At 66.9% G+C, this 56,124-nt stretch carries 48 protein-coding genes and 2 tRNA genes; 26 read left to right on the forward strand and 24 right to left on the reverse strand.

The window, feature by feature from the left end:
* Positions 1 to 9: 9 nt before the first annotated feature.
* From ACODRX_RS20080 to ACODRX_RS20100, 5 genes are read left to right on the forward strand one after another with little or no spacing between them, the layout of a single operon-like run.
* Complete coding sequence (locus ACODRX_RS20080) at positions 10 to 756, forward strand: restriction endonuclease subunit S (protein ID WP_488873355.1); 747 nt, start codon at positions 10 to 12, stop codon at positions 754 to 756.
* Positions 753 to 1,538 carry a hypothetical protein gene (locus ACODRX_RS20085; protein WP_488873308.1) on the forward strand — a complete coding sequence of 262 codons (786 nt, stop codon included), beginning with the start codon at positions 753 to 755 and terminating at the stop codon, positions 1,536 to 1,538. Before ACODRX_RS20080 ends, ACODRX_RS20085 begins: the two co-directional genes overlap by 4 nt.
* On the forward strand, positions 1,535 to 4,696 hold the full coding sequence (locus ACODRX_RS20090) for a DEAD/DEAH box helicase (protein ID WP_488873309.1): 3,162 nt from the start codon (positions 1,535 to 1,537) through the stop codon (positions 4,694 to 4,696). Before ACODRX_RS20085 ends, ACODRX_RS20090 begins: the two co-directional genes overlap by 4 nt.
* Positions 4,696 to 5,832 carry an AAA family ATPase gene (locus ACODRX_RS20095; protein WP_488873310.1) on the forward strand — a complete coding sequence of 379 codons (1,137 nt, stop codon included), beginning with the start codon at positions 4,696 to 4,698 and terminating at the stop codon, positions 5,830 to 5,832. Before ACODRX_RS20090 ends, ACODRX_RS20095 begins: the two co-directional genes overlap by 1 nt.
* Positions 5,829 to 7,469: a type I restriction-modification system subunit M gene (locus ACODRX_RS20100; RefSeq protein ID WP_488873311.1), complete on the forward strand. Its 1,641-nt coding sequence runs from the start codon at positions 5,829 to 5,831 to the stop codon at positions 7,467 to 7,469. Before ACODRX_RS20095 ends, ACODRX_RS20100 begins: the two co-directional genes overlap by 4 nt.
* 189 nt (positions 7,470 to 7,658) lie before the next feature.
* Here the strand turns inward: ACODRX_RS20100 and ACODRX_RS20105 are convergent, their stop codons facing one another.
* Together ACODRX_RS20105 and ychF are read right to left on the reverse strand one after the other, a co-directional pair.
* Entirely contained in the window at positions 7,659 to 8,870 is a 1,212-nt protein-coding gene (locus ACODRX_RS20105; RefSeq protein ID WP_488873312.1) for a tyrosine-type recombinase/integrase, read from the reverse strand.
* A gap of 196 nt (positions 8,871 to 9,066) precedes the next feature.
* Positions 9,067 to 10,161, reverse strand: coding sequence for a redox-regulated ATPase YchF (ychF, locus tag ACODRX_RS20110; protein ID WP_488873313.1), 1,095 nt, complete (start codon positions 10,159 to 10,161; stop codon positions 9,067 to 9,069).
* 263 nt (positions 10,162 to 10,424) lie between these two features.
* Between ychF and ACODRX_RS20115 the strand changes: the two genes are divergently transcribed.
* On the forward strand, positions 10,425 to 10,739 hold the full coding sequence (locus tag ACODRX_RS20115; protein WP_488873314.1) for a DUF4148 domain-containing protein: 315 nt from the start codon (positions 10,425 to 10,427) through the stop codon (positions 10,737 to 10,739).
* Between the two features lie 96 nt (positions 10,740 to 10,835).
* Here ACODRX_RS20115 and ACODRX_RS20120 read toward each other — a convergent pair whose 3' ends face one another.
* The gene (locus ACODRX_RS20120; protein WP_488873315.1) at positions 10,836 to 11,708 is read right to left on the reverse strand and encodes an MOSC domain-containing protein; all 873 of its coding nucleotides are present in this window, start codon (positions 11,706 to 11,708) and stop codon (positions 10,836 to 10,838) included.
* A gap of 46 nt (positions 11,709 to 11,754) precedes the next feature.
* Between ACODRX_RS20120 and ACODRX_RS20125 the strand changes: the two genes are divergently transcribed.
* The 6 genes from ACODRX_RS20125 (at position 11,755) to ACODRX_RS20150 (ending at position 17,208) form a co-directional block, all read left to right on the forward strand.
* Entirely contained in the window at positions 11,755 to 12,906 is a 1,152-nt protein-coding gene (locus tag ACODRX_RS20125) for an FAD-dependent monooxygenase (RefSeq protein ID WP_488873316.1), read from the forward strand.
* Positions 12,907 to 12,977: 71 nt separating this feature from the next.
* The gene (locus ACODRX_RS20130; RefSeq protein WP_488873317.1) at positions 12,978 to 13,700 is read left to right on the forward strand and encodes a DsbC family protein; all 723 of its coding nucleotides are present in this window, start codon (positions 12,978 to 12,980) and stop codon (positions 13,698 to 13,700) included.
* A gap of 142 nt (positions 13,701 to 13,842) precedes the next feature.
* Entirely contained in the window at positions 13,843 to 15,669 is a 1,827-nt protein-coding gene (locus ACODRX_RS20135; protein WP_488873318.1) for a M61 family metallopeptidase, read from the forward strand.
* 35 nt (positions 15,670 to 15,704) lie between these two features.
* Positions 15,705 to 16,484 carry an enoyl-CoA hydratase gene (locus ACODRX_RS20140; protein WP_488873319.1) on the forward strand — a complete coding sequence of 260 codons (780 nt, stop codon included), beginning with the start codon at positions 15,705 to 15,707 and terminating at the stop codon, positions 16,482 to 16,484.
* A gap of 26 nt (positions 16,485 to 16,510) precedes the next feature.
* Positions 16,511 to 16,587 (forward strand) — tRNA-Met (locus ACODRX_RS20145).
* 57 nt (positions 16,588 to 16,644) lie between these two features.
* Positions 16,645 to 17,208 (forward strand): TetR/AcrR family transcriptional regulator, encoded by a 564-nt coding sequence (locus tag ACODRX_RS20150; protein ID WP_488873320.1) that lies wholly within the window; start codon positions 16,645 to 16,647, stop codon positions 17,206 to 17,208.
* Here the strand turns inward: ACODRX_RS20150 and ACODRX_RS20155 are convergent.
* Positions 17,192 to 18,391, reverse strand: a complete 1,200-nt coding sequence (locus ACODRX_RS20155; protein ID WP_488873321.1) for a M24 family metallopeptidase — start codon at positions 18,389 to 18,391, stop codon at positions 17,192 to 17,194. The genes ACODRX_RS20150 and ACODRX_RS20155 overlap by 17 nt on opposite strands.
* Positions 18,391 to 19,359 (reverse strand): Bug family tripartite tricarboxylate transporter substrate binding protein, encoded by a 969-nt coding sequence (locus tag ACODRX_RS20160; RefSeq protein ID WP_488873322.1) that lies wholly within the window; start codon positions 19,357 to 19,359, stop codon positions 18,391 to 18,393. The genes ACODRX_RS20155 and ACODRX_RS20160 overlap by 1 nt, the downstream gene beginning before the upstream one ends.
* 212 nt (positions 19,360 to 19,571) lie before the next feature.
* Between ACODRX_RS20160 and ACODRX_RS20165 the strand changes: the two genes are divergently transcribed.
* Both ACODRX_RS20165 and miaB read left to right on the forward strand, forming a co-directional pair.
* Positions 19,572 to 20,366: a DODA-type extradiol aromatic ring-opening family dioxygenase gene (locus ACODRX_RS20165; RefSeq protein ID WP_488873323.1), complete on the forward strand. Its 795-nt coding sequence runs from the start codon at positions 19,572 to 19,574 to the stop codon at positions 20,364 to 20,366.
* A gap of 195 nt (positions 20,367 to 20,561) precedes the next feature.
* Entirely contained in the window at positions 20,562 to 21,890 is a 1,329-nt protein-coding gene (gene miaB, locus ACODRX_RS20170; protein WP_488873324.1) for a tRNA (N6-isopentenyl adenosine(37)-C2)-methylthiotransferase MiaB, read from the forward strand.
* An 18-nt stretch (positions 21,891 to 21,908) separates the two neighbouring features.
* Here the strand turns inward: miaB and ACODRX_RS20175 are convergent, their stop codons facing one another.
* The 6 genes from ACODRX_RS20175 to cydD all read right to left on the reverse strand — a co-directional run bounded on the left by ACODRX_RS20175 (position 21,909) and on the right by cydD (position 29,276).
* Positions 21,909 to 22,820: a DUF3014 domain-containing protein gene (locus ACODRX_RS20175; RefSeq protein ID WP_488873325.1), complete on the reverse strand. Its 912-nt coding sequence runs from the start codon at positions 22,818 to 22,820 to the stop codon at positions 21,909 to 21,911.
* A 105-nt stretch (positions 22,821 to 22,925) separates the two neighbouring features.
* Positions 22,926 to 23,066: a cytochrome bd-I oxidase subunit CydX gene (gene cydX / locus ACODRX_RS20180; protein WP_488873326.1), complete on the reverse strand. Its 141-nt coding sequence runs from the start codon at positions 23,064 to 23,066 to the stop codon at positions 22,926 to 22,928.
* A gap of 20 nt (positions 23,067 to 23,086) precedes the next feature.
* Positions 23,087 to 24,241, reverse strand: coding sequence for a cytochrome d ubiquinol oxidase subunit II (cydB, locus tag ACODRX_RS20185; protein ID WP_488873327.1), 1,155 nt, complete (start codon positions 24,239 to 24,241; stop codon positions 23,087 to 23,089).
* 18 nt (positions 24,242 to 24,259) lie between these two features.
* The gene (locus tag ACODRX_RS20190; RefSeq protein ID WP_488873328.1) at positions 24,260 to 25,846 is read right to left on the reverse strand and encodes a cytochrome ubiquinol oxidase subunit I; all 1,587 of its coding nucleotides are present in this window, start codon (positions 25,844 to 25,846) and stop codon (positions 24,260 to 24,262) included.
* Positions 25,847 to 25,884: 38 nt separating this feature from the next.
* A complete protein-coding gene (gene cydC, locus ACODRX_RS20195; protein WP_488873329.1) occupies positions 25,885 to 27,621 on the reverse strand; it encodes a thiol reductant ABC exporter subunit CydC in 1,737 nt (578 codons plus the stop codon).
* Complete coding sequence (gene cydD / locus ACODRX_RS20200) at positions 27,618 to 29,276, reverse strand: thiol reductant ABC exporter subunit CydD (protein ID WP_488873330.1); 1,659 nt, start codon at positions 29,274 to 29,276, stop codon at positions 27,618 to 27,620. Before cydD ends, cydC begins: the two co-directional genes overlap by 4 nt.
* A gap of 254 nt (positions 29,277 to 29,530) precedes the next feature.
* Between cydD and ACODRX_RS20205 the strand changes: the two genes are divergently transcribed.
* Genes ACODRX_RS20205 through ACODRX_RS20215 form a run of 3 tightly spaced genes read left to right on the forward strand, consistent with a single transcriptional unit; the run spans position 29,531 to position 30,578 of the window.
* Positions 29,531 to 29,812: an ArsR/SmtB family transcription factor gene (locus tag ACODRX_RS20205; protein ID WP_488873331.1), complete on the forward strand. Its 282-nt coding sequence runs from the start codon at positions 29,531 to 29,533 to the stop codon at positions 29,810 to 29,812.
* A gap of 16 nt (positions 29,813 to 29,828) precedes the next feature.
* Positions 29,829 to 30,362, forward strand: a complete 534-nt coding sequence (locus tag ACODRX_RS20210) for a rhodanese family protein (RefSeq protein WP_488873332.1) — start codon at positions 29,829 to 29,831, stop codon at positions 30,360 to 30,362.
* Between the two features lie 30 nt (positions 30,363 to 30,392).
* Positions 30,393 to 30,578 carry a YgaP family membrane protein gene (locus tag ACODRX_RS20215; protein WP_488873333.1) on the forward strand — a complete coding sequence of 62 codons (186 nt, stop codon included), beginning with the start codon at positions 30,393 to 30,395 and terminating at the stop codon, positions 30,576 to 30,578.
* Between the two features lie 23 nt (positions 30,579 to 30,601).
* Here ACODRX_RS20215 and ACODRX_RS20220 read toward each other — a convergent pair whose 3' ends face one another.
* Positions 30,602 to 31,186 (reverse strand): C40 family peptidase, encoded by a 585-nt coding sequence (locus ACODRX_RS20220; protein ID WP_488873334.1) that lies wholly within the window; start codon positions 31,184 to 31,186, stop codon positions 30,602 to 30,604.
* A 184-nt stretch (positions 31,187 to 31,370) separates the two neighbouring features.
* On the opposite strand from ACODRX_RS20220, the gene fdnG reads away from it, so the two are divergent.
* The 4 genes from fdnG (at position 31,371) to fdhE (ending at position 37,003) form a co-directional block, all read left to right on the forward strand.
* Positions 31,371 to 34,439 (forward strand): formate dehydrogenase-N subunit alpha, encoded by a 3,069-nt coding sequence (gene fdnG / locus ACODRX_RS20225; RefSeq protein WP_488873335.1) that lies wholly within the window; start codon positions 31,371 to 31,373, stop codon positions 34,437 to 34,439.
* 10 nt (positions 34,440 to 34,449) lie between these two features.
* A complete protein-coding gene (gene fdxH, locus ACODRX_RS20230) occupies positions 34,450 to 35,385 on the forward strand; it encodes a formate dehydrogenase subunit beta (protein WP_488873336.1) in 936 nt (311 codons plus the stop codon).
* On the forward strand, positions 35,382 to 36,008 hold the full coding sequence (locus tag ACODRX_RS20235) for a formate dehydrogenase subunit gamma (protein ID WP_488873337.1): 627 nt from the start codon (positions 35,382 to 35,384) through the stop codon (positions 36,006 to 36,008). The genes fdxH and ACODRX_RS20235 overlap by 4 nt, the downstream gene beginning before the upstream one ends.
* Before the next feature lie 68 nt (positions 36,009 to 36,076).
* On the forward strand, positions 36,077 to 37,003 hold the full coding sequence (gene fdhE, locus ACODRX_RS20240; RefSeq protein ID WP_488873338.1) for a formate dehydrogenase accessory protein FdhE: 927 nt from the start codon (positions 36,077 to 36,079) through the stop codon (positions 37,001 to 37,003).
* A 12-nt stretch (positions 37,004 to 37,015) separates the two neighbouring features.
* On the opposite strand, the gene ACODRX_RS20245 is transcribed toward fdhE, so the two are convergent.
* The 8 genes from ACODRX_RS20245 to ACODRX_RS20280 form a co-directional block, all read right to left on the reverse strand.
* Entirely contained in the window at positions 37,016 to 37,735 is a 720-nt protein-coding gene (locus tag ACODRX_RS20245; protein WP_488873339.1) for a TetR/AcrR family transcriptional regulator, read from the reverse strand.
* Between the two features lie 120 nt (positions 37,736 to 37,855).
* Positions 37,856 to 38,608 carry an SDR family NAD(P)-dependent oxidoreductase gene (locus ACODRX_RS20250; protein ID WP_488873340.1) on the reverse strand — a complete coding sequence of 251 codons (753 nt, stop codon included), beginning with the start codon at positions 38,606 to 38,608 and terminating at the stop codon, positions 37,856 to 37,858.
* Positions 38,609 to 38,642: 34 nt separating this feature from the next.
* Entirely contained in the window at positions 38,643 to 39,602 is a 960-nt protein-coding gene (locus ACODRX_RS20255) for an alpha/beta hydrolase (RefSeq protein ID WP_488873341.1), read from the reverse strand.
* Positions 39,599 to 41,140, reverse strand: a complete 1,542-nt coding sequence (locus ACODRX_RS20260) for a flavin-containing monooxygenase (RefSeq protein ID WP_488873342.1) — start codon at positions 41,138 to 41,140, stop codon at positions 39,599 to 39,601. Before ACODRX_RS20260 ends, ACODRX_RS20255 begins: the two co-directional genes overlap by 4 nt.
* A 35-nt stretch (positions 41,141 to 41,175) precedes the next feature.
* The gene (locus tag ACODRX_RS20265; RefSeq protein ID WP_488873343.1) at positions 41,176 to 42,264 is read right to left on the reverse strand and encodes a Zn-dependent alcohol dehydrogenase; all 1,089 of its coding nucleotides are present in this window, start codon (positions 42,262 to 42,264) and stop codon (positions 41,176 to 41,178) included.
* Between the two features lie 20 nt (positions 42,265 to 42,284).
* On the reverse strand, positions 42,285 to 43,259 hold the full coding sequence (locus ACODRX_RS20270) for a tripartite tricarboxylate transporter substrate binding protein (protein ID WP_488873344.1): 975 nt from the start codon (positions 43,257 to 43,259) through the stop codon (positions 42,285 to 42,287).
* Positions 43,260 to 43,541: 282 nt separating this feature from the next.
* Complete coding sequence (locus tag ACODRX_RS20275) at positions 43,542 to 44,513, reverse strand: tripartite tricarboxylate transporter substrate-binding protein (protein ID WP_488873345.1); 972 nt, start codon at positions 44,511 to 44,513, stop codon at positions 43,542 to 43,544.
* Positions 44,514 to 44,545: 32 nt separating this feature from the next.
* On the reverse strand, positions 44,546 to 46,471 hold the full coding sequence (locus ACODRX_RS20280; RefSeq protein ID WP_488873346.1) for an alkyl/aryl-sulfatase: 1,926 nt from the start codon (positions 46,469 to 46,471) through the stop codon (positions 44,546 to 44,548).
* 156 nt (positions 46,472 to 46,627) lie between these two features.
* Here ACODRX_RS20280 and ACODRX_RS20285 point away from each other — a divergent pair, with 156 nt between their 5' ends.
* The gene (locus tag ACODRX_RS20285) at positions 46,628 to 47,350 is read left to right on the forward strand and encodes a TetR/AcrR family transcriptional regulator (RefSeq protein ID WP_488873347.1); all 723 of its coding nucleotides are present in this window, start codon (positions 46,628 to 46,630) and stop codon (positions 47,348 to 47,350) included.
* Positions 47,351 to 47,360: 10 nt separating this feature from the next.
* On the opposite strand, the gene ACODRX_RS20290 is transcribed toward ACODRX_RS20285, so the two are convergent.
* Positions 47,361 to 48,692, reverse strand: a complete 1,332-nt coding sequence (locus ACODRX_RS20290; RefSeq protein WP_488873348.1) for a carbohydrate porin — start codon at positions 48,690 to 48,692, stop codon at positions 47,361 to 47,363.
* Between the two features lie 197 nt (positions 48,693 to 48,889).
* Between ACODRX_RS20290 and selA the strand changes: the two genes are divergently transcribed.
* The 3 genes from selA (at position 48,890) to ACODRX_RS20305 (ending at position 52,395) form a co-directional block, all read left to right on the forward strand.
* Entirely contained in the window at positions 48,890 to 50,299 is a 1,410-nt protein-coding gene (selA, locus tag ACODRX_RS20295) for an L-seryl-tRNA(Sec) selenium transferase (protein WP_488873349.1), read from the forward strand.
* A 39-nt stretch (positions 50,300 to 50,338) separates the two neighbouring features.
* Positions 50,339 to 52,267, forward strand: coding sequence for a selenocysteine-specific translation elongation factor (gene selB, locus ACODRX_RS20300; RefSeq protein ID WP_488873350.1), 1,929 nt, complete (start codon positions 50,339 to 50,341; stop codon positions 52,265 to 52,267).
* A 32-nt stretch (positions 52,268 to 52,299) separates the two neighbouring features.
* Positions 52,300 to 52,395 (forward strand) — tRNA-Sec (locus ACODRX_RS20305).
* Positions 52,396 to 52,402: 7 nt separating this feature from the next.
* Here ACODRX_RS20305 and yfiB read toward each other — a convergent pair.
* Genes yfiB through yfiR form a run of 3 tightly spaced genes read right to left on the reverse strand, consistent with a single transcriptional unit; the run spans position 52,403 to position 54,664 of the window.
* Entirely contained in the window at positions 52,403 to 52,951 is a 549-nt protein-coding gene (gene yfiB, locus ACODRX_RS20310) for an outer membrane lipoprotein YfiB (RefSeq protein ID WP_488873351.1), read from the reverse strand.
* Complete coding sequence (gene dgcN, locus ACODRX_RS20315; RefSeq protein ID WP_488873352.1) at positions 52,932 to 54,155, reverse strand: diguanylate cyclase DgcN/YfiN; 1,224 nt, start codon at positions 54,153 to 54,155, stop codon at positions 52,932 to 52,934. The genes yfiB and dgcN overlap by 20 nt, the downstream gene beginning before the upstream one ends.
* The gene (gene yfiR, locus ACODRX_RS20320) at positions 54,152 to 54,664 is read right to left on the reverse strand and encodes a regulatory sequestration protein YfiR (protein WP_488873353.1); all 513 of its coding nucleotides are present in this window, start codon (positions 54,662 to 54,664) and stop codon (positions 54,152 to 54,154) included. The genes dgcN and yfiR overlap by 4 nt, the downstream gene beginning before the upstream one ends.
* Positions 54,665 to 54,898: 234 nt before the next feature.
* Here yfiR and selD point away from each other — a divergent pair, with 234 nt between their 5' ends.
* On the forward strand, positions 54,899 to 55,963 hold the full coding sequence (gene selD / locus ACODRX_RS20325) for a selenide, water dikinase SelD (RefSeq protein WP_488873354.1): 1,065 nt from the start codon (positions 54,899 to 54,901) through the stop codon (positions 55,961 to 55,963).
* Positions 55,964 to 56,124 lie beyond the last annotated feature (161 nt).

The raw sequence follows: 56,124 nt of genomic DNA on the forward strand, positions 1-56,124 counted from the left end.
CTCCTCAGGTTGCACACCAGTCGGATTGACGAGAGGTTTTGCAGACCTTCCCTAGACACCCTCAAGACCCACAAAAAGGGCTTGATGCAGCAGCTTTTCCCCCGCGAAGGCGAAACCGTGCCACGACTGCGGTTTCCGGAGTTTCGGGAGGCGGGGGAGTGGTGCGAGAAACCGCTTTCCAAAGTGTGCAACGTGCTCCAGGGCTACGGATTTCCTGAAGTTCTACAGGGCAAGAGCGAAGGAAAATATCCATTTTGCAAGGTGAGCGATATTTCGAGAGCTGTTGCCGAAAAAGGTGGTGTTCTGGACGAAGCGACTAACTACGTTGGCGACGACGAGCTGTTGAAGCTGAAAGCAAAGCTAGTCCCGAAAGGTGCAACGGTGTTTGCCAAGATTGGCGAGGCGCTTAGGCTAAATCGGCGTGCCTACGTTCAGAAAGCGTGCTTGATAGACAACAACGCCACAGGATTGAAAGCAATCGATGGCATTGCAGATGATTATTTCGTCTATTTGTTAAGTCAGCTTATCGACCTCAACAGGCATTGTGGTGGAGCTGTGCCATCTGTGAACAAGACCACCCTAGAGGAAATCGAAGTTGTTGTCCCCGGTCTTGATGAGCAAAAGCGAATCGCAGAAAACCTGTCGTCTCTCGACGACCTTATCACCACCCAAAGCCAGAAAATCGACGCCCTCAAGATCCACAAGAAGGGCCTGATGCAGCAGTTGTTCCCGACGCTGGATGAGGTGAGTGCATGACCTGGCAGGCCGCCTACCAGTCCGGGCAGGACTGCGTTTCCTGGCAGGGACACTGCGCGCAAGAAGGCGATGCATTCGACGCGTTCTTGCAAGGGCCGGTGGCCGCGCGCCTGCACGACGCGGCAGGCCATGATGCCCTGACCGAGCATCTGCGTGGGCTGAGTCTGACCGGCATGGGGCAGGATGCACTGGAAGAAGTGCTAGCGGCTGAGGTGCCGGAAACCCGTGATTGGGCCGCCGGTGAGGCGCTGGCCGAAGCCGTGCTGGAAGCGCAGCACGATGTGGTGTTGCCGTGGAATACCGAGCGCGACAAACGCAATCCCTTTGCCTCCCTGCCCGGCGCGGATATCGTGGGCTTTCAGCGCGATGGAGAATCCCACCGGCTGGCACTGGGGGAAGTCAAATGCTCGTCCGAAGTCCAGTCGCCGCCGCAGGTCATGAGCGGGCGCAGTGGCATGACGCACCAACTGGATACTCTCGCCAGCAACCTTGCCACCCTCTGCCAGTTGCTCAAGTGGCTGCTACCCCGGATCAAAGGTACTGAGCATGAAACGGCCTTCAACAACGCTTGCACGCGCTATTTCAACAGCGGGAAGCGTGATCTGGTGTTGTTTGGTGTACTGATTCGTGACCAAACCGTACGTGAAACCGATTTGCAGGCGCGTGGCCGCACCCTTGCAGGTCGCTTGCAAGCCCCCAGTTGCTGCCACCTGCTGGCGCTGTATCTGCCTTGGTCGATTGCCCAACTGCCTGAGCGTGTCTGGCAGGGAGGTGGCGCATGAGCCACTGGCTGCTCGATGCCATCGCGGACAAGCGTAGCCTGGTGCTGCGCGAGGCTGACCAGATGCAGTTCTATCGTGAAATGTCGCCGGAAGCGCCAGTCTTCGACGCACAAGCCATGCAGGATGTGGCCACCGCGCTGGAACTAGCAGTGTTGGATATGGAGCTTGATCGCTTTGCCGATGATCCAGCCTCCCTACAAGTGATGCGTCATGCGGCTGAAGATGCTTTCCGTCTGCTGCGCGTCCTGCCTTTGCCTTGTGAGCCGATGGAAGCTGCCACACAGCTTTTGCGGGCTTCAGCCCTGGCTGTGATCGGTGATCGTGGCGCGGATGCCGCCCGCTGGCTGCGGGCGCTGGAGGGCGATCAAACCGCGCCAGCCTTGCCGCTGGATTCTGCGGATTGGGGCGAGCGTTGCCGGGCGGTGCTGACCGACATCTGGCTGCGTTTGGTGCGCAAGAAAGGCTGGTCTGACCGCGATGCCGTGCTGGAGCGGGTGGCGGCATTGCGTGATGCCCAGCAAACATTCGAGCGCGACTATTTGGGCACCTTCGAGCCACTTACCGCCAAGCGTTCGGCGCTGGAGCTGATTGCCATCTATCACCTGGCCAAGGCGGCCGATGTACTGGCTCACTACATCACCGATGGTGTGGTGGAAGACAGCTACCAGATACAGCCTTTGCTGGACTCGCATTTCGACCGCGCTCTGGCTGCTTGCAATACGGGCCAGTTGCTGGATCTGGGGCCGCTGACTCGCCTGCTGGCACGCGCTGCCGCGCAGATGGTGGAAAACTCGCTGTGGACGGTAACCCGTGCCGTGAACTCGCGGGTCACCCGATTCGTGCGCGAACTGGTAGGCCGAGGGCGCGGCGACTGTGCACTGTTTGACGTGTTGCCGCCCCAGCGGCGCACCTTGGCAGAACGTGGACTGTTGGGTTCCAGTCGTCGTGCGGTGGTGGTCAGCTTGCCGACATCCAGTGGCAAGACGCTGATCGCCCAGTTCCGCATGTTGCAGGCGCTGAACCAGTTTGACGACCAGAAAGGCTGGGTGGCCTATCTCGCGCCCAGCCGGGCACTGGTGAATCAGGTCACACGACAGTTGCGGCGTGACTTCCATCCCCTGGGGGTCATCGTTGAACGGGTCAGCCCTGCGATGGAAGTCAATGGCATCGAAGCCGGGCTGCTGGCGGACTTGCAGGACGACACCCAGTTCCGTGTTCTGGTGGCGACACCGGAAAAATTCGACCTGATGCTGCGCCAGGGCTGGGAGGAAAAAATCGGTCGCCCCCTGACGCTGGTGGTAGTGGATGAGGCCCATACGATTCAGGACAAGGAACGCGGGCTGCGGCTCGAGCTGCTGCTGGCCACCATCAACCGGGAGTGCCGCGAGGCGCAGTTTCTGTTGCTAACCCCCTTTATTGAAAACGCCCGAGAGGTTGCGCGCTGGTTAGGTGGTCAAAACTCGGACGACATCAGTCTGGGGGTGGATTGGCAGCCCAATGATAGAGCCATTGGCATTGTCAGTCCGCTGGATGCCGGAGCCTTAAATGGTCGAAGCCGGGATTACCGGCTGAGCTTCCAGACGGTACATACCTCGCGCCCAAGCATTTGTCTGGATGAGGACTTTTCTCTGGGTAAAGAAGAAGCGCTGGCTGCTTCTCTATCAAAAGCCAAGGATATTGGTACCTTGGCTGCGATGGTCGCACGCAAGCTGTCAGCGCGTGGCCCAGTGATTGCCATGCATAGCCGCCCGGATTATGTCTGGAAACTGGCTGAAAAGCTGAAAAGCAATCGCAGTGATGCATTGCCAGACGATGTGCGTTTTGTACAGGACTATGTGGCTGCCGAGCTGGGTGTAGCGTTTCCGCTGGTCAATCTGCTTGCTCATCGAGTCGGTGTACATCACGGCGGACTGCCTGAAGAGGTCCGCATGTTGATGGAATGGCTGTTCGAGCAAGGCCATCTGGATGCCTTGGCGGCCACCACCACGCTTGCGCAGGGGGTGAACTTTCCGGTCAGCGGTGTGGTGATGGCGGCAACCCAGTATCCCTTTGGTCAGGACATGCCACCTGAGGATTTCTGGAATATTGCCGGTCGTGCCGGGCGCGTTTCTCAAGGCCAACTCGGTGTGGTTGCTCTGGTCGCGAAGAATGAAAGTGAAGTAGCACAAAGGCGAGAATTTATTAATCGAAACACGGGCGACTTGAATTCTGCACTGATTCAGATTGCGCGTGCTGCGGCTGATGGGCTGGAAGACCTGGGGCTCATCGTTTACCACCATCCGGAATGGTCGAGCTTCTTGCAGTATCTGGCTCATACATATCGCCAGATGGGGCAGCCATCGAACTTTGCGGATCAGATCGAACAGGTACTGCGTGGCACCTTTGGTTTTGAGAAATTGCGCGTATCGGATAGCCAGATTGCCCGCCGCTTGCTGAATGGTATCCATCGCTATGTCGATTATCTCGCCAGCCCTTCCCAACCGCTAAAGCTGGTCGACAGTACCGGATTTTCACTGCAAAGCATCAGGACGGTGTTGACGCATAAAGGCGACCTGGGGCCGGATTCCTGGAATCGTGAGCGGCTGTTCCGTTCTGGTGACAACACCCTGCAGAACATGATGGGCGTGCTGCTGCGAGTACCCGAATTGCGCGACAACCTGAATTCGGTGCTGGGTGGCAGATCACCAGATGGTGACAAGCTGGCACGTATTCTGAAGGATTGGGTAAACGGGGCAGATATTGCCCATATCGCGGAGCAATATTTCAGCGAGGGTGGTGCAGATGCTGTCACTGCCTTGACCAAGTGCGGACAAAACCTGTTTGGCAAACTGACCCATACCACGTCCTGGGGCCTGAATGCCTTGCTGGCCATCACCACGGCAGAGCTGAATGATGAGGAGCGTAACCGGTTATCGAATCTGCCATCGCAGGTTTACTACGGTGTTGCCACGGATGAGGCGGTTTCTCTGCGTCTCTTGGGGGTTCCCCGTCGTGCTGCACCACGTTTGGCAGAAGCCTTGCGCTTAACCCGGGAGGACTCTCTGCCTGCCATTCGCCAGCGTCTGGAAAACTTGCCAGAGCAGATTTGGAGCGAGGCCTTGGGTCGTGAAGGCGCTATCTACCGCAAGGCTTGGATGATTCTGGATGGGGCTCAGTGATGAAACAGAATACGCCGCCATTTTTTCCTGATCTTCCCGCGCTGGCGGCTCATCTGCGCAGCGAACTGGAAAACAAAAAGGCCATCCTGCTCTATGCCTACAACGGCACGGGTAAAACGCGCCTGTCCATGGCCTTCAAGAACATCGGCAAGCAGGGCGAGGCCCGCGATACGCTGTATTTCAACGCTTTCACCGAAGATCTGTTCCATTGGAACAACGATCTGGAAGGTGATGAGGATAGGCGCTTGCTGCTCAATAAGGAGTCACGCTTTTTCCAGGGCCTATTCGAGCTGGAGATGGACAACCGTATCCGCCCGCTGCTGCGGCGTTACGCGGATTTCGATTTCCGCATCGACACTCAGGAGCCAGAGTGGGCCGTGCGCTTCTCGCGCTTGGTGGATGGACAGACCATTGACAATATCAAGGTATCGCGCGGTGAGGAAAATATCTTCATCTGGTGCTTCTTCCTCGCCGTAGTCGAATTGGCGATGGACCCGGAAATCGAGGCTTACCAGTGGGTGAAGTACCTTTATATCGACGATCCGATTTCGTCGCTGGACGAGCATAACGCCATCACCGTGGGCAACCACTTGGCACAAGTGTTGGGCAAGGCGGACAACCTATTAAAGGTAGTTATTTCGTCGCACCACCCGCTGTTCTTCAACGTGATGCACAACGAGCTGGATGCGCGCAAGTCAAAAAAAGTCTCTGCGCACTTTCTCTCGCGTTCCAAGGCAGATGGCTCGTACACCCTGGCCTACACCGGGGCGACGCCATTCTTCCACCATGTGGCTGTACTGACCGAGTTGTACAAGGCCGAGCAGTCAGGCGAGCTGTACACTTACCACTTCAACATGCTGCGCTCCGTGCTGGAGAAATCGGCGAGCTTTCATGGCTTCTCGAACTTCTCGGCCTGCATCCCGACCGACGATGCCGACGACCCTGAAGGCGTGCTGCATGCGCGACTCATCAACATCCTGAGCCACGGTAACTATTCCTTGTTTGAGCCCCAGCCGATGCTGGAAGAGAACAAGGCCTATTTCAAGACGATTTTGGATGGCTTCCTCAAGCGCTATCCCTTCAATCCCGATTTGTTCCCTCATGCTTCTGAGGCGGCAACAGCAGGTACACCATGACCGAATCCGAAAAGCAAAAACTGGGCAAGACCCTCTGGGCTATCGCCGATCAACTGCGTGGCGCGATGAATGCGGACGATTTCCGCGATTACATGCTGGCTTTTCTCTTCCTTCGCTATCTGTCGGATAACTATGAGGCGGCAGCTCAGAAGGAGCTCGGGCGGGACTACCCACAGCAGATTGATGGCCCGGTCTCTACCCCGTTGCAGCTCTGGTACGAATGCAACCTGGACGATGTGCCGGAATTCGAGAGGCAGATGCGCCGTAAGGTGCATTACGTGATTGAACCCCAGTATCTGTGGGGCAACATCGCCGAGATGGCCCGTACGCAGAACGCGGAGCTGCTCAGCACCTTGCAGGCCGGCTTCAAGTACATTGAGGAAGAATCTTTCGCCAGCACCTTCCGTGGCCTGTTCTCGGAGATCAATCTGGCTTCCGACAAACTGGGCAAAGCCTACCCCGAGCGCAATGCGCGCTTGTGCAAGATCATCGCCGAAATCGCCAAGGGACTAGGGCAGTTCTCCACCGACAGCGACACCCTGGGCGATGCCTATGAGTACCTGATCGGCCAGTTTGCGGCAGGCTCGGGCAAGAAAGCCGGCGAGTTCTACACGCCACAGCGTATTTCAGACATTCTTTCGGCCATCGTCACGCTGGATAGCCAGGAGCCCGCCACGGGCAAGCGCTCGCACCTGGATAGCGTGCTCGACTTTGCCTGTGGCTCAGGCTCCCTGCTGCTCAACGTGCGACACCGTATGGGGCCGCACGGTATCGGCAAGATTTACGGTCAAGAAAAGAACATCACCACTTACAACCTGGCGCGCATGAACATGCTGCTCCACGGGATGAAGGATTCGGAGTTCGACATCTTCCACGGCGACACCCTGCTCAACGAGTGGGACATGCTGCGCGAAACCAATCCGGGCAAAATGCCACGGTTCGACGCCGTTGTGGCCAACCCGCCGTTCAGCTACCGCTGGGAGCCTAGCGAGGCACTGGGCGAGGACACCCGCTTCAAGAACTATGGGCTGGCACCAAAGTCGGCAGCGGACTTCGCCTTCCTGTTGCACGGCTTCCACTTCCTGAAGCAAGACGGCGTGATGGCCATCATCCTGCCCCACGGTGTGCTGTTCCGTGGCGGAGCCGAAGCACGCATCCGCACCAAGCTGCTGAAGGACGGGCATATCGACACGGTGATTGGCCTGCCCGCTAACCTGTTCTTCTCCACAGGCATCCCTGTGTGCATCCTGGTACTGAAGAAGTGCAAAAAGCCGGACGACGTATTGTTCATCAACGCAAGCGGGCCGGAGCACTTCGAGAAGGGCAAGCGCCAAAACCAACTACTGAGAACAAACGAAATGCCTGATGGTGAAATCGGGCACATCGAAAAGATCATCAACACCTATCAGTTCCGTAAGGAAGAGCCGCGCTACTCGCGCCGGGTAAGCATGGAAGAAATCGAAAAGAACGATTTCAACCTCAACATCTCGCGCTACGTAAGCACAGCAGAAGCAGAGGAAGAAGTCGTCCTAGCGACCGTACACGCCAACCTTGTGTCTGCCGAGCAAAAGATCGCCGAAGCCAAGAAACATCACAACCAATATCTGGCTGAACTGGGATTGCCTTTGCTTCCCTGAGCTACCCAACAAATGGGGTAATCCAATAAAAATTACCCCATTTATTTCATTGCTTACCCCGTTCCCTGCGCCCAGCCTTCGGCAAAAGCAAATGGCAAGAGAATGGCACTCAAGGGGCAACGGCCCTATCCAGAAAAGGAAAAAGGCCGCCCCTGTCGATTCGCTCTGCAACACCCAGCCAAATCGCCCCTATGCCGTGACGCTGCCTTCCGCCGCACTCAGATAGTCCGCCCAGTCCTGCAACAGCGTCCTTCTCTGATCCAGCAGCAGCGCCTTGTTGTACGTCGCACGCACCTTGTTGCTTTCCACGTGGGCAAGCTGCCGCTCGATTGCATCAGGCCGGTATCCGTTCTCGTTGGCCCAGGTCGAAAAGGTCGTCCGCCAGCAATGCGGCGTTGTGCCCCTGCCCAGGTTCATGTCGCGCATGGCGTAGGTCAACCGGTTGGGCGTAGTAAAGCCCTTGCCGCTCCGGTGTGGGAACAGATAGCGGCCACCGCCCGTGATGCACTGCAAATCCTTCAGCACGACAATGGCCTGCACCGACAACGGACTGACATGATCGCGCCGCGCTTTCATCTTCGCCGCAGGCCGACGCCACAGTGCATCCTCAAAGTCGAACTCGTCCCACTCGGCATCCGCCGCTTCTCCTGGACGGCAGGCGGTCAGAGCAATCAACCGCAGGCACAGCGAAGTCTCCGGATAGCCCCGGTAGCCACGCAACTCCTGATAGAACTTCTGGATTTGCTCTCGCGTCATCGCCGCCTTGCTCTCGCTGAACGGCACGCGCAGCAGCCCGCGCAGACTGGGGATCGGATTGGCCTCGACCAAACCACGCACCACCGCGAACTCGAAGATGGCCGAAAGATCGCCTTTGACGTGGATGGCCGCCCACGCGCCGTGGGCCTTGCACTCCTCCAGCAGCGGTCGGATCTGCTTCACGCCGATGTCGCTCATCGGCAACCCATCGAACTTGGGTGACAGGTACTTCCTGATGCGTGACTCTTTCGTGCGGTAGGAACTGAGCGCAAAGACTGGCTTGATCTCGGCCAGGTACGCCTGCGCCACCTTGGCAAACGAGCTTTCACGAGCGCGCTTGCGCTCCTCCAGCGCTTCGAGGTTGCGCTGCTTGACCTGCTGCCGCTCATGGGCAGGATGAATGCCTTGCTTGACCAAGGCACGCGCTTTCTCGCGGGCGGCACGTGCCTCCGCAAGGCTTACTTGAGGAAAGCCGCCAATGGCAAAGAGGTTCTCCTTGCCTTGCAGGCGGTACTTCCACCGCCAGAGCTTGCCGCCGGTGGGCTTGACCAGCAGGAACAGGCCCCCGCCGTCTGAAAGTTTCCAATCTCGATCAGTCGATTTGGCCGACCTGACCTTGAGGTCGGTGAGTAGATTTTCGGGCATCGTTGGACTCCACTGCGGGGAGATGTACCCCCACGGTTGAACACGAGTACCCCCAACGCTACCCCCGAATTTTCTAGACCTCGATGAACAATAGGAACGCTCAATAGACCGTATTGTTTCTGCAACCCATTGATTTAAAACGGGTCAATCCGTCCACCAAGCGCTACTGAGCGCCACCGAGATCCAGCAAAAATCGTCAGACGTTAAACAAGAAATTCATCACATCCCCATCCTTGACGATGTATTCCTTGCCTTCGGCGCGCATCTTGCCTGCGTCCTTGGCGCCCTGCTCGCCCTTGTACTGGATGAAGTCGTCGAAGGCGATGGTCTGGGCGCGGATGAAGCCGCGCTCGAAGTCGCCGTGGATCACGCCGGCCGCCTGCGGCGCGGTGTCGCCCACGTGGATGGTCCAGGCGCGCACTTCCTTCACGCCGGCGGTGAAGTAGGTCTGCAGGCCCAGCAGCTTGAAGCCGGCGCGGATCAGGCGGTTCAGGCCCGGCTCCTCCAGGCCCATCTCATCCAGGAACATGTCGCGGTCCTCGTCGCTCATCTCGGCCATCTCGGCCTCGATCTTGGCGCAGATGGCCACCACGGGCGCGCCCTGGGCGGCCGCGTATTCCTTGAGCTTGTCGAGCAGCGGGTTGTTCTCGAAGCCGTCCTCGGCCACGTTGCCGACGAACATCGCCGGCTTGGCGGTGATCAGGCAGAACTGCTTGAGCAGCGGCGCGTCTTCCTTGCTGTGCGGTACGGTGCGCGCGGGCTTGCCCTGGTCGAGCGCGGCCTGGATGGGCGTGAGCAGCGCCACCAGCTTGGCCGCTTCCTTGTCGTTGCCCGACTTGGCGGCCTTGCTGTAGCGGTTCAGCGCCTTCTCCACCGTGGCCAGGTCGGCCAGGCACAGCTCGGTCTGGATGACCTCGATGTCGGCGATCGGGTCGACCCGGCCGGCGACGTGGATCACGTTCGGGTCTTCGAAGCAGCGCACCACGTTGACGATGGCGTCGGTCTCGCGGATGTGCGCCAGGAACTGGTTGCCCAGGCCTTCGCCCTTGGAGGCGCCGGCCACCAGGCCGGCAATGTCCACGAATTCGACAATGGCCGGCACAATGCGTTCGGGCGTGATGATGCCGGCCAGCTGGTCCAGGCGCGGATCGGGCACTTCCACCACGCCGGTGTTCGGCTCGATGGTGCAGAAGGGGTAGTTCTCGGCCGCAATGCCGGCCTTGGTCAGCGCGTTGAAGAGGGTGGACTTGCCCACGTTGGGCAAGCCGACGATGCCGCATTTCAGGCTCATGGCAGGGCTTTCTGTGTTTTCTCGGTCAAACCCGGCATTTTACCGCCCACGCGCATAGCACAGCGATGCCATGCCAATCCCCTTTCGCTAGCACTTATTGTTGTCAATTTCATGACAATGAGTTCCGCTGGCGACGGTTTATCTCAGAATTTTGTAGTTTTAAACTTCGTACATCGTTGAACAAAAGCACGGACATCGGCGCTATCGCTCAACGACGCGGCCCGTCAGATCGGCCCGCCGCCACTGTTGAAAGGAATTTGAAAATGTTGAACGCCCGTATTTTTGCTGTTGCCGCTTCCCTGGTTTTTGGCGCTGCCGCCGCCCAGGCTTCGTCGATCTTCGAAGGCGAGGCCTCGCAGGCTCCCGCCGTGGCCACCACCAGCACGCTCAGCCGCGCCGAAGTGCAGGCCCAGACCGTGCAGGCCATGCGCAACGGCACCATGGCCATGGTGGGTGACAGCGTGAATGCCCGTGAAGCCCAGGGCGCCTCGACGCTGAGCCGCGAAGCCGTGCGCCAGCAAGCCGCTCAGTTCGCGCAGTCGGGCCATAGCTTCGAAGGCGAAAGCTACGGCGAATAAGCGCCACGAAGGCCCCACGATGCAGGCCCGGTGCCTGCAAGCCGCAAAAAGCCGCTGAGCGATCAGCGGCTTTTTCTCTTTTTTGCGGGGCCGCCTTCAGTCGAACTGCAGCATGCCGCCGACCGCATTGCCCACGGCCAGCAGCGCCGCCTCGCCGGGCTGCAGCGCGATGGCGTTCATGCCGAAGGTGATGGCGCCGCCAAGCCGCGCGTCCTGGCGGTAGCCGCGCAGGGTGTCGCTGACGCCGGGGCGGCTTTGCGCCGTCTGCGGATCGATGTCGGGGATGGGGCAGCGCGCGCAGGGCTTGACCAGGGCGAGCCGCAACCAGGCGTCTTCGGCATCGAGGCGGATGGCGCATTCCTCCACCCGGTCTTCGTCGTGCGCCTGCCAGCCGCCGATCAACAGATTGGGGCGAAAGCGCTCCGGTCCCACGGGCGCGTGGCCGGCCTGCGCCAGCCGTTCGTTCAGCTCCTGCACCGCGGCCTCGCTGATGACCAGCAGCGGGTAGCCGTCGGCAAACTGCGTGGGCGCCTCCATGCCGCGCGTCCATTTCATGCTGGCCAGGCGGCGCTGTCCGGGGGCGAAGCGCACGAGGGTGCAGTCCCGGCCCAGGAAGTCGCTGAACCACTGGTTCACCTCCGCCGGCGCCGCGATGCCCTGCACGCGGTCGTCCCAGACCTGGACGGGGCGCTCGCCGCCTGCGAAGTCCATCTCCACGCCGAGCGGCGGCATGCCGGGGGCGGTGACCTCCATCGTGCCGTCGCCCGGCAGGCGCGGCTGGATCAGCGCCATGCGCGGCAGGCTGCGCTGGGTCAGGAATTCGCCCTGCCCGTCCACCAGCATGAAGCGGCGGTCGTGCTCCAGCCCGGTGGGCAGCAGCCGGGCCTCGGCCAGCGCGATGCCCGCGCAGGATTTGATGGGATAGGTCCACATGCGGGCGATATGCCCGGCTATATCAAATGCATCCATGTCAGTCTCGGTCCCGCGAATGGGGCGCCCCTACAATAGCCAGCCTATGGCTCCCCACTTTGACGTATGTATTCGCGGCGCAGGCATTGTAGGCCGCGCCCTGGCGCTGCTGCTGGCCCGGGAGCGGCTGCGCGTGGCCCTGGTCGACGCGCCCGCCGGCCCTGCCGCGCTCTGTGGCCACTCCGATGTGCGCGCCTACGCGCTCAACCAGGCCTCGCGCCAGCTGCTGCAGGCGGTGCGCAGCTGGCCCGAGCCGGACTGTGCCACGCCGGTGCTGCGCATGCAGGTGCAGGGCGACATGGGCGGCCAGGTGCATTTCGATGCCGCGCAGCAGGGCGTGGAGGCGCTGAACTGGATCGTCGACGTGCCCGCGCTCGAGGCGCAGCTGGCCGCCGCCGTGCGCTACCAGCCCATGGTCGAGGTGCTGGCCGAGCCCGTGGCCGCCGAGCTGACCGTGGTGTGCGAGGGCAAGCACAGCCGCACCCGCGAGGAGTTCGGCATCGATTTCTCGACCGCCCCCTACCACCAGACGGCGATCGCCACGCGCCTCGCCGCCGAGCTGCCGCATGGGCAGGTGGCGCGGCAATGGTTCTCCACCGCCGGCGACATCCTGGCCTTTTTGCCGCTGGACGGGCCCGCAGGCCATACGGTGGCGGTGGTCTGGTCGGTGCCCGCGGCGCAGGCCCCGGCCCTGCTGCAGATGGACGACGCCGCCTTTGCCCAGGCGCTGCAGTCGGCCAGCCACGGCAGCCTGGGCGCGCTGGCGAGCTGCGCGCCGCGCGCCAGCTGGCCGCTGCAGCAGGCGCTGGCCGCCCGCTGGTGCGGCAGCATGCCGCCGGGCGCGGGCCCGGCCACGGGCAGCTGGGTGCTGGCTGGCGATTCGGCCCATACGGTGCACCCGCTCGCGGGCCAGGGCCTGAACCTGGGCCTGGCCGACGTGGCCGCGCTGGCCCGGCTGCTGTGCGACAGCCAGGGCCGCTGGCGCCGGCTGGGCGATTTGCGGGTGCTGCGCCGCTACGAGCGCGAGCGCAAGGCCGGCCTGCTGCCGATGGGGCTGGTGATGGACGGGCTGCAGCAGCTGTTCGCGCGCCCCGAGCCGGCGCTGTCCAGCCTGCGCAACTGGGGCATGAACGGCTTCGAGCGCAGCGGCCTGCTCAAGGCCTGGGTTACCCGCCAGGCGATGGGAGTGAACTTTTGAGCGCCCCCCTGCACCAACCGCGCAGGCCTACTGTCTACACCACCCATACATCTATGCAAGCAAAGATCACCGTGCGACTTCTTCCCACCCTGCTGGGCGGCGCTGCGCTGCTGCTGGGCCTGCCGGCCCACGCCCAGGCGCAGGAGGCCGCGATCCGCAAGGCGCTGTCCGAGCGCATCCCCCAGCTGCAGAACATCGACGAGGTATCGGCCACCCCCATGGCGGGCCTGTACGAGGTGCGCGTGGGCACCGACGTGTTCTACAGCGACGCCAAGGGCAACTACCTGATCCAGGGCGAGCTGATCGACACCCAGGCGCACCGCAACCTGACCGAGGACCGGCTCAACAAGCTCACTGCGGTGGACTTCAACAGCCTGCCGCTCAAGGATGCGATCAAGGTGGTGCGCGGCGACGGCTCGCGCAAGATCGCGGTGTTCGAAGACCCCAACTGCGGCTACTGCAAGCGCTTCGAAAAAGAGCTGCAGGGCGTGAACAACGTCACCGTCTACACCTTCCTCTACCCCATCCTCAGCCCCGACTCGGTGGAGAAATCGCGCAACATCTGGTGCGCCAAGGACCCCGGCAAGGAATGGACCGAGCACATGACCAAGGGCAAGGACGCCCCCGCCGCCAGCGCCTCGTGCGACGTGTCCGCGGTGCAGCGCAACATGGAGTTCGGGCGCAAGTACAAGATCACCGGCACGCCCACGATCTTCTTTGCCAACGGCACCCGCGTGCCGGGCGCCATCACCGGGGTCGAGCTGGAAAAACGCATCAAGGCCGCAGGCAGCTGAGCCACAACGCCCCGACAATCCATAGACAACAAAAAACATAGCTGCTTGTGCAGGTATTCATTGAGTTTCAGATACAAAACCATCTGAAATCCACTGAATACCTGCGCTAGCAGCTATTCTTTTTACCAGAACGCATTCTTCCATGGCGATCCACGCAATCCAGTACACCATCACCCCCGCCGACCTGCACGCGCACCTGTACGAGGTCACGCTCAACGTGCTGCGGCCCCAGGCCGGCCAGCGCGTGTCGCTGCCGGTGTGGATACCCGGCAGCTACCTGGTGCGCGAATTCGCCAAGAACCTGCAGGGCCTGGCGGCCTACCAGGGCGGCCAGCAGATAGCCGCGCAGCAGCTGGGCAAGAACAGCTGGCAGCTGGCCTGCAGCGCGGACGGCATGCTCACGCTGCGCTACCAGGTCTGCGCCTACGACAGCTCGGTGCGCACCGCGTGGCTGGACAGCCAGCGGGGCTTCTTCAACGGCACCAGCGTGTTCCTGCGCGTGCACGGCCAGGAGCAGGAGCTGCACGCGGTCCACATCCGCCCGCCCGGCGGCCAGCCGCACACCCGCCATTGGCAGCTGGCCACCGGCCTCACGCCCGCCCGGGTCAACAAGCGCGGCTTTGGCCTGTACCACGCCGCCGGCTATGACGAGCTGGTGGACTGCCCGGTGGAGATGGGCGAGTTCTGGAGCGCCGAATTCACCGCCTGCGGCGTGCCGCACCGCTTCGTGGTCGCGGGCGCCGCGCCCAGCTTCGACGGCGAGCGCCTGATCGCCGACACCCGGAAAATCTGCGAGGCCGAGATCCGCCTGTGGCACCCCAAGGGCCGACCGCCCTTCTCGCGCTACGTCTTCATGCTCAATGTGCAGGACGACAGCTACGGCGGCCTGGAGCACCGCAACTCCACCGCCCTGGTCTGCAGCCGCCGCGACCTGCCGCGCAAGCCCGAGGGCCCTGGCGCAGCCAAGCCCGGCGCCGGCTACACCACGCTGCTCGGCCTCATCAGCCACGAGTACTTCCATACCTGGAACGTCAAGCGCCTGCGCCCGATCGAGCTGGCGCAGATCGACTACGAGCAGGAGAACTACACCGCGCTGCTGTGGTTCTTCGAGGGCTTCACCAGCTACTACGACGACCTGCTGCTGCGCCGCGCCGGCCTGATCGACAACGCCGAATACCTCAGGCTCATCAACAAGACCATCAACCAGGTGCAGCAGACCCCGGGCCGCCTGCTGCAAAGCGTGGCCCAGGCCAGCTTCGACGCCTGGGTCAAGTACTACCGCCAGGACGAGAACACGCCCAACGCCACCGTCAGCTACTACACCAAGGGCAGCCTGGTGGCCCTGTGCCTGGACCTGGCCCTGCGCAGGCAAGGCGCCGCCACGCTCGACCAGGTGATGCGCGCGCTCTACAAGCGCTGCAAGGGCGGCCCCATGCGCGAGGACGACCTGCTGCAGGTGCTGCACGAGCTCAGCGGCCGCAGCTGGGCCGGCGAGATCGCCGCCTGGGTGCACGGCACGGCCGAGCTGCCGCTGGCCGAGCTGCTCGCCGCGCACGGCGTGCACTGCCAGGACGACAAGCCCCAGCTCGCCCAGCAGCTGGGCCTGCGCGTGGCCGAGGCCGGCGGCGCGCTCACCGTCAAGACCATACTGCGCGGCGGCCCGGCCGAGGCCGCCGGCATGATGGCCGGCGACGAATGGCTGGGCATCGAGCACGTGCTGAACGGCCAGCTGCAGGCCTGGCGCCTGCGCCGGCTCGAAGACCTGCCGCTTTATGCCGGCGCCGCCGCCAGCGTGCAGGCGCTGGTGGCGCGCGACCAGCGCCTGCTGCGGCTGCCGCTCGCCCTTGCCGGCGCCGGTGCAAAAGCTGCCAAAAAACAGGCCGATGCGGCCAGCGGCGACGGCTCCACCGTCACCCTCGCGATCCGCGACGCCAGCCTGGTCGACCGCTGGCTCAATCCCTCGGTATAGTAGGCAGCGCCTCATCTGATCTACAGGAGACTCCCTTGGCATACGAAATGATCGAAGTCCGCACCGAGGCGGACAAAGTCGGCATCATCACGCTGAACCGCCCCAAGCAGCTCAACGCGCTGAACGACCAGCTCATGAATGAGCTGGGCGCGGCCCTGCAGGCCTTCGACGCCGACGAACGCATCGGCTGCATGATCATCACCGGCAGCGAAAAAGCCTTTGCCGCCGGCGCCGACATCGGCGCCATGGCCAAGTACAGCTTCGCCGACGCCTACAGGGGCGACTACATCACCCGCAACTGGGAAACCATCCGCAGCATCCGCAAGCCGGTGATCGCCGCCGTCAGCGGCTTCGCGCTGGGCGGCGGCTGCGAGCTGGCGATGATGTGCGACTTCATCATCGCCGCCGAGAACGCCAGGTTCGGCCAGCCCGAGATCAAGCTCGGCGTCATCCCCGGCGCCGGCGGCACGCAGCGCCTGCCCCGCGCGGTGGGCAAGGCCAAGGCCATGGACATGGCCCTCACCGCCCGCATGATGGACGCCACCGAGGCCGAGCGCGCCGGCCTGGTCAGCCGCGTGGTGCCCACCGACAAGCTCATGGAAGAAGCGCTGGGCGCCGCGCTCATCATCGCCGGCTTCTCGCAGATCGCGGTGATGGCGGTCAAGGAATCGGTCAACCGCGCCTTCGAGGGCGGCCTGTCCGACGGCGTGATGTTCGAGCGCCGCCTGTTCCATGCGCTGTTCGCCACCAACGACCAGAAGGAAGGCATGGACGCCTTCGTCAACAAGCGCGCGGCGAATTTCACGAACACCTGAAAATGTGTATATAATGCTGGTCTTCCGGTCGTATAGCTCAGTTGGTTAGAGCGCAGCATTCATAATGCTGATGTCGTAGGTTCAAGTCCCACTACGACCACCACATACAGCAGCAAGCCCTGTTCGCAAGACAGGGCTTTTTGCTTTGCGGAGCCTGGCCTTGAAGACAAGCATCATCCAGAACGCGGCGGCCTATGTGCTCGAACACGGCCTGGCCGACGAGTCCATCCGCACCATCGCGCAGGGCATAGGCACCAGCCACCGCATGATCAACTACCACTTCGGCGGCTCCGAGGGCTTCTGGGAGGCGCTGATCAACGAGATCCGCCGGATCGAGCTGGACAAGTCGCGCAAGTACTTCGCCAGCCAGCAGGCCGCACCCGACGCGGGCATCTCGCGGGCCTGGGCCTACTTCTCCACGCCAGAGTACCAGCGGATCTTTCGCATCATCTTCGAGATCTATGTGAAGGTCCTGCGCGCTCCGCAGGAGCACGAGGCCTTTGTGGGCTCATTCGTCAACGAATGGCTGGGCCTGCTGGCGGCGAGCTATGCGCAGCACTACCGGCTGGCCGCCGGCGAAGCCGCGCAGTACGCCCGCCTGCGCCTGGCCTGCATACGCGGGCTGATGCTGGACCTGCTGCTGACGCAGGAGGCCGAGAACATCGCCCAGGCCGCACAGCTGTTCGACCAGATGCTATTGGCGCAGCTCACACGTCGAGCGTAGCGAACTCCAGCGTGTTCGGCGTGGCCACCAGCACCTCGGGCGTGTCGCCCACCACCACCGTGTCGTCAATACGAAAGCCGCCCAGCCCGCGCACATACAGCCCGGGCTCCGACGAATAGACCTCGCCCGCCAGCAGCGCGCGGTAATTGAAGGCCATGTCCTCGGGGTACTCGTGCAGCATCAGGCCCACGGCATGTCCGGTACGATGCAGCACATGCTCCTCCAGCCCGGCCTTGTGGATCACCGCCAGCGCGGCCGCGTCGATGTCGCAGACCCGGTTGCCGGGCCGCGCGGCGGCCACCCCCGCCGCCGTGGCCTCGCGCGCGGTCTCGAAGCAACGCCGTTGCATGTCGCTGGGCTTGCCTGCAAACCAGGTGCGCTCGTTCTCGACGTAGTAGCCATTGAGCCGCGGCAGCACGAAGTTGACGATGGTGTCGCCCTTGCCGATGACCGCGCCGCAGTTGGCACCGTCGCCATGGGGCGAGGCCGATGCCGGGCCGCTCAGCGTCCAGCAGCGCAGCACCTCGAAGCTCTCGCCCGCAAAGCGCTTGGCGGCCTCCTCGGCCATCAGCGCCGCCACCTGGAAATCCAGCACCTGGGTCTGCAGGCCCGGGCGGTACAGCTCCTTGAAGCGCTGCTGCGTCCAGTCGGTCAACGCGGCCAATGCGCGCATGATGGCCAGCTCCTCGTCGTTCTTCACCCAGCGCAGCGAGCGCAAGGCCAGCGGCATGGCGCTCACGCGGGTCGAAGGCAGCAGGGCCACGGCCTGCTGCAGCACGCCGGTCACGCCATCGGCCATCAGCTGCTTGCCAGCCAGCCCCAGCGCGCGCAGAACCGATGCCAGCAGCGCCGGCAATTCGCTCACCAGCGCAATCCGGTTGGTGATGCGCGGGTGCTCGGCGTAGAAGCTGATCTGCTCCAGCCCCACCCACAAGTCGCCCTTCTCGATCGAGAAATGCGTGTGATTGGTCGACAGCTCGTTGAAGACCGCGTGCAACTGGCCGTCGGCGGTCACCACCGTGAAGATCGGGCGCTCCCAGGGCAGCACATCCACCGCGAAGTTGGTCGCATACTGGATGAAGTCGGCCGAGGTGAAGACAATGGCATCCGCGCCATGGCTGTGCATCAGCGCCTGCATGGCCTGCTTGCGCTGTTCAAAGGTTTTGGTAGTCAGCTTCGGCATTACTGCTTGATACCCAGTTCGTTGATCAACCCGCCCCAGCCCTTGGCGTCGCGCTCCATGTAGGCTTTCACATCCGGCGGCTGTGAAATCACGGCATCGAGCGACTGCGCCCGCATGCGCTCCTGCACGGCTGGGGTCTGCAGCGCCTGGTTGATGGCCTGGTTGAGCTTTTGCACGATCTGTGGGTCCGTGCCCTTCTTCATCACGATGGAATACCAGCCCGGCACCGCGATGTCATAGCCCAGCTCCTTGTAGGTCGGCACGTCGGGAAAGGCCTTCAGGCGCTTGTCGCCCGTGACGGCGATGGCCACCAGCTTGCCGGACTTGATCATTTCCGAGATCGCGCCGGGTGGCGTGGTCATGAAAGGCGTGTCTCCCGCAATCACGCTGGTCGTGGCGCCCGGGCCGTTGAACGGTGCATGCTCCATCTTCAGGCCGACCTGCTTCTTGATCAGTTCGGTGGCCAGGTGGGTGGAGTTGCCTATGCCGGCCGACGCATAGGTGTACTTGCCCGGGCTCTTCTGGACCAGCGCCTTGAACTGGGCGAAGCTCTTCACGCCCAGCTTGGGCGAGACGATGGACACGAAGGGCGTGTCGGCAAAAACCGCAACGCCTTCGAAATCGCGCGCCGGATCGTAGGGCAGGTTGCTGTACAGGTACGGATTCCACGCCAGGTTGGAGACCCCCGCCATGAACAAGGTGTAGCCATCGGCAGGCTGCGACAGCACAAAGCTGGCCGCCAGCGAGCCATTGGCGCCAGGCTTGTTTTCCACCACGACGGCTTGCTTGAGCTCACGGGCCAACTGGTCCGCCAGCGTGCGGGCCAGCACGTCGTTGCTCGTTCCCGCCGCCTGCGGAATCACAAACCGCAAAGGCTTGGCGGGCCAGGCGCCTTGCGCCCAAGCACCTGTGGCCAAGCTGCTCAACAGCAGCGTCGCCAGCGCATTTTTCAGATAGGTTCTACGCATTTCATTTCCATGTACCAAGTGGTACATGAATTATCAAGGAAAGCAGCGGCGGTTTGGCAAAGGGTAAACACCAGGGTCTGCCATCACCGGCCATGATCGGCCGTGCGCGACAGGCCTTGAAAGCCGGCATCCGCCCTCATCTATAACGGCAGTACATCCAACCCACATTCGCAGCCATGCCCCCCACCCCGCAAACCTCATTCGCCGCACGCATGCCCGTGTACTTCATCTCCCACGGCGGCGGCCCCTGGCCGTGGATGAAGGCGGAGATGGGCGACACCTACCGGCAGCTCGAGGCCGCGCTGGCCGACATGCCGCGCCAGCTGCCGCGCACGCCCGAGGCCATACTCATGGTGTCGGCCCACTGGGAGGCGCCGGCTTTCACCGTGCAGGCCACGCCGCAGCCGGGCATGATCTACGACTACGGCGGCTTTCCCGAGCACACCTACCACGTGCACTACCGCTCGCCCGGCTCGCCCGCGCTGGCGCAGCGCGTGGCGCAGCTGCTGCAGGCGGCCGGCCTGCCCCAGGCGCTGGACCACGAGCGCGGCTACGACCACGGCATGTTCTCGCCGATGCAGGCCATCTACCCCGAGGCCCAGGTGCCGGTGGTGCAGCTGTCGCTCAGGCGCGGGCTCGACCCGGCCGAGCACCTGGCGCTGGGCCGCGCGCTCGCGCCCTTGCGGGACGAAGGCGTGCTGATCATCGGCAGCGGCCTCTCCTACCACAACCTGCGTGCCTTCGGCCCGCAGGCGCGCCTGCCTTCCAAGGCCTTCGACGACTGGCTCCGGGACACCATGAACTCCGCTGCCGCCGAGCGCAGCCAGCGGCTGGCGGACTGGGAATCGGCACCGGCCGCGCGCCTGGCGCATCCGCGCGAAGAGCACCTGCTGCCGCTGATGGTGGCGGTGGGCGCCGCCGAGGGCGATGCCGCCACCCGCGTCTACCACGAAGAGGATTTCGTCGGCGGCCTCAGCGTCTCCAGCTACCGGCTGGATGCCGCCTGACGCAGTTTTGTAGAATACGCGGTTCAGCCCCTGGATATACACCATGAACCGCTGCCCCCCGATGACCGCTGCCGCGCGCCGCCGCGCGCTTTTCGCCGCACCGTTCCTGCTGGCCTGGCGCTGACCGCATTCCTGAATCAATAGCTTCCAACGCTTGCCTGCCAAGCGCTGGAAGCGTTTTCCATTGCAAGCACCATGCCCAAGAAAGTCTTCATCAAAACCTTCGGCTGCCAGATGAACGAGTACGACTCGGACAAGATGGCCGACGTGCTGGGCGCCGCCCAGGGCTATGAGCTCACCGACGATCCCGAGCAGGCCGACCTGATCCTGTTCAACACCTGCTCGGTGCGCGAGAAGGCGCAGGAAAAAGTGTTCTCCGACCTGGGCCGCGTCAAGCACCTCAAGGAGCGCGGCGTGCTCATCGGCGTGGGCGGCTGCGTGGCCAGCCAGGAGGGCGAGGAGATCATCAAGCGCGCGCCCTACGTGGACGTGGTCTTCGGCCCGCAGACGCTGCACCGCCTGCCCGAGCTGCTCAACGCGCGCGCGGCCAAGCACAAGCCCCAGGTCGACATCAGCTTTCCCGAGATCGAGAAGTTCGACCACCTGCCGCCCGCGCGCGTGGAAGGCGCATCGGCCTTCGTCTCGATCATGGAAGGCTGCTCCAAGTACTGCAGCTACTGCGTCGTGCCCTATACGCGCGGCGAAGAGGTGAGCCGCCCGTTCGAGGACGTGCTGGTCGAGGTCGCGGGCCTGGCCGACCAGGGCGTGAAGGAAGTCACGCTGCTGGGCCAGAACGTGAACGCGTACCTCGGCAAGATGGGCGACACGGACGAGATCGCCGACTTCGCGCTGCTGCTCGAATACGTGGCCGAGATCCCCGGCATCGAGCGCATCCGCTACACCACCAGCCACCCCAACGAGTTCACGCCGCGGCTGATCGAGGCCTACGCGAAGATACCCAAGCTGGTCAGCCACCTGCACCTGCCGGTGCAGCACGGCAGCGACAAGATCCTGATGGCGATGAAGCGCGGCTACACCGCCATGGAGTACAAGAGCACCATCCGCAAGCTGCGCGCCATCCGCCCCGACCTGGCGATGAGCAGCGACTTCATCGTGGGCTTTCCCGGCGAGACCGAGGATGACTTCCAGAAGATGATGAAGCTGATCCACGACGTGCGCTTCGACAACAGCTTCAGCTTCATCTTCAGCCCGCGCCCCGGCACGCCGGCGGCGAGCCTGCACGACGACACGCCGCACGAGCTCAAGCTGCGCCGCCTGCAGGAGCTGCAGGCGGTGATCAACCGCAACATCCACGAGATCAGCGAGGAGCGCGTGGGCACGGTGCAGCGCATCCTGGTCGAGGGCCTGTCCAAGCGCGACGGCAGCGAGCTCATGGGCCGCACCGAATGCAACCGGGTGGTCAATTTCCCCGGCCAGGAGCGCCTGATCGGCCAGCTGGTCGACGTGAAGATCACCGAGGCCAAGACCTATACGCTGCGCGGCGAGGTGCTGACCCGCGGCTGATTTTCGCCAGGCCCATGGCTAAGGCCTGGCGATCTGCGCGCGCCAGGCGCGCAGGCTGTCCTTGATGCGGCGCTCGTGCTCCGGGCCCATGCGCAGCAGGATCTTCTGCCCGGCGGACAGCGCCTCCAGCTGCGGATCGGCGAACTCGTAGCGCAGCCAGGGCTGCTGCGGCGCCACCTGGTTCTGCGCCTGGCCCTGCACCCGCACCAGCTTGAGGGCCAGCGGCTGCGTGGGCTCGGGGGTCTTGAGCAGGTGGTCGATCACCGCCACCATACGGTCGTTGAAATGCCTGCCCGGGTAGCCCAGCTCTTCGTAGCTGCGCTGCAGCACCGGGTAGACGCGCCGGTACAGGGCGGCGGCCGGCGCGGGGTCGAGCCCGGCCACGAAATCCACCACCGCGCCATAGCGCGCCGCGTTGCCGGCGGCGATGCGCAGATCCGCTGCGCTGCCCTCGACCGCCATGCGCCCGCCCACCGGATGCAAGGGCCACAGCTGCGCCGCCGCATGGCTGCGCGGCAGGTTGTCGATGGTGGCAACGATGCGCCGCGCCAGACCCTCGGTGGCCACGAAGCGCAGGCTGCGCTCGCGGCCCAGCCATGCGGCCACGGTGCTGTCGAAGCTGGCGCCGGCATCGGGCGCCAGCGGCGGGTTGCCCTGGGCGTCTGCGGCAGGCTCCAGCGGATGGTGTTCTTCGGGCGCGGGCAGCTGGGCGACCTGCGGCGGCGCAGCCGGCTCGGGAGCTGTACTGGCCGCCGCGGGAGCCGGCGGCTCCTGCGGCGGGCCGTCCGGGGCACGGCCGTATTTCCACCAGCCATAGCCAGCGGCGGCGGCCAGCACCAGCGCCAGCGCGGCGGCCTTGCCCGGGCCGCTGCCGCGGCGCTGGCGCTGGTACTGGCGGGACACGGGCTCGTGCGGGTTGAAGTCTTGCATGGGGGCACACTCCACAAAAGCGAATGTCCCCTACCATAAGCCCATTTGCAGATCCACGCCGCAGGCATCACCCTTGGTTGCATGCCAGCGCCAGCCGCAACCAGCTCAGGCCTCGGGGCCAGAGCCGGTGCGCTCGAGAATGCGGCGGCGCGTCGCCTCGTCGTCCATCAGCTCGAACCACATCGCGTTGAGCACGGCAAAGGCCGCCGCCAGCGGCAGGCCGAGGAGCCAGGAAAAGTACCACATGCTTGGTCCTCCAGTTCGTTTCAGTAGGAATGGCCCTGGCCGGTGGCGATCGCCACCGGGTCCACCTTGCCGCGCAGGATGCGGTACACCCACGAGGTGTAGGCCAGGATGATGGGCACGAACACCAGCGCGCACACCAGCATGATGAACAGCGTGAGGTGGCTGGACGACGCATCCCAGACCGTGAGGCTGAAGCGCGGCTCCAGCGACGAAGGCAGGATCATCGGGAACATGGCCGCCCCCACCGTGAGGATGATGCAGGCGATGGCCAGGCCGCTGGCCAGCAGCGCCAGCCATTCGCGGCGCCCGCGCAGGCCCAGCGCGCCCAGCAGCGGCAGCACCAGGCCCAGCGCGGGCAGCAGCCACAGCAGCGGCTGGGCCTTGAAGTTGGCCATCCAGGCGCCGGGCACCGCCGCCGCGCTCTTGAGCAGCGGGTTCGAAGGGCCGGTGCTGTTGATGGCGCTGGTGATCTCATAGCCACTGATGCCATTGGCCAGCCACACGCCGGCCAGCGCGAACAGCACCGTGGTCAGCAGCGCGGCCAGCGCGCCCCAGCGGGCGGCGCGGGCCGCCACCTCGCCCTCGGTCTTGAACACCAGCCAGGCCGCGCCGTGCATCAGCAGCATGCACAGCGACACCAGCCCGCACAGCAGCGCGAACGGCGTGAGCAGGCCGAAGAACGTGCCTTCGTAGTAGATGCGCAGATCGGGCGCCAGGCGAAACGGCACGCCCAGCAGCACATTGCCCACCGCCACGCCGAAGATCAGCGCCGGCACGATGCCGGCCAGGCACAGCACCCAGTCCCAGGCGTTGCGCCAGCCCGGCTCCTCGCGCTTGCTGCGGAACTTGAAGGCCACCGGGCGCAGGATCAGCGGCACCAGCACCGCGAACATGGCCAGGTAAAAGCCCGAGAACGACACCGCGTACAGCTGCGGCCAGGCGGCGAAGATGGCGCCGCCGCCCAGGATCAGCCAGACCTGGTTGCCCTCCCAGACCGGGCCCACGGTGTTGATCACCACGCGCCGCTCCACGTCGCTCTTGGCGGTGGCGCGCAGCAGCGCCATCGCGCCCAGGTCGAACCCGTCGGTCACCGCGAAGCCCACCAGCAGTATGCCCAGCAACAGCCACCAGATGACGCGCAGCACGTCGTACGAAATCAGTTCATGCAAGATCATTTCGATTCCTCCTCGCGCTCAGCGCGCACGCGCCAGCTTCTCGATCATGGGCTCGTACAGGCTCAGGTGCGGCTCGCTCAGCTGCTGCGGCCCCTTGCAGATGGCCTTGCGCAGCAGCTTCATCTCGATGACGAACAGCACGGTGTAGATCAGGATGAAGCCGGCGATGGTCAGCGCCAGCGTGCCCGCGCCCAGGTTGGAAACCGCCATGGCCGTGGGCAGCACGCCCTCGATGATCCAGGGCTGGCGGCCCAGCTCGGCCACCACCCAGCCGCATTCGGCCGCGATCCAGGGCAGCGGAATCGCCCACACCGCCACCTTGAGCAGCCAGGGATAGGCATCGAGCCGGTGGCGCGCCGACAGCACCAGGAAGGTGGCCGTCAGCACGATGAAGAACATGCCCAGCCCGACCATGACGCGGAAGGTCCAGAACAGCGGCCCCACCGGCGGCACGGTATCCAGCGCGGCCTGGTGGATCTGCGCATCGCTGGCCTGGCGCGGATCGTCCACATAGCGCATCAGCAGCAGCGCATAGCCCAGCGCGGCGCCTTTTTCCTCGAAGCGGGCGCGGGCCTGCGGGTCGATGGCGGCGTCGGACTTGGCCTCGCGGATGGTCTGCAGCGCGTCATAGGCATCGATGCCGGTGCGGATCAGCCCCTCGGCGCGCTGCACCAGATCGCCGATGCCGGGGATCTCGGTGGTCAGCGAGCGCGTGCCGATCAAGCCCATCACCCACGGAATGTGCACCGCGAAATGCGTCTCGCGCGCCGCGCGGTCGGGAAAGCCGAAGGCGGTGAACGCGGCCGGCGCCGGCTCGGTCTCCCACATGGCCTCGATCGAGGCCAGCTTCATCTTCTGGTGCTCGGACGAGAGGTAGCCGCTCTCGTCGCCCAGCACCACCACCGACAGCGCCGCCGCCAGGCCGAACGAGGCCGCCACCGTCATCGAGCGCCTGGCCAGGTGCACATGCCGGCCCTTGAGCAAATACCAGGCCGACACGCCGAGCACGAACAGCGCTGCGGTCACATAGCCGGCCGACACCGTGTGCACGAACTTGGCCTGCGCCACCGGGTTGGTGAGCACCGCGAAGAAGTCGGTCACCTCCATGCGCATGGTCTGCGGGTTGAAGGCCGCGCCCACCGGGTTCTGCATCCAGCCGTTGGCGATCAGGATCCACAGCGCCGAGAAGTTCGAGCCCAGCGCGACCAGCCAGGTCGCCACCAGGTGCTGCACCTTGCTCATGCGCTCCCAGCCGAAGAAGAACAGGCCGACGAAGGTGGCCTCCAGAAAGAAGGCCATCAGCCCCTCGATGGCCAGCGGCGCGCCGAAGATGTCGCCCACATAGTGGCTGTAGTAGCTCCAGTTCATGCCGAACTGGAACTCCATCACCACGCCCGTGGCCACGCCCATCGCGAAGTTGATGCCGAACAGCACGCCCCAGAACTTGGTCATGTCGCGCCAGATCGCGCGGCCGGTCATCACATACACCGTCTCCATGATGGCGACGAGTATGGACAGCCCGAGCGTCAGCGGCACGAACAGGAAGTGGTAGAGCGCCGTTATCGCGAACTGCAGCCGCGACAAATCGACGATATCGAGGTTCATGGCGAACTCCTTTCTCTGAGTCTTTCAAACATGGGGATTCAATCCTGACCATCGGGCCGGAGCCGCGCCAGCGCCGCCTCGAACCCGGGCGTGCCGCGCCGCGCCTGCCCGGCGATGCGCCCGCCCTCCAGCCACAGCAGCCGATCGGCCAGCCGCGCCTCGCGCCGCCAATGGGTCGCCAGCACCAGCGTGCGCCCCCGGGCCGCCTGCGCCAGGCGCTGCAGCACATCGTGCGCGGTGGCCGCATCCAGCCCCTCGGTGGGTTCGTCCAGCAGCCAGCAGCGCGCCGGGTGCAGCAGCAGCCGGGCCAGCGCCAGGCGCCGCGCCTGCCCGCCCGACAGGCCCAGCCCGCCCTCGCCCAGCATCGTATCCAGCCCCGGCGGCAAGGCCATCACGTCCGCCGCCAGCCCGGCCGCATCGAGCGCGCCCCACAGCGCGGCATCGTCCGCGCCGGGCGCCGCCAGGCGCAGGTTGTCGCGCACGCTGTCCGCGAACAGCTCGGTGCGCTGCGTCATCCAGCTGCACGGCAGCGCCGCGACGCTGCCCGACGCGGCCGGCAGCTCGCCCGCGATCAGCGCCAGCAAGCTGCTCTTGCCCGCACCGCTGGCGCCGATCAGCGCCACGCGCTCGCCAGTGCGCAGGCTCAGCTGCAGCGGCCCCAGGGCCGCCGGCTGCCCCGGGTAGGCCACACAGGCATCTTGCAGCTGCAGCGCCATGCCGGCCGGCGGCTGTGCCGGGGTCGCTGCATCGGCCTGGGGCTGCGCCATGGCCGCCGCGCCCAGGCGGCGCAGCGCCAGCCAGCTGCGCCCCGCCTCGGCCGCGCCGCGGCGCAGCGCGGCAAAAGGCTCCATCGCCGACAGCGCCAGCAAGATGCCCAGCGCGGCCAGCGCCGCGCTGATCTGCTGGCGCTCCACCAGCCAGCCCATGGCCAGCAGCGCCGCGCCCAGGCCCAGCGCGCCGGCCACGCCATAGGCCTGCGCGGCGCGGGCCTCGGCGCGGTACAGCTGCTCGTCGGCCCGCGCGGCGCGGGCGTCGCAGGCCAGCACTGCCGCCAGCTGCGCCGGCAGCCGGCCCGCCATCGCCAGCTCGGTCTGCCCGGCCACCAGATCCACGCTGCGCAGGCGCATGGCCTCCAGCGCCAGGGCGCGGCGGATTGCCGCCTTGCGCGTGCGCAGGCCATGCCACAGCGCAATCCCCCAGCCGGCCAGCAGCAGCCACAGGCCCGCCAGCAGCCCCAGCCACCAGCGCATGGCGCCCAGCGCCAGCGCGCTGAACAGCGCGGCGCCCAGCGCCGCCACGCCAGGCACCAGCAGGCGCAGGTACAGGCTGTCGAGCGCATCCACATCGGCGCTCAGCCGCTGCAGCAGCCGCGCCGGGCGCAGCAGCAGCTGGCGCGCCGCCTGGGGCCGCGACCAGTGGCGAAACAGCCGCTCGCGCAGCGCGGCCAGCACCGCCAGCGTGGCATCGTGCGTGACCAGCCGCTCCGCATAGCGCGCGCCGGTGCGCCCCAGCGCCAGCAGCCGGATGCCGGCCGACGGCATGAACACATCGAACACCAGCGCAGTCGCCGGTGCCAGCCCGGCCAGCGCGGTGGCGGTGATGAACCAGCCCGACAGGCCCAGCAAGGCCATGCCCATGAGCACCGTCGCAGCCGCCAGCAAGGCGCCGCCCAGCCACAGCCGGCGCCCGGCCATCGCGTCCAGGGCCTGCAGCAGGCGGCTTGCGGCATGGATGCCGCGCACACCGCACGCACTGCGCCTGCCGCCCGGCTTCATGCCGCCTCCCGCGCCGGCAGCTCGATCACCCGATCCATGCGCCGCGCCAGCTGCGCATCATGGGTGGCCACGATCAGCGTGCGGCCCGCGGCGATGCGCAGCAGGGCCTGCGTCACCTGCGCCGCGGTCTCCGGGTCCAGGTGGGCGGTGGGCTCATCCACCAGCAGCAGCCCGGCATGCCGGTTCAGCGCCAGACGCGCCAGCGCCAGGCGCACCACCTCGCCGCCCGACAGGCCGCTGCCGCCCTCGCCCAGGCTCATCCCCGGGCGGGCCTGCAGCACCGCGCCCAGCGCCGCCTGCTCGCCGGCGGCGCGCAGCTCGGAGGCGCCGACATGTGCCCGCCCCAGCGCCATATTGCGCTGCACCGAGCCCGCGAACACATGGGGTTGCTGGCCCATCCAGGCCATGCCGGCGCGCAGCGCGGCCGCGGTCTGCGCATCCAGCGGCCGGCCATCGATCCGCACCCGGCCCCGCTGCACCGGCGCCAGGCCCGCCAGCTGCGCCAGCAGCACCGACTTGCCGCTGCCGCTGGGGCTCCACAGCGCCACATGCTCGCCCGCCGCCACGCGCAGGTTCAAGGGCGCCAGGCGCGTCTCGCCGCCAGGCGCCTGTACCTGCAGGTCGAAGACCTCGACCGACATGGCCGCCGTGCCGCTGTCCGCGGCCGGCGCCATGCCGCCGACCATCGGCGCCGCCTGCCGGCACAGGCCGTCCAGCGCCTGCAGCGCCGCCTCGCCGGCGGCGCGGTCGTGCCACACCGCCGACAGATCGCGCAGCGGCTCGAAGAACGCGGGCGCCAGCAGCAGCACGAACAGCGCCTGGCCCAGGCTCAGCCTCTGGCCCCAGGCGCCGAACGGCAGCATGCCCAGCAGGTGAAAACCTACGTACACCGCCACCATGGCCACGCCCAGCGCAGAGAACAGCTCCAGCACCGCCGACGACAAAAAGGCGATGCGCAGCACGCGCATGCTGCGCTGGCGCAGCGCCTCGGCATGGCCGCGCAGCCGCAGCGCCGAAGCCTCGACCGCGCCCAGCGCGCGCAAGCTGCCCAGGCCGCGCAGGCGGTCGAGCAAGAAGGCGTTCATGCCGCCCATCTGCACCAGCTGCTCCTCGCTGGCGGCACGGGCGCGCCAGCCCACGATGGCCATGAACAGGGGAATCAACGGCGCCGCAACCACCAGGATCAAGGCCGCCAGCCAGCTCTGGCTGGCCACCGCCGCGGCGATCGCCAGCGGCACAATGCGCACGCGCCACAGCGCGCTCTGGTAACGCGCCAGCCACGGCACCACCGCCTCGGCCTGCTCGGCCAGCGCGCTGGCTGCCAGGCCCGAGGCGGCGCGCGCCTTGTCCAGCGGCGAGGCCTGGGCCAGGGCCTGCAGCACCTGGGCGCGCAGCCGGCCCAGCACGGCACGCGCGGCACGGTTGGCGCGCAGCATGCCCTGGCCTTCGCAGCAGGCGCGCAGCACGCCCAGCGCCAGCACGCCGGCCGCTGCCGCCAGCAGGCTGCGCAGCGGCTGGCCGGCCGCCATCTGCTGCACCGACCAGGCCAGCAGCGCGGCCTGGGGCAGCCACAGCAGCGCGGCGGCCCATTGCAGCGCCGTGCCGACCGGGGACGGCGCGGGCAGCTGGATCGACGGCGGTGGGCTTGGGTTCATGCTTGCGGCTGCGGCGACACTTCAGGGAAATGCCGCCGGACTCCTGTCGCCATCCATTGTCGGCGCCCATATACGGGTTTTCCATAGCCACAGCCACCCATCTGCGCCTTGCTTGATGTACATCAAGGTCTGGCGCGAATTCCAAGGTAGGCGTTGACGCTGGCGAAAACAGGGGCTCCCTTTATTAATTAGAATATGCTAAATTAGATTTTACTTAATTAAATATGTCAAGCCATGACCCGCAACAGACATTCATGCAAGAGGGCGCGGCCCAGGCCGCGGCCTTGCTGCGCGCCGTCGGCAACGAGCACCGGCTGCTGGTGCTGTGCCTGCTGCTCGCCCACACAGAGATGACCGTGGGCGCGCTGCTTGCACAGGTGCCGCTGAGCCAGTCCGCGCTGTCGCAGCACCTGGCGCGCATGCGCGAAGAAGGGCTGGTGAGCTTTCGCCGCGAAGCCCAGACCCTGTACTACCGCATCGAGAACCCCAACGTGGCGCGCCTGATCGCCACGCTCAAAGACATCTTCTGCCCCTGAACCACCGAGGCCTGCCATGCCCCTGCAAACCCTCTCCCCCCAGAAAGTGCAAACCCTGCTCGAGCGCGGCGCCGCGACGCTCGTCGACATCCGCCAGCCCGACGAGCATGCGCGCGAGCACATCGCCCAGGCGCGCTGCATTCCGCTGGAGCAGCTGAGCGCCGCCGCGCTGGCGCTCAAAGACGCCAATGCGGTGATCGTCTTTCACTGCCGCTCGGGCCAGCGCACCCGCATGCATGCCGATGCGCTGTGCGCCTGCGCCGGCGGCGAGGCCTACGTGCTCGAAGGCGGCCTCGACGGCTGGAAGCAAGCCGGCCTGCCAGTGCTGCGCGATGCCTCGCGCCCACTGGAATTGCAGCGCCAGGTGCAGATTGCCGCCGGCAGCCTGGTGGCCGCCGGCACCGCGCTGGGAGCGGCGGTGTCGCCGTGGTTCTACCTGCTGCCGGGCTTTGTCGGCTGCGGGCTGGTCTTTGCCGGCCTGACCGGCTTTTGCGGCATGGCCCGCCTGCTGATGAAGATGCCTTGGAACCGCCGCGCGGCGGCGGCCTGATCCGGATCAACCACTCAGAGGAGAAACATCATGAAATCCAACGTCGGCGGCCTCGACCGCCTGCTGCGCATCGTCGCCGGGCTGGTGCTCATCGCACTGGCCGCCACCCATGTCCTCGGCTGGTGGGGATGGCTGGGCGTGATCCCGCTGCTCACCGGCATCGTACGCTTTTGCCCGCTGTATACGCTGCTGGGCATCCGCACCTGCAGCAGATAGGCCAGCCGCCTCACCGGCTGGGCTCAGGCGACAAACACCGTGCGCGCCTCGGTGAAGCGCTTGCTGAAATAGGGATTGTCCATGGCCACCGTCTTGACGATGCCGCCCGTCGACGGCGCATGCACGAACTGCCCGTTGCCGGCGTAGATGCCCATGTGCGAATAGCGCCCGCCCAGCGTGTTGAAGAACACGAAGTCGCCGCGCTGCAGCCGGCCGGGGTCGATGGGCGCGCTCACGGTCGCCCACTGCGCGGTGGTGCGCGGCAGCCGGCGCTCGGTGATGCCCCGCATCGCATACAGCACCAGCCCGCTGCAGTCGAAGCCGCCCTCGGGCGTGTTGCCGCCATAGGTGTAGGGCGTGTTCACCACCATCATCAGCCGCGCATACAGCGGCTCGCGCAGCTGGCTGTCGAGCCCCAGGCTCACGCCGGCGACGCCGGCGACGCTGGCGCCGCCGGAGCGCGCGGCCTGGGGCCGCGAGGCGCAGCCCGCCAGCAGCGCGCCCGCCGACAGCACAGCACCCAACAACCATTCGCGGCGCGAGGCCGTGCCGGCGCCGCTTTGGCCACCATCCTGGCCGCTCTTGGCGGCGTGCATCGCGTTCATCATGAAGCACATTATTCACAATCGTGGCTAATCCAGTGAATCTGAATGTGTTTTTCCCGGCACGGCGCCACTCCATGCGCGGGCCGATCAGCAGGCTTGCCCCACTAGGAAAAACCTATATGCACGATAGAATGGTTGTCTGCCGAATCATTTTTATAACCTCCTTCCACGAAAGCGAGGACGCCCCATGGTGCAACTCTCCAGACGCCGGTTCATGCAAGTGACCGGCTCCACGCTGGCGGGATCGAGCTTGGCGGTGATGGGCTTTTCGCCCGCCACCGCGCTTGCCGAAGTCCGCCAGTACAAGCTCGCCGCGACCACGGTCACGCGGCAAACCTGTACGTACTGCTCGGTCGGCTGCGGCATCCTGATGCATGCGCTCGGCGATGGCGGCAAGAACTCCCGCCAGGCAGCGATCCACGTCGAGGGCGACCCGGACCATCCGGTCAACCGCGGCACGCTGTGCCCCAAGGGCGCGGGCCTGCTGGACTTCATCAATAGCCCCAACCGCCTGCAGTACCCCGAGTACCGTGCCCCCGGCAGCAGCGAGTGGAAGCGCATCTCATGGGACGAGGCCTTCGAGCGCATCAGCGGCCTGATGAAGGCCGACCGCGACGCGAACTTCATCGAGAAGACCGAAGACGGCCTCACGGTGAACCGCTGGACTTCCACCGGCATGCTGGCCGCCTCGGCCTCCAGCAACGAGGCCGGCTATCTCACCGCCAAGGTCGCCCGCTCCTGGGGCCTGCTCGCATTCGACAACCAAGCCCGTGTCTGACACGGCCCGACGGTGGCAGGTCTTGCCCCGACGTTTGGCCGTGGAGCGATGACGAACCATTGGGTCGACATCAAGAATGCGGACGTTATCCTGATCATGGGCGGCAATGCCGCCGAAGCACACCCCTGCGGATTCAAGTGGGTGACCGAAGCGAAGGCGCACAACAAGGCGCACTTCATGGTGGTCGATCCGCGCTTCAACCGCTCGGCCTCGGTGGCGGACTTCTACGCGCCGATCCGTTCCGGCTCGGACATCGCCTTCCTGGGCGGGGTGATCAACTACCTTGTCAGCAACGACAAGATCCACCACGAGTATGTCCGCAACTACACGGACATGAGCTTCATCGTGCGCGCCGACTTTGCCTTCGACGACGGTATCTACTCCGGCTACGACGAGCAAAAGCGCAGCTACGACAAGAGCTCCTGGGACTATGAGCTGGGCGAGGACGGCTTCGTCAAGACCGACCCCTCGCTGCAGGACCCACGCTGCGTCTACCAGCTGCTCAAGGCCCACTACTCGCGCTACACGCCCGAGGTGGTCGAGCGCGTCTGCGGCACGCCCAAGGAGAAGTTCCTGCACGTGTGCGAGCAGTTCGCCAGCACCGCGGTGGCGGGCCGCGCGGCCACCATCATGTATGCGCTGGGCTGGACGCAGCACTCCATCGGCGCGCAGATCCTGCGCTGCGGCGCGATGGTGCAGCTGTTGTGCGGCAACATCGGCGTGGCCGGCGGCGGCATGAACGCGCTGCGCGGGCACTCCAACATCCAGGGCCTGACCGACCTGGGCCTGCTGTCGGCCAGCCTGCCGGGCTACCTCACGCTGCCCCGGCAGGCCGAGCAGGACTATGGCAAGTACATCGCCGCGCGCACCCAGAAGCCGCTGCGCCCGGGCCAGATGAGCTACTGGCAGAACTACCCCAAGTTCCACGTCAGCCTGATGAAGGCCTGGTGGGGCTCGGCCGCCACGGCCGAGAACAACTGGGCCTTCGACTACCTGCCCAAGCTCGACAAAGAGTACGACATGCTGCAGATCTTCGACCTGATGAACGCAGGCAAGGTCAACGGCTACCTGGCGCAGGGCTTCAACCCGCTGGCGGCGCTGTCGGACAAGAACCGCGTGCGCGCCGGCCTGGCCAAGCTCAAGTTCCTGGTCGTCATGGACCCGCTGGCCACCGAAACCTCGGAGTTCTGGAAGAACTACGGCGAGTTCAACGACATCAAGACCGAGGAGGTGCAGACCGAGGTCTTCCGCCTGCCCACCACCTGCTTCGCCGAGGAGGAAGGCGCGGTGGTCAGCTCGTCGCGCGTGCTGCAGTGGCACTGGAAGGCGGCCGAGCCGCCGGGCGAGGCCAAGACCGACGTGGAGATCATGTCCACGCTGTTCCTGCGCATGCGCGAGATGTACCGCAAGGACGGCGGCAAGTTCCCCGACCCCATGCTCAACCTTTGGTGGCCCTATGCCCAGGCCAGGCACCCCAGCTCCGAAGAGCTGGCCAAGGAGTACAACGGCCGCGCGCTGGCCGACCTGACCGATCCGGCCGACCCCTCCAAGGTGCTGCGCAAGGCGGGCGAGCAGGTCTCGGGCTTCGGCGAGCTGCGCGACGACGGCAGCACCATGAGCGGCTGCTGGATCTATGCCGGCGCCTGGACGCAGGCCGGCAACCAGATGGGGCGGCGCGACAACAGCGATCCCACCGGCATCGGCAACACGCTGAACTGGGCCTGGGCCTGGCCGGCCAACCGGCGCGTGCTGTACAACCGCGCCTCGGCCGACCTGCAGGGCAAGCCCTTCAACCCCAAGCGCGTGCTGGTGCGCTGGAACGGCTCGGCCTGGGGCGGCGCGGACGTGCCCGACTACGGTGCGGCCATCAAGCCCGAGGCCGGCACCGGTCCGTTCATCATGAACCCCGAGGGCGTGGCGCGCTTCTTCGCGCGCAAGGGCATGGCCGAAGGGCCGTTTCCCGAGCACTACGAGCCCTTCGACACGCCGCTGGGCTACAACCCGCTGCACCCGAAGAACCCCAAGGCCACGAGCAGCCCGGCGGCGCGCGTGTTCCCGCATGTCTGGGACAGCTTCGGCAAGGCGGCCGACTTCCCGCACGTGGGCACCACCTACCGCATCACCGAGCACTTCCACTACTGGACCAAGCATGCGCTGGTGAACGCGGTGACGCAGCCCGAGCAGTTCGTCGAGATCGGCGAGGCGCTGGCCAAGGAGATCGGCATTGCCGCGGGCGACCGCGTCAAGGTCAGCTCCAAGCGCGGCTACATCAAGGCGGTGGCGGTGGTCACCAAGCGCATCAAGCCGATGCAGATCGAGGGCAAGCCGGTGCACCACGTCGGCATCCCGATCCACTGGGGCTTCAAGGGGGTCACCAAACCGGGCTTCATCGCCAACACGCTGACGCCCTTCGTCGGCGACGGCAACACCAACACGCCCGAGTTCAAGACCTTCCTGGTCAAGGTCGAGAAGGCATAAGGAGGTATCGATGTCACTGCAATCCCTCGATATCAAGCGCCGCTCGGCCACCACCACGCCCTCGCCCAGCGCGCGTTCGCCGCACTCGGGCGAAGTGGCCAAGCTGATCGACGTCTCCAAGTGCATAGGCTGCAAGGCCTGCCAATCGGCCTGCATGGAGTGGAACGACATCCGCGACGAAGTCGGCAGCAACCACGGCGTGTACGACAACCCCAACGATCTGACCGAGAACTCGTGGACGGTGATGCGCTTCACCGAATACGAGAACGAGGAGTCGGGCAACCTGGAATGGCTGATCCGCAAGGACGGCTGCATGCACTGCGAAGACCCGGGCTGCCTCAAGGCCTGCCCGTCGCCCGGCGCCATCATCCAGTACAGCAACGGCATCGTCGACTTCCACCAGGAAAACTGCGTGGGCTGCGGCTATTGCGTCACCGGCTGCCCGTTCAACGTTCCGCGCATCTCCAAGAAGGACCACAAGGCCTACAAGTGCACGCTGTGCTCCGACCGCGTGGCCGTGGGCCAGGAGCCGGCCTGCGTCAAGACCTGCCCGACCGGCGCCATCATGTTCGGCACCAAGGAAGGCATGAAGACCCAGGCCGACACCCGCATCGCCGACCTCAAGGAGCGCGGCTTCGCCAAGGCTGGCCTGTACGACCCGCTGGGCGTGGGCGGCACGCACGTGATGTACGTGCTGCACCATGCGGACAAGCCCTCGCTCTACCACGGCCTGCCCGACGACCCCAGGATCAGCCCCATGGTCGGCCTGTGGAAGGGCGTGGCCAAGCCGCTGGCCATGGCCGCGCTGGGCGTGGCTGCGGTGGGCAGTTTCTTCCACTACATCACCAAGGGCCCGCAAGAGGTGCCCGAGGAGCTGGAAGAGGATGAGGCGCGCCGGGCGCTGGCCGAGTCCGGCACCGATCCGCGAAAGGAGACAGGCGTATGAACCGCAACCCCCGTGACATCGTGCGCTACCGGGCCTCGGAGCGCGCCAACCACTGGATCGTGGCGATCTGCTTCGTGCTGCTCGCGCTGTCCGGCCTGGCGTTCTTCCACCCGGCGTTCTTCCCGCTCACGCAGCTCTTCGGCGGCGGCCCGTGGACGCGCATCCTCCACCCCTACATCGGCGTGCTGATGGCACTGTGCTTCCTGGTGCTGGCGCTGCGCTTTGCCTGCGCCAACCTGGTGCGCGAGCGCGACATCCAATGGCTCAAGCAGGTGCCCAAGCTCGCCGCCGACACCAACCACCCCATGCCCGAGCAGGACAAGTACAACGGCGGCCAGAAGCTGCTGTTCTGGGGCCTGGTGATCGGCATGCTGGTGATCACCGTCACTGGCGTGCTGATGTGGCGCGCCTGGTGGAACCTGCCGGTAGGCGTGGTGCGCGCCGCGGCCCTGGTGCACGCGATTGCCGCCGTGTGGATGATCGGCCTGATCATCCTGCATGTCTATGCGGCCATCTGGACCAAGGGTACGATGCGCGCCATGGTGCGCGGCACCGTGACCCGCGCCTGGGCACGCCACCACCACCCGCTGTGGCTGCGCCGCGTGACCGGCGAGAAAGACTGATCCCCGCCATGGGCTGACCATGCCGGCAGCATCCGCCCGGATGCTGCCGCTTTCATTTCCGGACCCCTATGCAACGCATTCTCCAACCCGGCGACATCGAATCGCTGGACCGCACCAGCTTCCCCCACGCCGTGCTGCCACAGCCGCAGGCCGTGTTCCGCGACCGCGCCGCGCGCCTGCGCCAGCTGGCCGACGGCAACCCCATCGCCGACTACCTGCGCTTCGTGGCCCACCTCGTGGATGCGCAGCACAGCGCGGCGCAAACGCTGCGGCCGCCCGCGCCCGATGCGGCGGCGATCGCGCGCGCGCGGGAGTTCGGCATGCCGCTGCTGCCCGCCGCCGAGCAGCTAGCCCCCGCCTGGCAGCAGGTGCTCGGCACCATGCTGCAGGAGCTGTCGGGCGAGCATGGCCTGCCGGCCGCGCTGCAGCCGCTGATCGGCGAGCTGCAGGCCCTGGACGCGGCAGGCCGCGACGCCATCGCCCAGCGCCTGCTCGCCAAGGAGCTGGCGGCGCGCGACGTGGGCCTGGCGCCCTTCGTGATGGCGGCGCTGCAAGTGGTATTCGCGCTGCGCGCCAGCCAGCTCGACGCGGCCGACATCCCCTACGCCGATCCGGCCACCGTCTGCCCGGTCTGCGGCAGCGAACCGGTGGCCTCGGTGCTGCGCATCGGCGGCCAGGCCGCCGGGCACCGCTACCTGCACTGCGGCTGCTGCGCCACCGAATGGCACATGGTGCGCGTCAAGTGCTCGCACTGCGAATCCACCAAGGGCATCCGCTACCAGGCGGTGGAAGGCAGCAAGGACGTGGTGGTGGCCGAGACCTGCGACGAATGCGGCAGCTACCGCAAGCTGGTGAACCAGGAGAAAGACCCCTTCGCCGAACCGCTGGCCGACGACCTGGCCACGCTCACCCTCGACCTGCTGATGAGCGACACCGCGTTCCAGCGCGCCAGCGGCAACCCGCTGCTGTACGTGGCGGTGGCCGAACCCCAGTAGGCCAGGCGCGGCTCAGCGCGGCTTGGCAAACAGGATCGAGTCCACGCCATAAGCCGGCGCCGCCCCGGGCAAGGCGCTGGCCCGCAACACGCCGAGCGCCGCCTGCGAGGCTTCACTCACAGGCGCCTGCAGCGCGCTCATCAGCTTGGTGACCAGCTCGTTCGCATGGAATACCACAAGCGGGTCGCGCAGCTCGGGATGGCGTTCGCGCACATTGTGATCCACATCCGCCAGGACGTGGAACATCTCGCGCAGTCCCATCATGATGCGCAAGTGCAGGATGTCCGCCGGAGCCGCGAACGGCATGCGCCGCAGCAGCAGATAGCAGCGCATGATGCTGCGGCGATTGCGCCGGGGCACCACATCCCAGGTATCGAGCCGGGGCACGCGGTTGATCGCCGAGAGAAAGCGCACGTAGTAGTTGTCCTCGGCACCGCTCAGCATGGTTTCCGCCAGCGGCCACACCGCCAGGCGCAGAACCTCTTCGAGGCCGGGCGGCCTTGGGCCGCGCAGCAGCGCTTCGAGCATGAGGCTGCGCCGCCGCTCCACCATCGGCGCCCGGTAGTCGAAAATGGCGGCAATCACGCCTTCCAGGGAGCCGAAATGGTAGTGGATCGCCGAGAGATTGCGGGCCCCGGCCTCTGCGTTGATGCGGCGCATGGATACCTGGGCCACGCCCTCTTCCGCAATCAGCCGCTCCGCCGTCAGCAGCAGGCGCTCACGGGTTTTCATGGCCTTTTCCGGTTTCGCCGGCCCGGCATCCGGCTGGTCCGCTGCAGTACGCCGTCCCACTTCTCGTCCTCGCGCTTGAATCAACGCAGCGAGTGTATCCGGCGCCGAGGCCGGAAAAATTCAGTCCTTGCCTGCGCAATACCCGCCATCCACCACCAGATCGCTGCCGGTGATGAAGCTGGCCTCGTCGCTCAGCAGAAACACCGCGGCGGCCGCGATCTCGCTATCCCGCCCCAGCCGACCCATGGGGTGCAGCTTCAGCAAGGCCTGCCGCTTCCCGGGAGGCATCGCGGCCAGCAGCGGGGTATCGACAAAGCCCGGGCTGAGCGAGTTCACGCGCACCTGGAAAGGTGCGGCCTCCAGGGCCAGGGCGCGGCTCAGGTTGAGCACGCCGCCCTTGGCGGCGCAATAGGCCGAGGCTCCCGGCCGCCCCGACGATCCGAGCACCGAGGCGCAGTTCACGATGCTGCCGTGCCGCTGCGCGCACATCAGCCGCAGGGCCGCCCTGGCAACGCGGAACACACCATGCAGGTTCACGTCGAGCACGCGCAGATAGTCTTCGTCGCGCAGATCGACTGCCGGGCCGGCCAAGGCGATGCCGGCATTGTTGAATACGCAGTGCACCGCCTCCCCGCCAGAGGCCAGCGCGGCAAAGAGCGCATCGACGCTGCCGGACGAGCCGACATCGGTCGCAATGAAGCGGGCCTGGCTCAAGCAGGCGTGTGCGGCCTGCGCGGCCGCAAAAGTGCCGGCACTCGCAGCGAGATCGGCGATCACGACATGGGCGCCCTCCTCGGTGCAGCGGCGGGCGGTGGCCAGCCCGATGCCGCTGGCCCCTCCGGTGATGACGACGTTCTTGTTGACCATGCGCATGAAAAATCCTCCGTTGCAAGACAGGCGCCACCGCCTAGGCATTCAGGGCAAAGCGCAGCCACAGGCCGGCCTGGCGCAATGCCTGCATTGCCGGCGGGACCTGGTCGGTCCAATGCAGGAACGCATGGTTGAGGCTGGGATAGCGCACCAGCGTGGTTGCCACGCCGGCGGCGGCCAGCGCGCCCGCATAGGCTTCGCCTTCATCGCGAAGAATGTCGTATCCGGCGGTCACGATATGCGCCGGCGGCAGGCCGTGCAGCCCCGGAGCCCGGATCGGCGAGGCGTAGGGATGCGACCAATGCTCCTGGCTGGGCAGATACTGGTCGCGAAACCAGAGCATGGTCTGCGCCGTCAATCCGCAGCCCTTGCCATGGTCCGACCACGACTGCCAGGCCACGCCGCAGCCCGCGCAGTCGACGACCGGGTAGAACAGCAGTTGCGCCCGCAGCGCAGGGCCCGCCTGGTCACGGGTGCGCAACGCGGTGACGGTGGCAAGATTGCCGCCGGCGCTGTCACCGGCAACCGCCAGCCGCGTCGGGTCGGCGCCGAAGGAGCGGGCCTCGCAAGCCACCCAGCGCAGCGCCGCCATCGCATCGTCCACCGCCGCGGGAAACGGGTTTTCCGGCGCCAGGCGGTAGTCCACCGAGACGATGCAGCTGCCGCTGATCTCGCACAACCGGCGGCAGATGCCGTCATGGGTCTGCAGGCCCATCAGCACGAAGCCACCGCCGTGGAAGTACAGGCTCACGGGGCATGGCCCTGGGGCATCGGGCAGGTAGATCCGGGCCGCCAGCGCTCCTGCGGGGCCGGGGATCGCTACCTCCAGCACCTGGCGCACATGCGCCGCCGCAGCCATGGCGCCGAAGCGCTCTGCCACCAGTGCGCGCGCCGCCTGCGGCGCCAAGCTGTGCAGCGCAGGCTGGGTTTCAGCCAGCCGCGCCAGCTGCATGAGCCATGGCTCCAGCGCTGCCGCCTTGGACTGTCCCCGGCTCATCGCACAGCCTCGCCGGCCAGGTCCCGGCAGGCGCGCGCCCTGCCCGCAAAGACCAGTGCCCCGTCGTCCAAGCTGGCGGCGGGCAGCTCCTCGCTGTCGCGCCAGTAGTCCTGCGTGTGCTGCCACGGCGATTGGCAGCCCTGGCGCGGCATGCGGTCCATCACGCGCATCAGGTAGCCCGGATTGAAACTGGACGGCTCGACCCAGGGCAGCAGTTGCATGCCGGCATCCTCGGGGCGCAGCCCGGGCGTGACCTGCGCCACCTGCCGCCGCTCCATAAGAGCCAGCAAACGGCAGAAGAAATCGCCCAGCAGGTCCACCCGCAGCGTCCAGCTCGCACGGAAGTAGCCGAAGACCCAGAGCAGATTGGGCACGCCGGTGAACATCGCGCCGCGGTACATCACCGTCTGGGCAAAGTCGACAGGCCGACCGTCGACGCTGAATGCGATCCCGCCCATGACCGCCAGCTCGAGGCCGGTGGCGGCCACCACGATGTCGGCCTGCAGCAGCTCGCCCGACTTCACGCGGATGCCATCGCGCTCGAAGCGCTCGATCTCGTCCGTGACGACGCCAGCCGCACCCGAGCGCAGGGCCTTGAACAGATCGCCATCCGGCACGAAGGCGATCCGCTGGCGCCAGGGCAGGTAGCGCGGAGTGAAGTGCTGGTCCACCATGTCCTGCGAGCCCAGGTGTTCGAGCACGCCTGCCAGCAGCCGCTCGCGCAGGGCCTCGGGCTGGGAGAATGCCGCCTCCACCACCTCTTGCTGCTCCTTGAGCAGCTTGCGGCGCACGATCTCATGCACCCATGCTTCGGGCACGGACAGGCCACGCAGCATATCGGCCAGCTCGTCGGCATTGCGCCCGGTCTTGAAATAGGTGGGCGAGCGCTGCAGCATCGTCACATGCGCGCAGCGTCCGGCGATCGCCGGGATGATGGTGGCCGCGGTGGCGCCGGAGCCGATCAGCACCACGCGCTTGCCGCCGAGGTCCAGGTCCTCAGGCCATTGCTGCGGATGGATCAGCTGGCCCCGGTAGTCCGCCATGCCGGGCCACTCGGGGATATGGCCCTTGTCATGGTGGTAGTAGCCCTGCCCCATCCACAGGAACCGGGCCTGGAGGGTGAAGGGCTGCTGGGTGTCGGTGCGCACGCCTTTCACGGTCCAGCAGGCATCCCGCGTGGACCAGGAGGCGCCCAGCACCCTGTGCCGGTAGCGGATATGCTGCTCCAGGCCGTTTTCCTGGACGACCTCGCCCAGGTATTTGAGGATTTCCTCCGCGGTGGCGATCGGCGCCCCGACCCAGGGCTTGAAACGATAGCCAAAGGTGTAGAGCTCGCTGTCCGAGCGGATGCCGGGATAGCGGTGCGTCCACCAGGTGCCACCAAAACTGTCCTGCTCGTCGAGTATGGCGAAGCTGTGTTGGGGCGATTGATGGCGCAGGTGGTAGGCGCCGCCGATACCGGAGATGCCGGCGCCGATGAAGAGCACATCGAGGCACTCTGCGGCAGGATGGGCGTGAACCTGGGAGGAAGAAGGCATGGGCGCTCCTGGAAAGAATGGCGGGTTCGGGAGAACTACAGGTCGAACACGATGACGGAGCGGGTCGCCTCGCCGCGGCGCAGCGCCTCGAAGCCCTCGTTGATCTGCTCCAGCGCAATCCGGCGCGAGATCAGCTCGTCGATCTTCAGCCGGCCCTGCAGATAGAGATCGACCAGCGCCGGAATGTCTTCGGGGGGCCGCACCGAGCCCAGCATGGAGCCGCGCAGCTGCTTTTCCTGCAGCAGGTCCATGCCGGCGACGCTGACCTTGGCGCCGGGCCCAAAGATCCCCAGGATGGTGGCCACCCCGGCCGGCTTCAGCATGGCCCAGCACTGCTCGACGGTGGCCGGCAGGCCTATGCACTCGAACGCATAGTCCACGCCGCCGCCGGTCAGCTGCCGCACCTGCTCCACCACATCGCCGCTAGAGGCGTCGATGGTGTCGGTGGCGCCGAACCGCCGCGCCTGCTCCAGCTTGTGCGGCAGCCGGTCGATCGCGATGACCCGCGCCGCGCCGGCAATCTGCGCCCCATTGATCGCCGCCAGCCCGATGCCGCCGCAGCCGATGACGGCCACGCTGGCACCCGGGCGCACCTGCGCGGTGCGGAACACCGCGCCGGCCCCGGTCGTCAAGGCGCAGCCCAGCAAGGCGGCGCGGTCCAGTGGCATCTCCTTGGAGATACGCACCAGGGTGCTGCGGTGCACCAGCATCTTCTCGGCAAAACCCGACAGGTTGTAGACCTGGCTGACGGCAGCGGCGCCCGCGCGCAAACGCCGCGCCTGCCCCGGCGGCTGCTTGACGCTGGTGTCCTGGCACAGCACCAGGCGGCCCGCGATACAGTGCGGACAATGGCCGCAAAACGCCGCCAGCGTGCCCACCACATGGTCGCCCGGCTGCAGATCGCGCACGCCGCTGCCAACCGCCTCGACCACGCCCGACACCTCGTGGCCAAGCACGGCCGGCAAGGGCAGGTTGGGCCGGATGCCCTCCTGCATGTGGATGTCGCTGTGGCAGATGCCCACGGCGGCGGTGCGCACCAGCACCTCGCCCGGTCCCGGCGCTGCCAGTTCGATGTCGCGGATGACGAAGGGCTGGTTGAATTTCTCCAGAACTGCGGCTTTCATAGGGTGACTCCTTTTTCAAATCAAGTACGAATCAGGCGGTAGGCATCGGCGATCCAAGCCTTGTCGCCCTGGATCTGGCGGCGGAACTTCTCAGGGTCGTCCTCCACATCCACCGACTGCCCCGTGCCTTCGAAACGCTCCCGCACCTCGGGCAGCTGGGCCACGCGCCCCAACATCTTGGACAGGCGCTGCACGGTCTCGGGCGGCGTACCCGCGCGGGCCACGTAGCCGCCCCAGTACCGCAGCGGATCAACCTGGATGCCGGCTTCCTGCAGGGTGGGCACTTCGGGAAAATCGGCCCAGCGCTGGGCATCGAACACCGCCAGCGCCTTCACCCGCTTCGACGGCGCATACATCTTGGCGAACAGGGCTGGCGCCATGTAGCAGTCGACCGCGCCACCGACCAGGTCCTTGAGCGCATCGGGCCCGGTCTTGTAGGGCACGGCCGTAGCCACGACCCCGGCGGCCCGGGTGATCTGCGCCATCTTCAGGTGCTCCAGGCCGGCATCGCCCAAGGTCACATAGTTCAGCTTGCCGGGGTTGGCGCGGGCAAAGTCGAACATCTCGCGCAAGGAGCGGAAAGGCGAACCTCCGCGCACCAGCAGCACGATGCGCGAAGTGCCGACCCGGGTCAGGGGCGCGGTGCTCTTGTCCAGGTCGAACAGGCGCTGCGTCACCTCGGTGGCCACGTAGCCGCTGTAGATGTACAGCAGCGTATTTCCATCGGCCGGCTGCGCCGCCAAGGCCTCCAGCGAAATCACCGACTGGCCGCCGGGCTTGTTCTCGACCATCACCGGCAGCTTCAATTCAGCCTCGATGCCTGGCGCCATCGCCCGCACGATCACATCCGCAGCGCCGCCCGCCGCAGTCCCGACGATGATGCGCAGCGGCTTCTTGCCACCGCCCAGCTGCGCCAGCGACGGCAGCGCAATGCCTGCCGCCGTTGCCGCGGCCGTGCGCAGCGCGGCACGGCGCGCGATCCATGTGGATTGCATGTTGTCTCCTTGGTGTTGAGATGCCTGGCACCAGTCCTGCCGCCATTGCAAAGCCAGGCCTTGAGACAAATTAAATCAAGTGATTTAATTTTTGTCCAGACAGGGAATGCCACCCAGCCACCCTCGTTTATCCGGATAGCGTTTATCCGGATGCGGCGACTCTGCGGCAAGGGCTATGGATTGGATGCCGGCGCAGGAAAGCCGCCGCCCGGCAAGCAGGGCTGGCATGCTCCCGGCCGGTTGCCGGGGGGCCCGGGTGTCCGGGGTGGTTCCGCGCCGGGATCAGTCGATGGGCTTGAAGCCGGTCTTCTCGACGAGCATCTTCCAGCGCGCGGACGGTGCGGCCAGGTCGGCGGCCAGCAGCCTTGCGGGCTTGAAGCCGGGCAGGTACTCGGCGCGCAGCAGGGTGTCGCGCACCGCTGGGTCCTGCAGGGCCGCCTCCATCAGCTCTTGCAGATGCAGCGCCGCCTGCCCGGGCGTGCCCTTGCGGGCGACGATCGCCAGATATTCCTCGAACACCATGTCGGCATATCCCAGCTCGGCAAGCGTGGGCACATCCGGAGAAAACCGGGAGCGCGCGGCGGTGCTCACCGCCAGGAGCTTGAGCCGTCCGGCCTTGGCCAGCTCGACGAAGTTGCTGGACAGATTCACCGCCGCATCCACCTCGCCCGCAAGCGCGGCCTGGGTGAGCTGGGGGCCGCCGCGGTAGACGATGGGTTCGAGCTGCAGTTTCTCCGCCCGCGCCAGCAGACTGCCGACGAAGTCGGGCGAGGTACCGAGCCCGGGCACGCCAAGGGTTGCCCGCTTGTTCGATCTTGCCCAGGCCACGAACTCCTGCAGGTTGGAGTATGGCGCCTCGGCACGCGTGACTATCGACAGGTGGTACTGGCAGAGCCTGCAAACCGGCTCGAAATCGGCAGGGCTATAGGACAGCTTCTTGTAGATATGCGGATAGGCGGTGAGCATCGATGCCGGCGTGAGCACGAAGTTCGAGCCATCCGCCGCCGCATTGCGCAGCCAGTCGAGCGCGATCCGGCCGCCGGCTCCGGTGCGGTTGTCGACCAGTATCGGCTGTTCAAGATCGCGGCGCGCGCGCTCGGCCAGCGCACGGGCCACCAGGTCCGGCCCGCCGCCGGGCGGAAAGCCGACCACCAACGCCAGCGGCCTGCCCGGCTGCGCATGCGTGCTGCCGGCACCCGCCAGGGCAGCGGCCACGGCTCCCAGATGCACCAAAAAATCGCGTCTCGACGACATGCTTGCCTCCTGGTTGAAAATGGAATGGCCGCTCAGGGCTCGACGATGTTGAACAGCAGCTCGAACGTATCCAGCCCGGCGAAGAACTCGGCCAACGCAGCCGCACCGCCAGTGACACGCAGCGCACCGCGCTCGATGGCCTGCCTGAAGCCGACTCCTGGCTGCAAAGCCTGGAGCAGGCCCGCCCTGGTGGCATGCAGCACCGCATCGGCGGCCGGGCCGTGCGAGCCCGGGCGGTGGCTCAAGGCCCCGTTGCTCAACGTCAGCTTGTGGCAGCTGTTCTCATCGCTCATCCGCCAGTCGAACCGCAGGACCTGGCCCGCGACCCGCTCCCCGACGACGCGGATGGCGAGGAAATCGAAGAACAGCGGCATCGGCAACTGGGCTGCGACGCTGGCAATGATCCCGTTGCTGTCCTGGGTGGGCGGCCGCACGCCTTCGCGCAGCTCGCGCGCGCCGAGCAGGTAGGCATTGCGCCAGGTGGCCGACTCGGCCTGGTAGCCCAGTTGCTCGAATGCGTCGGCGCACAGCTGCCGGGCGGCCTGGTTGGCTGGATCGGCAAAGACCGCCTGGTTCATGATCTGCGCCACCCAGCGGAATTCTCCGCGCTCGAAATCGGCACGCGCCTGGGCAACAGCCTTGTCGATGCCGCCGATGTAGTCCATGTATTTGGCAGCGGCATCGCCGGGCGCAAGCGGATTCAGGTGAACCGGATTGCCGTCGTACGGCCCCATGTAGAACGCATAGATCGCCTGCACGTTGTGCACCACGGCGCCGTAGTAGCCGCGGGTATTCCAGCGCCGCGCGAGCTCGCCGGGCATCATCAGCCGCTCGGAGATCTCCCGGGGCGTAAGCCCATGGCTCATCAGCCGCAGCGTCTGGTCGTGCAGGTAGCGGTAGAGATCGCGCTGCTCGCCCAGGTAGGCCAGCACCTTGCCGGTGCCCCAGGTAGGCCAGTGGTGCTGCGCCAGGCAGACATCGGCCTGGCCGGCATACAGCTCCACGCTTTCATCCAGGTAGCTGGCCCATGCCAGCGCATCGCGCACCTTGGCGCCGCGGATGGGACACAGGTTGTGCATCGTGTGGCAGGCGTTCTCCGCCATGTTCAGCGCCCGCATCGCGGGGAAGTAGAAGTTCATCTCGGCCGGCGCCTCGGTTCCCGGCGTCATCTGGAACACCACTTCCACGCCATCGATCAGCATGCGCTCGCCGGTCTTCGCGATCAGCCGCGTCGGCGGGATGAGCCCCGACGTGCCCTTGCCCACGCCCTTGCCGAGGCCGCTGTCGACATGCGACTTCGGACCGGGCTCCAGGTAGGTGCCGAACTGGTACTCCGCGCGCCGGCGGGACGGAATGCCCGCCAGCAGCGACTCCGACATGACCTCCTCCATGAAGCCGTGCGGCGCAATCACCTGCACGCGGCCGGCGGCCACGTCCTCCTCGCTGACCACGCCCTTGACCCCGCCATAGTGGTCCCGGTGGCTGTGGCTGTACATCACCGCCACCACCTTGCGCGGGCCCAGGTGCTTCTCGTACAGCGCCAGCGCGGCGCGGGCAGGCTCCTCGAAGGTCAGCGGATCGATGACGATCAGGCCGGTGTCGCCTTCGATGAAGGTGATGTTCGCCAGGTCGAATCCCCGCACCTGGTAGATGCGCTCGCACACCTTGAACAGTCCATGTATCCGGTTGAGCTGCGACATGCGCCACAGGCTCGGATTGACGGTGAACGGCCCGTCCCGCTCTTCGAGGAATGCGTACTCCTTCTGGCTCCAGACGACCTGGCCAGCCACGTTGCGGATGGTGGCGTCCTCGATGGTGCCGATGAAGCCCCTGCGGGCGTCCTCGAAATCGCTGCCGTCCGAGAAATCGAGCGTTGGCTTCAAACGCTGGTGCAAGGTGACGGTCTGCGCATGGGCATGCTTGCGCTGCGTGGACTGCGGGGGATGTCCGGCTTCCATGATCTCGTTGCTCTGCATCTTGCCTCCGTGGATTGCGGCGCCCGGGTGCCGCGACGGGCCAGATATTAAGACATATGACTTATTAAAGTCAAACAATCGACTTAAATAAGCTTTTGACAATACAATGGCCGGACCTTCACCTCCGATGCAGCGGCGATGCCTCCACCCACCCTCTCCAGTGTTCCCACGGCCAAGCGCACGGCACGCGGCAGCGCGCCGGCGGGCACGGAAGGCATCGAGGCCTTGCTGGAGACCGCCCAGCGCCTGTTCGCCGAACGCGGCATAGACGCTGTCTCCATGCGCGAGATCGCGCGTGAGGCCGGGCACCGCAACAACTCGGCGCTGCAGTACCACTTCGGCACCAAGGAGGCGCTGCTGCAAGCCATCCTGGATGCGGGCATGCAGGAGGTCAATCTGCTGCGCAACGACTATGTCGACCGGCTGTTCACGACCGGCCGGCATACCGAGCTGCGCGCGCTGGTCGAAGCGCTGGTGTGGCCGCTGGCCACCCGGCTGCTGACCAAGAAGCGCAATACCTACAACCGCTTCCTCGCGGCCGCGCAGATCCACCCCGACAGCGACCTGCGGGCCAGCAGCAGCGAAACGGACCGGGGCTTTCGGCGCATCTACGAACTCGTCGAGCTGGCCTTGCCGCAGGTGCCGGCGCCGGTTCTGCAGCAGCGCTGGCTGGCCGGCATCAGCTTCATGCTGTTCGCGCTGGGCGACTACGAGCGCATGAGCGCCCGGCGCAGCAAGGCGGAGCGCAGCTTCGACATCCACCGCGCCATCGAGAACCTGATCGACATGCTCACCGGAGCCCTGGCGGCGCCGGTTTCGGCCGAGGTGATGCAGCGCACCGCAGCGGCAGCGCAGGCGTAGGCCTGGCCGCTCAATACTCCGCGTGCAAGCGCAGCGAATACACGCGCACCGGCCCGCGGTCCGCGTTGTAGGCCGGGTTGCGCACCTGCTGCGCATCCAGCCCCAGCCACAGGCCCTTGAGCATGCGCAGGTTGTAGTAGATCTCGTTCACCCATTCCGGGCGGTAGTTCAGCCGCCCGTCGCCGATGAAGCCGCCGAGGCCGCCCTGCGCCAGGTATTCGCGGTGCGATGAGGACAGTGTGTTGCGCACCGCCAGCAGGCCCAGCGTGTCACCCTCACGGCCCCAGGCCGCGCCCTTGACGGCCACGCCCAGCTGCGCGCTGCGGTCCACCTCCTCGAAGGAATAGGTTTCGGTGCGGCCGTCGCCCCAGCTGTAGCGTGCGAAGGCGCCGAGGTTCTCGGCCAGCGCCTGGTCCAGGTGCAGGCCGTAGCCCCATTTGGACTGGGGCCGGCGCACATCCGCCAGCGCCGGGGTACCGCCATGGGCTCGGGCGTAGTCGAGCGCATCCTGAAAACTGCCCATGTTCTCGCGGTTGCGCCACAGCAGCATGCGCACCGCGCCAGGCTTGCCGTCCCACTCGTGGTTGTGCACCACCTCCAGCTGATCGCCATGGAACTTGAAGATGCGGTAGTTCAGCGCCTGTCCGTTGGACTCGCGCGGGCCGGCGAAGCGGCCGATGCGCAGCTCCCAATCGTCCTGGAAGTACTCCAGCGCCGCGCCCCAGGTGTAGCCCTGCGCATCGGCCGCATAGTCGTAGGCGCCCTGCGCCAGCGAGGACCAGGTCATGAACTGGCTGCGCGCATCGTGGCTGTAGGGATTGGCGTCGAAGATATCGACCACCGACATCTTGCCCGCGCTCAGCACCACGCGGTTCTTGCTGCGCATGCCCGCCAGCTGGTTCGGCGCCGACTCCACTGCTTCCTGCTCACCTTCCAGGCCCCAGGTCTTGCGCAGGAAGGCGCGCGGTATATAGCCCTTGGGATTGGCGCCGGCCACCTTCTGCATCTCGCCATTGGTCGGACTGCCCAGGCCGTTCAGATGCGACAGCGGCACGCCCTGGATTACCTCGGGGTTGAGGTAGAACTCCAGCCCCGGCGCCGCCCGCACGCCCAGGTAAGCCGTGCCGGAGAAGGAGTAGGATTTCTCGCGCCCGGGCACCAGGCTGCGCGGGCCGCTGTAGAGCGCGCCGAAGGCCGGCTTGCGCTGCCAGATATAGCTGGCCTGCAGGTGCGCCTCCACGCGGCCGGGCTGGTCCTGGCCGGCATCGCCGTCCTGCGCGCGAGTGGTACCCGCGCAGGCAAGCATGGCCAAGGCCAGCAGAGGCAGCAGAGGGCGGTTCATTCTTTTTCTCCTGGTATCGGCCGCCACGCTAGGTAAAAACCCGGATACGCTGCCGCTCGCGATTATCGGTGCTCTTGATGACAAATGCATGACTGAATCGTGACCAAAGCTGAGCCCACCCGGTATCCGGCATGGCGCACGCCGCATCTGCCGTACCATCACGGCACCGGATACCGCCAGACTTTTTTGCACCGCCGATGAATCCCGCCTTCCAGCCCCCTTCCATCGACCGCCTGCTGCAGAGCCCGGACGCAGCGCCGCTGCAGGCCCAGCATGGCCGCTCGGCCTGCACCGCCGCGCTGCGCGCGGTGGTGGCCGAGCTGCGCGAGCATTGGCGCAACGGAACGCCGCTGCCGGCCTGGGCCGGCAGCGACGCAGGCATACTCGCCCATGCCGCCGCCCGGCTGGCCCGGCGCAGCGCCCCGCGGCTGGTGCCGGTGTTCAACCTCACCGGCACGGTGCTGCACACCAACCTGGGGCGCGCGCTGCTGCCCGCGGCCGCGGTAGAGGCCACCGTGCAGGCCCTGAGCGCGCCCGCCAACCTCGAATACGACTTGGCCAGCGGCGGCCGCGGCGACCGCGACGACCTGGTGCACGAGCTGCTGTGCGAGCTGACCGGCGCCGAGGCCGCCACCGTGGTCAACAACAATGCGGCGGCGGTGCTGCTGGCGCTGGCCACGCTCGCGCCGGGCAAGGAAGTGATCGTCTCGCGCGGCGAGCTGGTGGAGATCGGCGGCGCCTTCCGCATCCCCGACGTGATGGCCCATGCCGGCGCGCGCCTGGTCGAGGTGGGCACCACCAACCGTACCCATGCGCGCGACTACGAAAACGCCATCACCGACGCCACCGCGCTGCTGATGAAGGTGCACTGCAGCAACTACGCCATCACCGGCTTCACCAAGAGCGTGCCGGATGCCGAGGCCGCGCAGCTCGCCCACGCGCGCGGCCTGCCGCTGATGGTGGACCTGGGCAGCGGCACGCTGGCCGACCTGCGCCAATGGGGCCTGCCGCACGAGACCACGGTGCAGGAAACCCTGGCCGCCGGCGCCGACCTGGTGAGCTTCAGCGGCGACAAGCTGCTGGGCGGCCCGCAGGCCGGCCTGATCGTCGGCCGCAAGGACTTGATCGCGCGCATCAAGCGCCACCCGCTCAAGCGCGCGCTGCGCGTGGGCAAGCTCACGCTGGCCGCGCTTGAGGCCACGCTGCGCCTGTACCTCCATCCCGAGACGCTGGCCCGGCAGCTGACCACGCTGCGCCTGTTCACCCGCCCGCAGGCCGACATGCGCGCCCAGGCGCTGCAATTGCAGCCGGCGCTGCAGCAGGCACTGGGCATGGCCTACCGCGTCGAGGCCGCCGACATGCTGAGCCAGATCGGCAGCGGCGCGCTGCCGGTCGAGACCCTGCCCAGCCACGGCTTGCGGATCACCCCCGCAGACCGCAGGCGCGAAGGGCAGCTGCTGCAGCAGCTGGAGGCCAGGCTGCGCCAGCTGCCCCGGCCGGTGATCGGCCGCATCCAGGGCGGCGCGCTGTGGCTGGACCTGCGCTGCCTGGAAGCCGCCGAACAGCCGGCATTCGAGCAGCAGATCGGGCTGCTTGCCAGCGCCTGAGCGGCAGGCATCAATGGCACATATTTCCATGGCAATCGCATGATCATCGGTACCGCCGGCCATATCGACCATGGCAAGACCACGCTGGTGCGCGCGCTGACCGGCGTGGACACCGACCGGCTCCAGCAGGAGAAGGAGCGCGGCATCTCCATCGAGCTGGGCTATGCCTATGTGCCCCTGCCGGATGGGCAGGTGCTGGGCTTCATCGACGTGCCTGGCCACGAGAAATTCGTGCACACCATGGCCGCCGGCGCGGCCGGCATCGACCATGCGCTGCTGGTGGTGGCGGCGGACGACGGCGTGATGCCGCAAACCCGCGAGCACCTGGCCATCGTGCAGCTGCTCGGCGTGCGTGAAGCCAGCATCGCCCTCACCAAGGCCGACCGCGTGGACGGCGCCCGGCTGCAGCAGGCGGAGCGCGAAGTGCGCGCCCTGCTCGCCGGCACGCCGCTGGCCGGCGCGCCGCTGTTTCGCACCGCGGCGGCGCAGGCTGGCGACGCGGGCACCGCCGCGCTGCAGGCGCACCTGTGGCAGCGGGCCGCGCTGGCCGCGCAGCGCCAAGCGCGCGGGCTGTTCCGGCTGGCGGTGGACCGCGTCTTCACCCTGCCCGGCCAGGGCACCATCGTCACCGGCACCGTGTTCGCCGGCGAGCTGGCCGTGGAAGGCAGTGCGCAGCACAGCGCCAGCGGCCAGCCGGTGCGCGTGCGCGGCATCCATGCGCAGAACCGGGCCAGCGGCAGCGCCAGTGCCGGGCAGCGCTGCGCGCTCAAGCTGCAGGGCATCGCCAAGGATGCCATCGCCCGCGGCGACTGGATCGCCGATCCGCGCGCGCTGCAGGCCAGCCAGCGCATCGACGTGCAATGGCAGTCGCTGCCGGACGCTCCCGCCATCGAGCCCTGGGCCTCGGTGCACGTACATGCGGCCACCGCCCACTGCACGGCCCATGTGGTGCCGCTGCAAGCGGGCGGCATCGCCCCCGGCGGCCAGGCGCGCACGCAGCTGGTGCTCGATGCGCCGCTGTTCCTGCTGCCCGGCGACCGCTTCATCGTGCGCAATGCCCAGGCCAGCCAGACCATTGCCGGCGGCCGTGTGCTCGACCCCGAGGCGCCCGCCCGCAAGCGCAGAAGCCCCGAGCGCATGGCCTGGCTCGATGCCTTGCAGCAGCTGGTGGACGGCGGCGATGCCGAGGCGCTCGTCGCCCAGGCCCCCTACGGCATGGAGCGCAGCCGCCTGCAGCGGCTGTGCGGCAGGGAGCTGGCGCAACAGGCGCTGCCGGCCGCCACGCGCAGCCTGCCGCTGCCCGGCGGCGATGCGCTGCTGCTGCACGACTCCCGCTGGCGGCACTGGCAGGCGCAGCTGCTGGCCACGCTGCAGCAGTTTCACGAACACTGCCCGGACGAGCCCGGCGTCAACTCCGCGCGGCTGCGCCGCATGGCCTGCCCTGCGATGCAGCAGGAGCCGCTGTGGCGCGCGCTGCTGGCCGAGCTGGCCGAGCGCGGCGCCATCGCCGCACGCGGCGCCTGGCTGCACCTGCCCAGCCACCGCCTGCAGTTGAGCGGCGCCGAACAGGCCCTGGCCGAGCGGCTGCAGCCCGCGATCACCGCCGGCCGCTACGATCCGCCCTGGGTGCGCGAGCTGGCCCGCGACCACCAGCTGGGCGAAGAGCCGGTGCGCCAGCTGTGCGCCAAGCTGGCGCGCCAGGGCGCGCTGCACCAGGTGGTCAAGGATTTGTTCTACGCCAGCAGCCGCATGGACGAGCTGGCCGCGCTGCTCGCGCGCCTGGCCGCCGAGGCGCGGCAGGCCGGCGGCCCGGGCGAGGTGCCGGCAGCAGCCTTTCGCGACGCCACCGGCCTGGGCCGCAAGCGCGCGATCCAGCTGCTCGAATACTTCGACCGCGTGGGCTACACCCGCCGCATCCGCGACGCCCACCTGATCCGGCCCGACGCGCACTGGGGCAGCCAGGGCTGAATACACTGGCTACAATCGCCGCTTCATGCGTTGGAAGGCAATCGCACCCGGTGGTGCGGCCGGGCTTCAAACCCGGTGGGGGGCGTCAGCCGCTCCCGGGTAGGTTCGACTCCTGCTGCTTTCCGCCACCCGACCTCAAGGCGCCGGCACGATGATGGCCACGCGCCGGTTCTCCGCGGGATTGCCCGGCTCCACCGGCTGCGAGCGGCCCAGCCCCCGGATCTCCAGCCGGTCGCGAGCCATGCCGGCCTCCACCAGCCAATGCGCCACGGCCTGGGCGCGGCGCAGCGACAGCCGCAGGTTGTAGGCATCGCTGCCGCGGTCGTCGGTATAGCCCTCGATGCGCAGCCGCTCGATGCCGGCCGCAGACAGCGCCCGCCCCAGCTCCACGATGCGCGCCTGCGCACTGGCGCCGAGCTCGGCCGAGTCGAACTCGAACAGCAGCTTGCCCGGCATCTGCAGCTCCCAGCCCTGCTCGGACTGCACGAAGCCCTGGCTGCGCAGTACCTGCTGCTGCGCCGTGGGCCCATCCTGCCGCTGCAGCGGCGCCGCCGGCTGGCAGCCCGCCATGGCCAGCGCCAGCAGGCCCGTCCAAAGCCATTTCGCCGTGGGCCGGGAACACCGCGCCCCATCTCGATCTTGTTGCACCTGCTGCCTCTCGCTGTCAACTGGTTTCGCACGCATCGCGCCGCCGCGCCTTGTCTTCGTACATCGCGCGGTCGGCATGGGCGAGCAAGGCCGCCATGTCCGCCCCGTGCTCCGGGTAGACCGCCATGCCCACGCTGACCGCAGGATAGAGCCTGGCCGCATTCCCAATCAAAAGCGGTGGCTTCATGGCCTGCAGTATCTTGTCGATGACCAGCTGCACATCGCCCGCGCCGCGCACCGGGTGCAGCAGCACCGCGAATTCGTCGCCGCCCAGGCGGGCCACCAGATCGGTCTCGCGCACCTGCTGGCGCAGCCGCTCGGCCAGCGCCTTGAGCAAGGTGTCGCCGGCCGCATGGCCCAGGCGGTCGTTGACCTCCTTGAAGCGGTCCGCATCCATGAACAGCACCGCCAGCTTCTGCTGCAGCTCCATCGCGTCGTCCAGCGCGCGCAGCAGCCGCTGCTCGAAATGCGCCCGGTTGGCCAGGCCGGTGAGGCTGTCGCTCATGGCCTGCTGGGTGAGCAGCGAATTCTGCTGCTGCAGCCGCAGGTGGCGCAGCTGCAGCTCGGCCATCAGCGCATTGAAGTCATCGCCCAGCGCCCGCAGCTCGGCAATGCGCGCCGGCCGCACGCGCTGCTCCATCGAGCGCTCGTGGCGTACCGCGCGGGCCACCCGCGCCAGCTCCTGCAGCGGCTCGGCGATATCGGCCAGCATGCGGCGCGACAGGCGCAGCCCCACATAGCCGCTGATGCCCTGGCACAGCAGCAGCACCACCAGCCCGGTGCCCAGAAAGCGCACCAGGCCCGCGCCGTCGCTGCGCAGCTGCACATGGCCGATCAGCTTGCTGCCCTGGCGGATTTCGGCCTCGGCCTCGGGCAGCCCCAGGGCCGCCGCCAGGGCCTCGCCCATCCGCGCCATGGCGGCCGGCGCCGCTGGCCGCCACTGCGCAAAAACCCGCCCGTCGGCCTGCACGATCCGCGCCTGCGCCACGTCTTCGCCAGCCACCATCTCGCCAAGCACGCTGGCGGCTTCCGCCTGGTCGGCGAACACCAGCGAGGCTTCCACCGTATAGGCCACCGAGCGTGCCATCAGCTGCAGGTTGTTGGCCAGGTACAGGCGCAGCGCCACCAGCCCCACCAGCAGCAGCAGCGCGCCGGCCAGCGTGATCGCCACCCAGGCCATGCGCAGGTGGGCGCGGCGGATCACCGCGCGCAGCGATGCATTGCGTGGCATGGGCGTCATGGCTCGCTGCCCTGGCGCGCCAGCTGCAGCACCCGCGGATTGACCCGCACCCCGCTGCGCGCGACCGAGTCGAGGTTGACCTCGAAGCCGATGGCGCCCCGCGCAGGCTTGAGGCAGAACATGGCGCCGATGCGGCACAGCGCGCCATGCTCGCTGATGGTGAGCGTGGGATGGCCGTCCAGCCTGCGCATCAGCTGGCGCCAGGCGCTCTCCGCCAGCCGGCCGGCGTAGATGGCGTCGCACTCGACCTGCGTGCCGGCCTGCTGCGCATCGGCCCGGCGCACCTCCAGCGGGCGGCTGCCCACCACCAGGCCCTTGCCATCGAGCAGGCCGCGCGCATACTCGGCCTCGCCCACCACGCACAGGCGCAGCACCGGGCCTTCCTGCGGCCAGCGGGTATAGCCCAGGATGCCGAGCACCGTGCGGGACACGCCCTCCTCCAGCGTGCTCGCCGAGATCTCGGCCCGCGCTGCAGGCGCCGCGGCCAGCAGCCCGCACAAGAGCGGCAACGCCCAGCACCAGCCCCGCCGCGGCCCGGCCCATGCCCTCTCCCGTTCGTGATATGCCCTTGCCAACTTGCCGGCTCCTTGAAGCGGCGCGGCCACCGCCAACGCCTCGCAGGCGCCCATTTTGGAGCATTTTTCCCCGCCCGGCATGCGGCGGCCGGCAGCGCCGATCCGCGCTGATAATAGACAGTTGCGCCACCGCCACCATTCACTCATCCCCTTGCCGGGCCAGATTGCATGACTCCTGACACCACCACCGCTCCCCATCCCCGCCTCACCTCGCTGTCGCACGGCGGCGGCTGCGGCTGCAAGATCGCGCCCGGCGTGCTGGCCGAGCTGATGAGCAAGAGCGCCCTGCCCAAGCAGCTCTTTCCCCAACTGCTGGTGGGCACCGAAACCGCGGACGACGCCGCCGTCTACCAGATCAACGACGAGCAGGCCATCGTCGCGACGACGGACTTTTTCATGCCCATCGTCGACGACCCGTTCGACTTCGGCCGCATCGCCGCGACCAATGCACTGTCCGATATCTACGCCATGGGCGGCACGCCGCTGATGGCGCTGGCCATCGTGGGCATGCCCATCAACACGCTGCCGCACGATGTCATCGCCAAGATCCTGCAAGGCGGCGAGTCGGTGTGCCGCGACGCCGGCATTCCGCTGGCGGGCGGCCACTCCATCGACTCGGTCGAGCCCATCTACGGCCTGGTGGGCATAGGCCTGGTGCATCCGCGGCTGATGAAGCGCAACGCCAGCGCGCAGGCGGGCGACCTGCTGATCCTGGGCAAGCCGCTGGGCGTGGGCGTGCTCTCGGCTGCGCTGAAGAAGGAGCAGCTCGACGCGGCCGGCTATGCCGCGATGATCGAGAACACCACCCAGCTCAACCGCCCCGGCCCCGCGCTGGCGCGCATCGACGGCGTGCACGCGCTGACCGACGTGACCGGCTTCGGCCTGCTCGGCCATACGCTGGAGCTGGCGCGCGGCGCGGGCCTTGCGGCGCAGATCGACAGCCGCCACCTGCCGCTCTTGCCCGGCGTGCGCGCGCTGGCCGAGCAGGGTATGGTGACCGGCGCCTCGGGCCGCAACTGGGCCGCCTATGGCGGCGATGTCGAGCTGCCCGCCGAGCTGCCCCCGGCCATGCGCCACCTGCTGACCGACCCGCAGACCTCGGGCGGCCTGCTGGTGGCCTGCGCGCCCGAGGCCGCGCCCGCGGTGCTGGCGGTGTTCCGCGAACAGGGCTTCGCCGCTGCGGCCGTGGTCGGCGAGATGCGCGCCGGCGCGGCGCGCGTGGTGGTTGGCTGAGGCATCACTGCCCTCAATGAAAAACGCCTGCATCCGCAGTAATGCCGTTCACTTAAGCCAGTGAACGACATGAACCCCTCGGGAGACCCAGCGTAGCGGGCAAGCGTGGAGCCTTGTTTTGAGGCCAGAGGCCGGGTCTCGCCCCGGCGGGCGAGGTACTT

This window comes from Comamonas sp. FG99, assembly GCF_057808605.1.

What these genes read in the sequence shown, in the direction of transcription:
- ACODRX_RS20085 (WP_488873308.1), top strand. Translation starts at nt 753, where the DNA reads ATGACCTGGCAGGCCGCCTACCAGTCCGGGCAGGACTGCGTTTCCTGG.
- ACODRX_RS20090 (WP_488873309.1), top strand. Translation starts at nt 1,535, where the DNA reads ATGAGCCACTGGCTGCTCGATGCCATCGCGGACAAGCGTAGCCTGGTG.
- ACODRX_RS20095 (WP_488873310.1), top strand. Translation starts at nt 4,696, where the DNA reads ATGAAACAGAATACGCCGCCATTTTTTCCTGATCTTCCCGCGCTGGCG.
- ACODRX_RS20100 (WP_488873311.1), top strand. Translation starts at nt 5,829, where the DNA reads ATGACCGAATCCGAAAAGCAAAAACTGGGCAAGACCCTCTGGGCTATC.
- ACODRX_RS20105 (WP_488873312.1), bottom strand. Translation starts at nt 8,870, where the DNA reads ATGCCCGAAAATCTACTCACCGACCTCAAGGTCAGGTCGGCCAAATCG.
- ychF (WP_488873313.1), bottom strand. Translation starts at nt 10,161, where the DNA reads ATGAGCCTGAAATGCGGCATCGTCGGCTTGCCCAACGTGGGCAAGTCC.
- ACODRX_RS20115 (WP_488873314.1), top strand. Translation starts at nt 10,425, where the DNA reads ATGTTGAACGCCCGTATTTTTGCTGTTGCCGCTTCCCTGGTTTTTGGC.
- ACODRX_RS20120 (WP_488873315.1), bottom strand. Translation starts at nt 11,708, where the DNA reads ATGGATGCATTTGATATAGCCGGGCATATCGCCCGCATGTGGACCTAT.
- ACODRX_RS20125 (WP_488873316.1), top strand. Translation starts at nt 11,755, where the DNA reads ATGGCTCCCCACTTTGACGTATGTATTCGCGGCGCAGGCATTGTAGGC.
- ACODRX_RS20135 (WP_488873318.1), top strand. Translation starts at nt 13,843, where the DNA reads ATGGCGATCCACGCAATCCAGTACACCATCACCCCCGCCGACCTGCAC.
- ACODRX_RS20155 (WP_488873321.1), bottom strand. Translation starts at nt 18,391, where the DNA reads ATGCCGAAGCTGACTACCAAAACCTTTGAACAGCGCAAGCAGGCCATG.
- ACODRX_RS20160 (WP_488873322.1), bottom strand. Translation starts at nt 19,359, where the DNA reads ATGCGTAGAACCTATCTGAAAAATGCGCTGGCGACGCTGCTGTTGAGC.
- ACODRX_RS20165 (WP_488873323.1), top strand. Translation starts at nt 19,572, where the DNA reads ATGCCCGTGTACTTCATCTCCCACGGCGGCGGCCCCTGGCCGTGGATG.
- miaB (WP_488873324.1), top strand. Translation starts at nt 20,562, where the DNA reads ATGCCCAAGAAAGTCTTCATCAAAACCTTCGGCTGCCAGATGAACGAG.
- ACODRX_RS20175 (WP_488873325.1), bottom strand. Translation starts at nt 22,820, where the DNA reads ATGCAAGACTTCAACCCGCACGAGCCCGTGTCCCGCCAGTACCAGCGC.
- cydX (WP_488873326.1), bottom strand. Translation starts at nt 23,066, where the DNA reads ATGTGGTACTTTTCCTGGCTCCTCGGCCTGCCGCTGGCGGCGGCCTTT.
- cydB (WP_488873327.1), bottom strand. Translation starts at nt 24,241, where the DNA reads ATGATCTTGCATGAACTGATTTCGTACGACGTGCTGCGCGTCATCTGG.
- ACODRX_RS20190 (WP_488873328.1), bottom strand. Translation starts at nt 25,846, where the DNA reads ATGAACCTCGATATCGTCGATTTGTCGCGGCTGCAGTTCGCGATAACG.
- cydC (WP_488873329.1), bottom strand. Translation starts at nt 27,621, where the DNA reads ATGAAGCCGGGCGGCAGGCGCAGTGCGTGCGGTGTGCGCGGCATCCAT.
- cydD (WP_488873330.1), bottom strand. Translation starts at nt 29,276, where the DNA reads ATGAACCCAAGCCCACCGCCGTCGATCCAGCTGCCCGCGCCGTCCCCG.
- ACODRX_RS20205 (WP_488873331.1), top strand. Translation starts at nt 29,531, where the DNA reads ATGCAAGAGGGCGCGGCCCAGGCCGCGGCCTTGCTGCGCGCCGTCGGC.
- ACODRX_RS20210 (WP_488873332.1), top strand. Translation starts at nt 29,829, where the DNA reads ATGCCCCTGCAAACCCTCTCCCCCCAGAAAGTGCAAACCCTGCTCGAG.
- ACODRX_RS20215 (WP_488873333.1), top strand. Translation starts at nt 30,393, where the DNA reads ATGAAATCCAACGTCGGCGGCCTCGACCGCCTGCTGCGCATCGTCGCC.
- ACODRX_RS20220 (WP_488873334.1), bottom strand. Translation starts at nt 31,186, where the DNA reads ATGATGAACGCGATGCACGCCGCCAAGAGCGGCCAGGATGGTGGCCAA.
- fdxH (WP_488873336.1), top strand. Translation starts at nt 34,450, where the DNA reads ATGTCACTGCAATCCCTCGATATCAAGCGCCGCTCGGCCACCACCACG.
- ACODRX_RS20235 (WP_488873337.1), top strand. Translation starts at nt 35,382, where the DNA reads ATGAACCGCAACCCCCGTGACATCGTGCGCTACCGGGCCTCGGAGCGC.
- fdhE (WP_488873338.1), top strand. Translation starts at nt 36,077, where the DNA reads ATGCAACGCATTCTCCAACCCGGCGACATCGAATCGCTGGACCGCACC.
- ACODRX_RS20245 (WP_488873339.1), bottom strand. Translation starts at nt 37,735, where the DNA reads ATGAAAACCCGTGAGCGCCTGCTGCTGACGGCGGAGCGGCTGATTGCG.
- ACODRX_RS20250 (WP_488873340.1), bottom strand. Translation starts at nt 38,608, where the DNA reads ATGCGCATGGTCAACAAGAACGTCGTCATCACCGGAGGGGCCAGCGGC.
- ACODRX_RS20255 (WP_488873341.1), bottom strand. Translation starts at nt 39,602, where the DNA reads ATGAGCCGGGGACAGTCCAAGGCGGCAGCGCTGGAGCCATGGCTCATG.
- ACODRX_RS20260 (WP_488873342.1), bottom strand. Translation starts at nt 41,140, where the DNA reads ATGCCTTCTTCCTCCCAGGTTCACGCCCATCCTGCCGCAGAGTGCCTC.
- ACODRX_RS20265 (WP_488873343.1), bottom strand. Translation starts at nt 42,264, where the DNA reads ATGAAAGCCGCAGTTCTGGAGAAATTCAACCAGCCCTTCGTCATCCGC.
- ACODRX_RS20270 (WP_488873344.1), bottom strand. Translation starts at nt 43,259, where the DNA reads ATGCAATCCACATGGATCGCGCGCCGTGCCGCGCTGCGCACGGCCGCG.
- ACODRX_RS20275 (WP_488873345.1), bottom strand. Translation starts at nt 44,513, where the DNA reads ATGTCGTCGAGACGCGATTTTTTGGTGCATCTGGGAGCCGTGGCCGCT.
- ACODRX_RS20280 (WP_488873346.1), bottom strand. Translation starts at nt 46,471, where the DNA reads ATGGAAGCCGGACATCCCCCGCAGTCCACGCAGCGCAAGCATGCCCAT.
- ACODRX_RS20285 (WP_488873347.1), top strand. Translation starts at nt 46,628, where the DNA reads ATGCCTCCACCCACCCTCTCCAGTGTTCCCACGGCCAAGCGCACGGCA.
- ACODRX_RS20290 (WP_488873348.1), bottom strand. Translation starts at nt 48,692, where the DNA reads ATGAACCGCCCTCTGCTGCCTCTGCTGGCCTTGGCCATGCTTGCCTGC.
- selA (WP_488873349.1), top strand. Translation starts at nt 48,890, where the DNA reads ATGAATCCCGCCTTCCAGCCCCCTTCCATCGACCGCCTGCTGCAGAGC.
- selB (WP_488873350.1), top strand. Translation starts at nt 50,339, where the DNA reads ATGATCATCGGTACCGCCGGCCATATCGACCATGGCAAGACCACGCTG.
- yfiB (WP_488873351.1), bottom strand. Translation starts at nt 52,951, where the DNA reads ATGCGTGCGAAACCAGTTGACAGCGAGAGGCAGCAGGTGCAACAAGAT.
- dgcN (WP_488873352.1), bottom strand. Translation starts at nt 54,155, where the DNA reads ATGACGCCCATGCCACGCAATGCATCGCTGCGCGCGGTGATCCGCCGC.
- selD (WP_488873354.1), top strand. Translation starts at nt 54,899, where the DNA reads ATGACTCCTGACACCACCACCGCTCCCCATCCCCGCCTCACCTCGCTG.